39 protein-coding genes (1 of these 39 only partly in view) are annotated in these 57,671 nt (G+C 54.9%); 14 read left to right on the top strand and 25 right to left on the bottom strand.

The features are described from left to right. On the top strand, positions 1–569 hold the final stretch of the coding sequence (gene uvrB / locus B2952_RS12535) for an excinuclease ABC subunit UvrB (protein ID WP_290731059.1). Its footprint begins 1,663 nt before the window's first position; the window shows 569 of its 2,232 coding nt (coding positions 1,664–2,232); its start codon lies beyond the left edge, outside the window; the stop codon is at positions 567–569. Positions 570–665: 96 nt separating this feature from the next. On the opposite strand, the gene B2952_RS12530 is transcribed toward uvrB, so the two are convergent. Both B2952_RS12530 and B2952_RS12525 read right to left on the bottom strand, forming a co-directional pair. Then, positions 666–1,688 (bottom strand): branched-chain amino acid aminotransferase, encoded by a 1,023-nt coding sequence (locus B2952_RS12530; protein WP_088638563.1) that lies wholly within the window; start codon positions 1,686–1,688, stop codon positions 666–668. Between the two features lie 226 nt (positions 1,689–1,914). Further along, positions 1,915–3,663, bottom strand: coding sequence for a fibrobacter succinogenes major paralogous domain-containing protein (locus tag B2952_RS12525; protein ID WP_290731062.1), 1,749 nt, complete (start codon positions 3,661–3,663; stop codon positions 1,915–1,917). Positions 3,664–3,743: 80 nt separating this feature from the next. On the opposite strand from B2952_RS12525, the gene B2952_RS12520 reads away from it, so the two are divergent. The 6 genes from B2952_RS12520 (at position 3,744) to B2952_RS12495 (ending at position 11,194) form a co-directional block, all read left to right on the top strand. Then, entirely contained in the window at positions 3,744–6,167 is a 2,424-nt protein-coding gene (locus tag B2952_RS12520) for a DUF3536 domain-containing protein (protein WP_290733414.1), read from the top strand. Beyond that, positions 6,160–6,690, top strand: coding sequence for a hypoxanthine phosphoribosyltransferase (gene hpt, locus B2952_RS12515; protein WP_290722557.1), 531 nt, complete (start codon positions 6,160–6,162; stop codon positions 6,688–6,690). The genes B2952_RS12520 and hpt overlap by 8 nt, the downstream gene beginning before the upstream one ends. After that, entirely contained in the window at positions 6,680–7,168 is a 489-nt protein-coding gene (locus B2952_RS12510) for a hypothetical protein (protein WP_173380827.1), read from the top strand. Before hpt ends, B2952_RS12510 begins: the two co-directional genes overlap by 11 nt. Positions 7,169–7,195: 27 nt before the next feature. Next, positions 7,196–8,242: a CofH family radical SAM protein gene (locus B2952_RS12505; protein WP_290733412.1), complete on the top strand. Its 1,047-nt coding sequence runs from the start codon at positions 7,196–7,198 to the stop codon at positions 8,240–8,242. Positions 8,243–8,624: 382 nt separating this feature from the next. Beyond that, entirely contained in the window at positions 8,625–10,433 is a 1,809-nt protein-coding gene (locus tag B2952_RS12500) for a BatD family protein (RefSeq protein WP_290733410.1), read from the top strand. Then, positions 10,430–11,194 carry a tetratricopeptide repeat protein gene (locus tag B2952_RS12495; protein WP_290733408.1) on the top strand — a complete coding sequence of 255 codons (765 nt, stop codon included), beginning with the start codon at positions 10,430–10,432 and terminating at the stop codon, positions 11,192–11,194. The genes B2952_RS12500 and B2952_RS12495 overlap by 4 nt, the downstream gene beginning before the upstream one ends. 37 nt (positions 11,195–11,231) lie before the next feature. On the opposite strand, the gene sprA is transcribed toward B2952_RS12495, so the two are convergent. Together sprA and B2952_RS12485 are read right to left on the bottom strand one after the other, a co-directional pair. Further along, complete coding sequence (gene sprA / locus B2952_RS12490; RefSeq protein WP_290733406.1) at positions 11,232–18,089, bottom strand: cell surface protein SprA; 6,858 nt, start codon at positions 18,087–18,089, stop codon at positions 11,232–11,234. A gap of 156 nt (positions 18,090–18,245) precedes the next feature. Beyond that, on the bottom strand, positions 18,246–20,138 hold the full coding sequence (locus B2952_RS12485; protein ID WP_173364912.1) for an AIPR family protein: 1,893 nt from the start codon (positions 20,136–20,138) through the stop codon (positions 18,246–18,248). 267 nt (positions 20,139–20,405) lie between these two features. On the opposite strand from B2952_RS12485, the gene B2952_RS12480 reads away from it, so the two are divergent. From B2952_RS12480 to B2952_RS12470, 3 genes are read left to right on the top strand one after another with little or no spacing between them, the layout of a single operon-like run. Next, positions 20,406–21,158, top strand: a complete 753-nt coding sequence (locus tag B2952_RS12480; protein ID WP_173380823.1) for a leucine-rich repeat domain-containing protein — start codon at positions 20,406–20,408, stop codon at positions 21,156–21,158. Positions 21,159–21,167: 9 nt separating this feature from the next. Then, the gene (locus B2952_RS12475; protein ID WP_290733404.1) at positions 21,168–22,433 is read left to right on the top strand and encodes a S41 family peptidase; all 1,266 of its coding nucleotides are present in this window, start codon (positions 21,168–21,170) and stop codon (positions 22,431–22,433) included. 17 nt (positions 22,434–22,450) lie between these two features. Continuing rightward, complete coding sequence (locus tag B2952_RS12470) at positions 22,451–23,875, top strand: S41 family peptidase (protein WP_290733402.1); 1,425 nt, start codon at positions 22,451–22,453, stop codon at positions 23,873–23,875. A 65-nt stretch (positions 23,876–23,940) separates the two neighbouring features. Here the strand turns inward: B2952_RS12470 and B2952_RS12465 are convergent, their stop codons facing one another. Further along, positions 23,941–24,813, bottom strand: coding sequence for an FKBP-type peptidyl-prolyl cis-trans isomerase (locus B2952_RS12465; protein WP_173364916.1), 873 nt, complete (start codon positions 24,811–24,813; stop codon positions 23,941–23,943). Between the two features lie 134 nt (positions 24,814–24,947). Between B2952_RS12465 and glmS the strand changes: the two genes are divergently transcribed. Further along, on the top strand, positions 24,948–26,777 hold the full coding sequence (gene glmS / locus B2952_RS12460) for a glutamine--fructose-6-phosphate transaminase (isomerizing) (protein WP_290731085.1): 1,830 nt from the start codon (positions 24,948–24,950) through the stop codon (positions 26,775–26,777). Positions 26,778–26,817: 40 nt separating this feature from the next. Beyond that, entirely contained in the window at positions 26,818–28,209 is a 1,392-nt protein-coding gene (locus B2952_RS12455; protein ID WP_290733400.1) for a segregation and condensation protein A, read from the top strand. An 89-nt stretch (positions 28,210–28,298) separates the two neighbouring features. Here B2952_RS12455 and B2952_RS12450 read toward each other — a convergent pair whose 3' ends face one another. The 18 genes from B2952_RS12450 to B2952_RS12365 all read right to left on the bottom strand — a co-directional run bounded on the left by B2952_RS12450 (position 28,299) and on the right by B2952_RS12365 (position 54,600). After that, positions 28,299–28,583, bottom strand: a complete 285-nt coding sequence (locus tag B2952_RS12450) for a hypothetical protein (RefSeq protein ID WP_290733398.1) — start codon at positions 28,581–28,583, stop codon at positions 28,299–28,301. A gap of 8 nt (positions 28,584–28,591) precedes the next feature. After that, complete coding sequence (locus B2952_RS12445) at positions 28,592–29,305, bottom strand: zinc metallopeptidase (RefSeq protein ID WP_290733396.1); 714 nt, start codon at positions 29,303–29,305, stop codon at positions 28,592–28,594. A gap of 103 nt (positions 29,306–29,408) precedes the next feature. Then, entirely contained in the window at positions 29,409–30,590 is a 1,182-nt protein-coding gene (locus B2952_RS12440; RefSeq protein WP_290722548.1) for an ABC transporter permease, read from the bottom strand. Next, a complete protein-coding gene (locus B2952_RS12435; protein WP_290733394.1) occupies positions 30,587–31,750 on the bottom strand; it encodes an ABC transporter permease in 1,164 nt (387 codons plus the stop codon). The genes B2952_RS12440 and B2952_RS12435 overlap by 4 nt, the downstream gene beginning before the upstream one ends. 12 nt (positions 31,751–31,762) lie before the next feature. Continuing rightward, complete coding sequence (locus B2952_RS12430) at positions 31,763–32,761, bottom strand: HlyD family secretion protein (RefSeq protein ID WP_173364923.1); 999 nt, start codon at positions 32,759–32,761, stop codon at positions 31,763–31,765. Then, positions 32,761–34,542, bottom strand: a complete 1,782-nt coding sequence (locus B2952_RS12425) for a TolC family protein (RefSeq protein WP_290722546.1) — start codon at positions 34,540–34,542, stop codon at positions 32,761–32,763. Before B2952_RS12425 ends, B2952_RS12430 begins: the two co-directional genes overlap by 1 nt. A 134-nt stretch (positions 34,543–34,676) precedes the next feature. Continuing rightward, positions 34,677–36,338: a lamin tail domain-containing protein gene (locus B2952_RS12420; protein WP_290733392.1), complete on the bottom strand. Its 1,662-nt coding sequence runs from the start codon at positions 36,336–36,338 to the stop codon at positions 34,677–34,679. 42 nt (positions 36,339–36,380) lie between these two features. Then, entirely contained in the window at positions 36,381–37,199 is an 819-nt protein-coding gene (locus B2952_RS12415; protein WP_290722544.1) for a polyphosphate polymerase domain-containing protein, read from the bottom strand. 1 nt (position 37,200) lies between these two features. Next, entirely contained in the window at positions 37,201–38,580 is a 1,380-nt protein-coding gene (locus B2952_RS12410; RefSeq protein ID WP_290733390.1) for a hypothetical protein, read from the bottom strand. Further along, entirely contained in the window at positions 38,580–39,680 is a 1,101-nt protein-coding gene (locus B2952_RS12405) for an HlyD family secretion protein (protein ID WP_290722541.1), read from the bottom strand. Before B2952_RS12405 ends, B2952_RS12410 begins: the two co-directional genes overlap by 1 nt. Before the next feature lie 12 nt (positions 39,681–39,692). Then, positions 39,693–40,376 (bottom strand): DUF4956 domain-containing protein, encoded by a 684-nt coding sequence (locus B2952_RS12400; RefSeq protein ID WP_290733388.1) that lies wholly within the window; start codon positions 40,374–40,376, stop codon positions 39,693–39,695. A gap of 286 nt (positions 40,377–40,662) precedes the next feature. Beyond that, positions 40,663–42,162 (bottom strand): NADPH-dependent glutamate synthase, encoded by a 1,500-nt coding sequence (gltA, locus tag B2952_RS12395; protein WP_073323109.1) that lies wholly within the window; start codon positions 42,160–42,162, stop codon positions 40,663–40,665. Continuing rightward, positions 42,162–43,049, bottom strand: coding sequence for a sulfide/dihydroorotate dehydrogenase-like FAD/NAD-binding protein (locus B2952_RS12390; RefSeq protein ID WP_073113492.1), 888 nt, complete (start codon positions 43,047–43,049; stop codon positions 42,162–42,164). Before B2952_RS12390 ends, gltA begins: the two co-directional genes overlap by 1 nt. A gap of 92 nt (positions 43,050–43,141) precedes the next feature. Further along, positions 43,142–46,705: a hypothetical protein gene (locus B2952_RS12385; protein ID WP_290733386.1), complete on the bottom strand. Its 3,564-nt coding sequence runs from the start codon at positions 46,703–46,705 to the stop codon at positions 43,142–43,144. 38 nt (positions 46,706–46,743) lie between these two features. Beyond that, positions 46,744–50,259, bottom strand: a complete 3,516-nt coding sequence (locus B2952_RS12380; protein WP_290733384.1) for an FISUMP domain-containing protein — start codon at positions 50,257–50,259, stop codon at positions 46,744–46,746. A gap of 43 nt (positions 50,260–50,302) precedes the next feature. Then, positions 50,303–51,610, bottom strand: coding sequence for a hypothetical protein (locus tag B2952_RS12375; RefSeq protein WP_290733382.1), 1,308 nt, complete (start codon positions 51,608–51,610; stop codon positions 50,303–50,305). A gap of 15 nt (positions 51,611–51,625) precedes the next feature. After that, positions 51,626–53,749, bottom strand: coding sequence for a hypothetical protein (locus B2952_RS12370; protein ID WP_290733380.1), 2,124 nt, complete (start codon positions 53,747–53,749; stop codon positions 51,626–51,628). Between the two features lie 101 nt (positions 53,750–53,850). Beyond that, entirely contained in the window at positions 53,851–54,600 is a 750-nt protein-coding gene (locus tag B2952_RS12365; protein WP_290733378.1) for an acid phosphatase, read from the bottom strand. A 53-nt stretch (positions 54,601–54,653) separates the two neighbouring features. Between B2952_RS12365 and B2952_RS12360 the strand changes: the two genes are divergently transcribed. Then, positions 54,654–55,586: a bile acid:sodium symporter family protein gene (locus B2952_RS12360; protein WP_290733376.1), complete on the top strand. Its 933-nt coding sequence runs from the start codon at positions 54,654–54,656 to the stop codon at positions 55,584–55,586. Between the two features lie 48 nt (positions 55,587–55,634). Further along, a complete protein-coding gene (locus B2952_RS12355) occupies positions 55,635–55,766 on the top strand; it encodes a hypothetical protein (RefSeq protein ID WP_290733374.1) in 132 nt (43 codons plus the stop codon). Here the strand turns inward: B2952_RS12355 and B2952_RS12350 are convergent. Together B2952_RS12350 and B2952_RS12345 are read right to left on the bottom strand one after the other, a co-directional pair. Next, the gene (locus B2952_RS12350) at positions 55,747–57,198 is read right to left on the bottom strand and encodes an RNA-binding domain-containing protein (protein WP_290733372.1); all 1,452 of its coding nucleotides are present in this window, start codon (positions 57,196–57,198) and stop codon (positions 55,747–55,749) included. The two genes, B2952_RS12355 and B2952_RS12350, sit on opposite strands and share 20 nt — an antisense overlap. A gap of 13 nt (positions 57,199–57,211) precedes the next feature. Next, positions 57,212–57,385 (bottom strand): hypothetical protein, encoded by a 174-nt coding sequence (locus B2952_RS12345; RefSeq protein ID WP_173382104.1) that lies wholly within the window; start codon positions 57,383–57,385, stop codon positions 57,212–57,214. Positions 57,386–57,671 lie beyond the last annotated feature (286 nt).

Here is a 57,671-nt window from a genome sequence, read left to right as displayed (position 1 = left end):
TCGCGATTCTCGATGCCGACAAGGAAGGATTCCTGCGTAACTACCGCAGCTTAATCCAGACGATGGGTCGCGCGAGCCGTAACGTGAACGGTACCGTCTTGCTTTTTGCAGACAACATGACCGACAGCCTGGACAAGGCAATTACCGAAACCGCCCGCCGTCGTAGCGTGCAGGAAGAATTCAACAAGGAACACGGCATCACGCCGAAGTCCGTGACCCGCAAGCTGGAAGACGACCTGAGAATCGCGGATCCCCTTGGGATTGACGGCGACAATTCTATCGACGACGACCAGTTCCCTGAGCCTGCCGAAGGGAACGAACCCGGAATCCGTCCGATGGAACCGCTGCAGCCCAGTTCTAGACGAAAGAAAGGTTCTAATTACTCCAAGCGCGCGGAGAACGCCAAACTGAGTGCGGCCGTCGGCGCCACCGCAACACGTCATCCTCGCGCAGGCGAGGATCTATCGGCAAAACTTGCCGACCTCGAGCGCCAGATGAAGGAAGCCGCCGCGCGACTCGACTTCGAAGAAGCCGCGCGACTCCGCGACATCATCCGCGGCATGCAATAAACCCTCATGTCATCCCCGGCTTGACCGGGGATCTCCCATAAAAAAATCCCGCGAATTTCTCCGCGGGATTTTTCACATTCGTCATGTTCGCGACAATTACACGTCGACCACTTCAGTCCAGCCGAACGGGTCTTCCGCTTCACCGAACTGGATAGCAGTGTACTTCGTGAAGAGTTCCGTGCAGACCGGGCCCGGATTCTTGCCGTCACCGTAGGTGAATTCCTTGCCGGCAACCGGATCCACAATCTTCTTGATCGGGGTAATCACGGCGGCGGTACCGCATTCGGCGGTTTCAGAGAATTCAGCGAGTTCTTCAAACGGGACCTGACGGCGTTCCACGGTGTAGCCGAGGTATTCAGCAAGCTGCTGCAGGCTCTTGTTCGTAATGGACGGCAGAATGGATTCGGACTTCGGGGTCACGTAGGTCTTGCCCTTGATGCCGAAGAAGTTTGCCGGACCGCATTCGTCGATGTACTTCTTTTCCTTCGCGTCCAGATAAATCGTGCTGGAGTAGCCGAGCTTCTTGGCTTCGGCGAGGGAAAGCAAGCTGGCAGCGTAGTTACCGCCGACCTTCACCGTACCCGTACCCTGCGGAGCGGCGCGGTCGAAGTTGCGGCTGATCATCATATCGACAGGCTTAAAACCATCCTTGAAGTACGGGCCCACCGGAGTCACGAACATCAACAGCAGGTATTCGTCGGAGGGCTTCACGCCGACTTCCGGGCTCGTACCGATGAGGAGCGGGCGGATGTAGAGCGTTGCACCATGACCATACGGCGGAATAAAACGGGCGTTGGCCTTCACCACTGTGTGGACCATCTCGCGGAACAGCTCGACCGGCGGAACAGCCATGAGCACGCGGTTCGCGGTGTTCTGCATGCGCTTGGCATTCTCGTCGACGCGGAAGATACGGACCTTGCCGTCCTTGCCCGTGTAAGCCTTGAGGCCTTCGAAACCTTCCTGACCGTAATGCAAGCAAGTAGCGGCCATGTGGATGCTGATGTCCTTGGAAGAAGAAAGTTCAACCTTGCCCCACTTGCCATCGCGGTAGTAGCAGCGGACATTGTAATCGGTATCGTAATAACCGAAGGGGAGCGTCTTCCAATCGACAGTGTTCAAATCAAGCATAATTTAACCTTTTTTGCAGTTTGTGCATTTTTAAAGGTATCGTTCGGTACCGCACAGAAAAATACAATTATCGCAGGGATTTTGGCTTGATTTATCGTGAAAAAATAATGAAATATTGGCTATAAGCCCCGCAACGCCCCGGCTAGCCGTTGCACTACTTCGTAGTGCAGACTGCTGCGCCTCGGAAATGGTCGCACAAGCAAGCTTGGCGACCGCATCACTCGGCTTGCAAGTCTTTGACGCAACGGACAGAGAGTCCGAGATCCTTGAAGTTGATGAACAGGTGCGCTCTGTCGTCGTAATAGCCCAAGCTCACGCTGTGCGCATCGACGCCATTGTACTGGGAAGAACTCCAGAAATACGCGATGCGGCCCTCACCGTTGTATCCTTCGTAGAAGTCGCCGGCAGACAACGCCGTAAAGGAATAGGCGTCCGAGCCACAGCCATTTACATCATTGCCATATACCTTATAATATTTATTCCAGCCCCAGCCGCTAGTAGACTTGAGCATTTTGCTCGCTGTATATATTCCACCGACAGCGGAGAACAATATTTTCCACTCTGTCGTATCCGGCAAGTGCCAGCCCTCAGGGCAAACGCCTCGCACCGGATAAGTCGGCGAACACATCTCATCTTCTTTATGGACATAACCGCAACCCTTACCGTTTGTAGACCACCTGCCCACGCCATCCATCGCAGCAATCCAGGTGTAAAGGCGACCATACTTGGAACACTTGGCAGGGTCATTGCCATAGCACCAGCTAGAGGAATCGGATCTGACCAACCGAAATTCATAGGGAACGCCTGTGTATGCGTAGTTCAAATTCTCTGCCATCCAAGTCTGCGTACCAATTTTGACCGTCTTGTAAGTCTGACCGTCACGTTCGTCAGTCATAGTCCCCTTAACCACAGTCGACGGGTCTACATATCCCTCAGGGATACCGCTTCTCAACGCCGCACTCGACGACGATTTCGCAGAGCTGCTACTAGGCTCAGCCGTGTCACCGAAAGATGAACTTTGCTCAAAGAATTCGTCCTTGAGGCAGCGAACCGAGTGGCCGTAGTCCTTGTAGTTGTGGGTACAAGACACACCATCGCCGTCGTTGTCCAAGCGTATGAAGTACGCATTGCTTCCACTATGCTGGGAGGAACTCCAGAAGTGCGCATCCTCGCCATCATAGCCGAAATAACCTTTTTTGAAGTGCTTGCAGACGGTAGGAAACGCAGCAAAAGAATAGGCGTCTATACCATTGCCATTTTCTCCCCTATTATCATTCCAGCCGCTAGTGGACTTGAGCATTTCGCCCGCATTTAATCGCCCGCCAACCGCAGTGAATAGCGTTTTCCATTCCGTTGTATCGGGCAAGTGCCAGCCCTCGGGGCATACACCACGCACCGGGTATGTCGGCGTACAGGACGCTATAAAATAACACAAGCCCTCTACGCAGCTTCCACAACCCTTGCCGTTTGCAGACCACGTTCCTGCGCTATCTATTGCAACTGCCCAAGTATAAGTACGACCGTATTTGGCGCAGTATTCTGCGGAATCATTATAGCAGAAACTGTTCGCGCTCTCGTAGTTCAGGTTCTCCGCCATCCAAGTCTGCGTACCGATTTTAACAGTCTTGTAGATCTTGCCATCACGTTCGTCGGTCATTGTCCCCTTTATTACAGTCGTGGGGGCCACATAGGCCACAAAAGCACTGCTGCTGGACCTGGAGTTACTAGATTGCAGTTCCTTCGAATCCAACTCTACTAATAAGTCGACAAGTTGCCTAGTATCGTATATCGTGTCGCCCGCAATGACGCTAGAAGAGTTGCAACAGGATCCTTCGCCGGAGCTCAGGATGACGTTTTTAGACAAAGAAGATTCCCCATCAGGATGAGCCTCAGAGTTACGGTTGCCGCCGCAAGCCACCAGCACCGCCGCCACAACTGCAACCATCAAGAATTTCTTCAAGGCCATAAATAACATTCCTGCGCTAAACATGCATGAATATACATTAATTTTTATAGGCACCCTCAAAAAAATCTATCTTTGGGGGTATGGACAAGAAGCACCCCCTCTACTTTACTATTCACGGTCATTTTTACCAGCCCCCTCGCGAAAACCCCTGGACGGGCGTCATCGAGAACCAGCCGAGCGCACGCCCGAACCACGACTGGAACGACCGAATAGCGAGCCAGTGCTACAGTCCCAATTCCGCGAGCCGCATCTTGAGCCCGCACGGGCATATCGTAGACATTGTCAACAACTACGAGTACATGAGTTTCAACATGGGTCCAACCCTCATGGGCTGGATCCGCACGAACACGCCGGATACCTACAAGCGCATCCAGGAAGCCGACAAGAAGAGCATCGAGCGTCTCGGGCACGGCAACGCGATTGCGCAGGTCTACAACCACATCATCATGCCGCTTGCAAGCGAGCAGGACAAGCGCACGCAAATCCGCTGGGGTATCGAGGATTTCAAGTTCCATTTCGGTCGCATGCCCGAGGCCATGTGGCTTGCCGAGACCGCCATCAACTTCGAGACGGTGGTGGAACTCATCAAGGCGGGCATCAAGTTCACCATCCTTTCGCCCACGCAGGCCGATAGCTTCCGCAAGTTCGGCGACGAGGAATGGACCGGGTGCAGCAACACCGACATCGATACGACGCGCCCCTACCGCGTGTACCCGCGGGACAAGGACGGCAATCTCGTATGCGACGGATACCTGGATGTTTTCTTCTACAACCCGTGGCTTTCTTCTGCCGTAGGGTTCGAACACCTCCTGCGCGATGCAGGCACGTTCGGCAGGCGCATTGCCGACGCCTGGGACGAGAACCGCGAAGACGCGCAACTCGTGAGCATCGGTACCGACGGCGAAAGCTACGGTCACCACGAGCCTTTCGGCGACATGTGCGCCGCCTGGCTCTACAACCGCTACGCTCCCGAACACAAGATGGTGCCGGTGAACTACGGCTGGTTCCTCGAGAAGTTCCCGCCGCAGCACGAGGTTATGCTCAAGAACTTCTACGGCGAAGGATGTGCATGGAGCTGCGCCCACGGCGTGGGCCGCTGGTACCGCGATTGCGGCTGTTCGACCGGCGGCGGGCCCGACTGGAACCAGAAATGGCGCGGACCCCTGCGTGACGCGTTCAATCACCTGAAAAAACTCGCCGACGACGTGTTCGTGCGTGAGTTCGAGAAGATTTCGAAAATCGGCCCGTGGGATGCCCGCAACAACTACGTGCAGGCGCTCGTCGCACCCGAAGACAAATCCCGCGTGGAGCAGTTCCTCAAGGATACCGTCAAGGAACCCGAAAACGAGGCCATGTGCGCGAAGGCGATTCGCCTCTTGGAAATCCAGAAGTTTTGCCTGTTCAGCTTCACGAGCTGCGGTTGGTTCTTCAACGATATCGAGGGCCTGGAACCTGTACAGAACATGCGCTACGCCCTGCGTGCCATGGAACTGCTGGAACCGTTCCTGCCGTTCGGGCACAACATCAAGAGCGAGGTGCTGAGCATCCTTGCCCGCGCCACGAGTAACGAACACAAGTGGAACGGAGCCGAGGTCTTTACGCGCTACGCCGAAGACGCGGTCCCCGTAATCCTCAAGGAAATGGCCGAACGCGCCGCGATATTCCACCTGGAACTTGAACAGGATTCCGACAACACGAACTCCCGCATGAAGGCCGAGAAGATTTCTAGCCGCAGGCGCCAGACACTCGTGCGCGTAACCTACGAAGACAAGTTTATCGGCGAAAAGCGCGAGACGACAAACCTCGTGATTACCGACGCCCTCGGGCGCGTGAACATCGTGGTGGCGATGGGGAGCATCGAGGAGAACGGCCTCAAGTTCGTGGAAAACCCGAACATGGGGACCATAGAGCTCAGGAACCTGTTCCCGACCGCCTACGTGGTGCGTATGCGCGACCTCATGAGCGACTCGCTGCAGACCATCAACAAGCGCAGCACGCAGAAACACCTTGCGAGCCTCACGGAATCGTTCTCGAGTTTCGCGCTGAATCACGGCATCTCCATCGACAGCCTTGCCGACCCCGATCACACGCTGCCCGACACCATGCGAAAGATTCTCTCGCTCGAACTCAACGCCCGCATTCACCACGAGGCGCTCAAGCTGCTCGAAGGTCCGGACTCTAACCTCGTGAAGGAAATCCAGGGGCTCATGGACGAGGCGAACAGGCTCGACACGAACCCGAGTTTCGGCGGTACGGGCCGTATGTTCTTCCGCAAGCTGAGTGCCCTCATCGACGACGTTTACGCCAAGATCGACGAATCTACGGTCAAGTACATCACCGACCTCATCACGGTTGCCGACTGGCTCAAGCTCGGCATCGACAAGACGAGCCTCGAGAACAAGGTATTCAAGATTTACAAGCAGTTCAAGGAAGACCCGAAGGGCAAACTTGCTGCGCTCAAGCCCATGTTCGGCTGGCTCAACTTCGAGGTGGACAATGTATAGGAAGTCCAGCAAACCGCTCATTTCCGCACAGGAGATAAACGAACGGCTGGACACGCTCGGCAAGGACGTGGCCGCGTTCGGGTGCGATATCGTAATTACCGTACTTTCGGGCGGATTCATTTTCAGCGCCGATATCTGCAAGCGTATCGCGACGCCGAAACTGCAACTCGCCTTCATACGGGCATCTAGTTATGGCAGCGGCACCGAATCGAGCGGGAGCCTCAAAATCACGGGGCTCGAGAACATCGATATCCGCGGCAAGAAGGTGCTCGTGATAGACGACATTCTCGATACCGGCAACACGATGTTCGGAATCAAGCAGGCCCTTGCCGGCATGGGCGCGAAGGAAATCAAGACCTGCGTGCTGCTCGACAAGCCCGCCCGCCGTACCGCGGACATAACCGCCGACTTCGTGGGTTTTGAGATAGAAAACAAGTTTGTCGTGGGCTACGGGCTCGACTACGCGGGCGACTACCGCACATTCCCCGAAATCTGGACGATGGAGGAAGACGATGGCAAGTAACGATTTTGAAGACGTCAGGCTGCATGCCACACAGACATTCGAAGCCGTCGAACGCAGCTACAACAAGATAAGCCGCGGCAAGCGATTCCTTATCAACGCTGCCGTGTGCCTCCTGTTCTTCATTGCGGGCTTTATCGTGAGCAAGGTCATAAACGACGTGCCCTCGCAGGGAATCATCGAGAAGGTGGCAGCGCAGCCCGACCTCAAGAACAAGTGCAAGGGCCGTTACGACCGCCCGATGGAATACGCCATCATGCACGAATGCGTGTTCGCGAAGGGCACGCCTTCCGATGACGTAAAGCTCGTGCAGCGAATCAACTACTGCACCTGCGCCCTCCAGAGCGTGCAGGCGAAAAAGCCCTACCAGAAGATGTTCGAGAACAACCTGGTCGACTTCACCTTCAAGATTCGCGAAGAGAACCTGTGCCAAGAAGAAAAGAACATTCCGGTGCTAGACAGCAACGACGCGGAGAAGTAGCAGACAGGCGGGGCGGGCGGTTGCACGATGAATACAAACTTGCAAAAAGCGGTTGACGGAACCCGCATCACTCCGGTGGAAGCGCTCGATATCCTAAAAAACGCCCCGTGGACTGAAGTGGTGGAAGCGGGAGACGCGATTCGCAGGCGCATGAACCCCGGAAACCGCGTGGGCTATACCGCGTTCCGCATCGTGAACTACACGAACGTGTGCGAGGTGACCTGCAGCTTCTGCAGTTTTTGCAGGCCGGCGCATAGCCCGGAAGCGTACGTGCTTAGTTTGGACGAAATCCGCCGGAAGACTCTTGAAGCGAAGGCGAAAGGCGCCGACCAGATTTTCTTGCAAGGCGGCGTGAACCGCGAAATCCCGCTCAACTACTATACAGACGTGCTCAAGATGCTCACGCGCGAGATGGGCGTGAAGGTACGCGGATTTTCGCCGGTGGAACTCGTGCGCATCGCCGAATTCAACAACATGCCTCTCGACGAACTGCTCGACGTGCTGAAGGAAGCGGGCCTGAGTTCCGTTCCGGGAGCAGGCGCCGAAATCCTCAGCGACCGCATGCGCCAGATGCTGAGCCCGAGAAAACTCCCCGCACAACAGTGGTGCGATACTCTCGCCGCCTGCCACAGGAAGGGTTTACCCGGGAGCGCGAACATCGTCTTCGGGAGCGTCGAGACCGCAGAAGAAATCATCGAGCACCTGAACTACGTGCGGAGCACGCAGGACAGGGCGCCGGACGCCGCCCACGGATTCAAGAGTTTCGTGGTATGGACGTTCCAGCCGCAGACCGACAAGTTCCCCATCCGGCACGTGCGCGGCGACGAATACCTCAAGCTGCTCGCGCTCAGCCGCATATTCCTCGACAACATCCCGCATATCGAGGTTTCGCTCCTCGGGATGGGCCTCTCTCTCGGGGAACTCGGGCTCCATGCCGGCGCCGACGACATCAACAGCATCGTGATAGAAGAAAACGTACTGCAAAGTCACGGCCTCACCACCATCGAGGCGGCCGAAAAGTTCATTACCGACGCCGGTTTTACCCCGTACCGGCGCAGTTTAAATTTTGATTAAAGCATAAAAAAACCGGCCCGTTTTTTCAACGGCACCGGAAATCACTAGAGAGAGATATCTAAAAAAAGAGCCGAGCGTCGATTAGGCGCGTTTGGCGTACTTCTTGAAGCTCTTGACCAGCAGGGCAGCGAGAATGCAGTACATATTAACCTTTCTATCCTTTATTTTTGCTTTTTATCGCCGTTTTTCACTTCTTTTCCAAACAGCGCGCCAAAATTAACAAAAATTTACTAACGCGTCAAGGGGAAAAATTATATATATTTAAATAATTTACCCACTCCATTTTTTCTCGCATCCCTACATCCCTCGCCCTCTTCCCCCGAACGCCCAATTCGAATCCTTCTCGTTGGTTTTCTCCCTGAAAAATTGGTATTTTTGGGGCATGAAACAGATTATCGTATTCTGCCTCGTCCTGGCTGCCATAGCCTCCGCGCGGCCTTCCCTGCAACTCGACAGGGAACGCGTAGAAGCGGGCAAGACCTTTGGACTGCAGCTTGTATACCCGTTAAGCGATTTGCCCGAAAACAGGAGCGGTTTTTCCATCGACACGCAGAACGGTTTCACGTTCCTTGGCATGGACAGTACCGACCAGGTGATGCGCCCCAGCATGGAAGAAATGTTCAATTCCTTCTGGGGAGGCGGAAGCCGCGGCGCCTACAAGGCCCGCATTTACACCTTCAAGCTAAGGGCCCCCAAAAAGACAGGGCGCCTGAACATCGGCAAGGTCATGATCGAATTTGACGGGCAACGGCACCCCATCTCGGACGATATTTCCATAAACATCCAGCGAGCCTATAGCGACGATGCGCTCACAGTAAGCCTCACCCCAAGCAAGCGCACCATTTACGAAGGCGAACAGTTCTACGTGACACTAGGATTCTACGCCTACGAGCACTTCCAGGGCAACCTGCAGGCGACCGACATGAACACGGGCAACGACTTCATCGTCCACAGGAGCGATATAGCCGGCATCAAGTTCGAACCCGTTGAGAATAACCGCCGCGAATTACAGGCGAGTGCAAAGTTCGCATGGCTAACCCCCACCAAGAGCGGCAACCTGCAAATTCCGCCGTTCAAGTTCAAGTACACCAAGCGCGGCGAACCGAAGATTGTCGAAGAAAACAAGCAGATGGGCGGCATGTCCTTCCATTCGCAGAGCATCCGGCAGGAATCCGTCGAAGCCGAAACCCAGACCCCCACGGTAAACATCACCGTGAAGCCGCTTCCCACCGAAGGCAAGCCTGCGGACTTCAGCGGGATGGTGGGTAACTACAGCTTCAGTGCCGACTTTGACCGCACCGACGTGAAGGTGGGCGAAGCGCTCACGCTCTCCGTGGACATCAAGGGCGACGGAACGCCCGGTACCATTACCGACCCGAAGTTCCCCGACTTCAGCGACTTCCGCTCCGTCCCGCCCGAAAACAGCATCAGCAAAAAGGTCGCGGGCAGCAAGGTCATTACCAGCAAGAGCATAAAAGTTTTCCTCTACCCCAAAAAGAAGGGCGACTTTACCGTACCCGAGATTACCTACAGCTGGTTCAACCCCGCAAAGAAGAAGTACGAGACAGCAAAGGCAGGCCCCTGGAACATCCATGTGGAGAAGGGTGAAAATGCCCCCGAGGCAGTATTCCAGAACCCCGTCGCCGCAAGCGGCCCCGCCGCCGTGCAAAAACAGGAAATCGAATCGCTAGGTTCGGACATCCGCTTTATCCACCAGGTCAAGGGCACAGGCAATACCGCACCGTACAAGAGCATCCTTTACTGGGTTCTGATGGCGGCCGCCCTTCCCTTCTATTTCGTCGTGACATGGATTATCCGCAAGCGCCGCAAGCACAATAGCGACACGGCCCTGGTACGCAAGGGCAAGGCGAACAAGATGCTCAAGGCCCGCTTCGCAAGCGCCCGTGACGCCCTGGCGAAGGGTGACGCGAAGGCTCTGTACGCCGCACTCGAAAACGGCCTCATCGGCTACCTGAGCGACCGCACCAACCTGGAATTCAAGGGCATGACCCGCCCACAGATGAAATCGAAACTCGAAGAACTCGGCGTGAAGGCAGAAACCATCGAGGCCATCGACAGCTGGCTCGAAAAGTGCGCCTTTGCGCGGTTTGCCCCGGTGAACCCGAACGAAAGCGAGCAGAAGCAGATGCTTGCCGACGTAGAAAAACTTTGCGAGGAGATCGACGTATGAATTTCATGAAGTACATTTTTCTGGCACTTTGCATCGCTGCGGCATCGGCCGTAGCCGCCCCCGACTGCGCGGGCATTGACGCCGGCACGAAGGCCTATAACGAAAGCGATTTCGAGCGAGCCATCGACGAATGGCGCACCTGTGCCGACAACGGCACACCCGATGCCGACCTGCTTTACAACCTGGGGAACGCCTACTTCAGGAGCGGCAGGATTGGTTTCGCCATCTTCTATTACCGTTCGGCCCTCAGGCTGCGCCCGGGTGACGACGACATCCAGCACAACCTCAAGTTTGCGCAGGCCATGACCCGCGACAAGGTGGACGAAGACGAAGAAGAGAACCCCATCCTCTCCGGCCTCTTCAAGTTACACCACGCGCTTTCCCTGAAGGCCCAGCTCATCACGCTGCTTGCTATTTTCTGGTTCATTGCGCTCATCGGCATTGCCGGCCGCATCGTCATCGGTGAACGCGCCAAGAACATCTGCACGGGCGCCATATTCGTGCTCACTGCAATTTTCTGCGTCATCGGTTCCAGTGCCGCCTACAAGATTTTCGTGCTCGAAAAAGACATCTGTGGAGTTGTCACCGCAACCGACGCCGACGTGACAAGCGCCCCGAGCGACAAGTCGCAGACGCTCAATACGCTTTCCGAAGGCACCACGTTCGAAGTCATTTCCGAACAAGGCAACTTCGCAGAAATCCGCCTCGGCGAAAAGATCAAGGGCTTCGTGAAACTCTCCGAAGTGGGGATTATAAAGTAATACTTCGGCTAACTACGTTAGCCTTGCGCACCCACAATTAATTAAACTTCAGCAGTAGTGCAATTTCGAACTGCAGTATCTGCCGCAGGTGCGGAGTCTCGTCATCAAGCTTTTCGTGAATCTGGCGGTATTCGATGTAGCTGCTCATCGAGGCCATCTTATTGAACTGGTAGCTTGCGCTCGGACGGATAAACCATTCGTGTGTCCGCGAGGGCACCGTACGGTCCGTAAGCTTCAGCTCGGGCTTGTAGGCTGCATCGGGAGCGTTGACGCTGGAATCGAAATTCCACTGTTTAAACACCCCGTCCGTACCGGACTCCTTATTCCACATGCTGTAGTTCTGATCGGGATTATATTCCTTGCGAATCGTCTTGTTGTAGTCGTAGCCCGCAGTCAATTTCAGGTCCAGGTTATTTTCAAGCTTGAAATACCACTTCCAAATCTGGAAGCCCTTTTTGAGCTTGAGCGGATAGGAAATCGTAAAGTCGTCCCCGATGTTTATGGCAAAATCGTTGTAAAGCGACGTATGTATCCACGGAGTTTCCCAGAAGTAATCGGAGGTATCGGCGATATTGCCCGTAGAATCCGGCCAACATGGGAGCCCGATGACTTCTTCCTTCGGACGTCTGTCTGTCGTCTCTATCTTGAATCGAACGCTATTCTCTATCTTCAGGTTTTTCTGAGTCAAGAAGGTCACGCGGATGAGCGGATTGAAGTTTATCTGATGCGCCCAGGAATCTTCTGCGCTCTGGAACGGCTTCACCGTCGTCGTGTAGGTATAGTCAAACCGATGGACCGTGCTCACGCTCTTGAAGCTATTCAACAGAGGAATCCTTTGCGCAAAGTTCGGGACCGTCACGCCCACACCGATCTTCGGCCACACCGTCGTCGTATCAATGTAAAGCGGGTATTCCCTGGACTGCGCGAAATCTTCTTTCCACTGCAAATCGCCGGTAATGCCGATATCCCAAATAGGCAGGGTAAAGCCGGAACCAATCTGGAAGCTACGGGAAACCGCATGGCGGAAGTTGCCCTGGTAGACAAGGGTATCGACATCCTTGCTGCGGTATTGGCCGAACCTTTCGAAATCACCGCGCGAAGTAAGTCCCATATCCCCGGATACAATATTCCACAGGCCACGATTGCGGTAGCCGTTACCAAGGCCTAATCCGTATAGGTAATACTGGAAGGGTGTCACGCCCTGCTGTTCGTACAGCTGTGCAAGTGTAAAGTTTTCACCGATGGTATTCGTGCTGGCCGTCCAGTTCATGCGAATTTCGCGCCACTTGATTTTTTCAAGAGCCTTCACAGCCATGGATTCCTTTCCGAACAATTTAACAAGGTCGACAATCTTGAGCGTGGGTGTGAATTCAAACCGGTTCGTCTGCGAAATCGTCCAGTAATTCTTTTCGAGCGTCTTCTGGTTCATGAAGTCAAAGTCATCAGGAATTGTCTTTTGCTGGTTGAAGTCAGAAGTAAATCCCATGTTGAACGGCAGGAATGGAATCAGGCGAGGATTGAAATTGACCTTGAACTGCTGGTTTCTAGAACGTTCGTTGCGGAGAATGCCGTAGGACTTGCCATATTGGCGACTACCGACGCTATCCACCTTGTAGAACGTGGTGCTATCATAAAGAATCGTGTAAGAATCCGGATTGGACATATCGATAGCCATATCCTTGCCCGAAGCATCCTTCTTCGGAATCGTATCCGTCGGGATAATCACGAGGCTGTCGCGCGAAATATAGACCTTCCTATCGGTATGGTCGTAATCGAAAACATACCCGCTAGCAAAAAGCCCGCCTTCATCAGTGGTAAAGAAGTTTTCTTTCACGAAGCCTTCGCGGTCACCGCCACCATACATGTCGCGCTTGATATTCAACGAGTAGCTCGTAGAAAGGAACGACAGGATGTTCCAGCGCATGTTGAGCTTATGCGTGAGGTCCGCCGTATAGGTGACGACCTTGTCCACCTGCGGTTCCACGAAATCCGGATCTCGCACCTGGTTCACGTAGCGGACATAGTTCAAATCGAACAGTGTCACATCGAACGTCTGCGGCCAAGGTTCGAACTCCGTCTTGGAGAGCGCCTTCAGGATTGCGTTTTCGGAATTCGCAAGCGATCCGAACGGCTTCATCTTGAACAGGCTGAACGTTCCAAGCTTGTATTCAAAAACCGTATGGTAAGCATACGTAGAATCTGCCGCCGTAGTCGCGCGGCCTTCGCTCTGCTTGAAAGAGTAGCTCGCCGCGGGGCGTTCCAGAAGCATCTGCGACAGCACCTCGCCCACCTTGGATTCAGAAGCCTTGTAGCTCTTGCTGTAGCTGATACTGAAGTTCTTCTCGCGCGTGTAGGATTCATAGCCCTTAGACTTGGCTTCGTCACGCAGTTCCTGTTCCTTCTTGTCCGAAGTCACCGAGAGTTCGTTCTGGAACATGTCCTTCGTAAGGTTGCCAAACCCGCTATGTTCGAGCGTCAGGTCATCGGAAGGCTTCATGTACGGCCGCTTCGTCGAGCTTCTGTAGCCCAAATTCATCGGGATGCGGAATCCCAGGCTATCCGGAAGGAACTTGTTCAAATTGACCGACACGTCGGCCGACACGTCCAACTGCGAAGCTGCCTGCGACGCCTTCGGCTTCGGGGACCCTCCCGTCGTCGACAGGGTCGCAAAGTTTCCATCCTGATAGCGGACGGCGCCCGAAACGGAGAGGAAGTCCGCAAAGTTCACCTGTCCCGAGGTGCGCGCCGCATAGCCCCATTCCGTATCCATATCCGACAGCCTGAGGTCATCAATCCAGAACGTTCCCTTGAGATCCGCCGGCGAGGCATTCGAATCCGCGATAATCACGAAGCGCATCCAGTCGATACTTGACACGGTGGGGTTACCGACCAGCTTAATGCGTTCATCGCGGTCACCGCCCAGTTCCCTCACGACCGGTTCCAAAAACGGCGGATGCCGACCCTGCTTCAGGTCAGAGAAGTCCGAGACATTCATCGCAAACGCGTTGTCGAGCCAGTTCTGCTCATGGCAATCCTGGTCACGTTCCGACGACGAACATTCGTATTTCACCGGGCGGAAGCTCCATTCATAATAATCCGAAGAACCTTCAAGAGATCCCGAGCCAAACTGCATCGCGAAGCGCACCGGAACCTTCTCGGCCTCGGTTACATAGTGTATTTCCATCTTCAATGACTTGTAAGACGCAAGGTTTTTCTTGTCCGTTTCGAACAGGCGCGTCACGCCCACTTCCTGCCCCGGATTCATATTCTGGTAATCAAGGACAAGGGATGTTTCCTTGAGCGGCGCGTTTGTTTCGGAATCCCGCTCCGTCTTGGTATTCGGCGACTTGAAGTAAGTATTCGCATTCTCGCGGCTGTTAATGGTCGAAACCTTTATGTAGCTGGTATCCGATGTCGATACATTTTCCGAAACCTTCATCTCGTTGCCATTTACGCTCACCACCTGCGAATTCTCGTTGGAAGACGTCTTATAGAAATCCGCAACCGTAGTTTCTTCCCAGGCATTGCCAACGACCGCAAGACCCACGACCTGGACCTTCGCCTCCGCGACACCCGGATTCAGTTTTCCAATCCAGAGACGAGTGTAGAGCGCCTGAGCGAGGATCGACTTGTAGCTGCTCCCCGTCGAAGACACGAGCGTATCATACTGGTTCAGCGGGATGCGCCACTTGCGCCAGCCATTCTTCAAGCGGTCAAAGTTCGCCTCGTTCGTATCAGAAAGATCTATGCGGTAGCGGACGAAGCTAATGTCGGTATCGAGAGAACCGTTCTTGTTGATATCCTCGGTATCGTAGGTGCGTTCACCCGAGTTGTTTTCAGTACCGTTAATCGTTACCGGCGGGTCGCTGTCGTCATCCAGGTTCTCGTCGAAGTTGTCCAGCGAGATATCCGTCGTCGGTCCCGCATTGCGAGAATTGACTTCCGAGGAGATACATCCAGAGATTCGGCAATCCCACACCTGGCGTTTTTCGTCTGCACCGCTAGTCCCGTCCAGGCCCTTGTCATGAAGTGCCGTCGTAGAGCCCAAGTCATTTTCGCCATTATAGAACCCGTCAGGTTCGTAACCATTAATGGAAAGGTCTTCGCTGACCTGCCCGAGATCGAGGTAAAGCGAGCCTACGTTTCCGCGAGCCACAATCTCGATATACTTCATCTCGCTCATGTCCTGGTAGTAGGCGCTGTTCGGACGCATGATGCCGCCCCACGAATTTCCCACCAGGTTGTCGTTCGCACGGAGCGTCATCTTCAGCACGGTCAAGTGCTGGTTATCGACATCGGAATTGCCCACATTGGGGTAGATGTACTTGTAAAGTTCCGTGTTATTGCTGTGCCAAATGAATTCGCCCTTGTGGCGGTAATCCTGATTCTCGATGTAAGTCGAAGGATTAGCGGACACACCGCCCGGAGGCGACGCATGATACCAGGAGAGCCTCGACAGCGGATAGGTCAGCCCCGAGGAGGTCGCTTCGAAATCTTCGACAAGCGCTTCGGCGTCTTCGCTCGTATTCGCATTGTGGCGGCTTCCGGCAAATTCGGCTTCGAACCTCCAGCTGGACTTTGCTTCCGTGTTAATGCCCGGAATCTTATTCACGAGGTCCGTAAACACCTGGACCGTATCCTGGAGTCTCAGGTTCATGCCCCACAGGAAACTGGAGAAGGGTTCGTTTCCGAGAGTCGGCGTCTTGGCTGTCGTGCTCTGGCTCTTGTAGAGAGCCGTAATGCCAAAGAGGGATCCCGTGCCGAATCCGTAACGTTCCAGCGGCAGTTCCGCGCGAGCACCGAGCAAAAGCTTGTTGTCTATTTCGAACAGGGGTTCGCATTCGAACTTCACCTTGATTTCCTTGTTCGGGTCAAGAGCCCGTTCGCTCAGGAGTTCGATTTGTCCCAGTTCGTAGTTCACCTCGTAGTCGACTCCCCGCGTAAGGACCGTGGAACCGGAAGTCAGCTTTTCCGTGCCCGGCGAAATATCCATACAGGCACTTCCACTCACGGAATAGCTGGAGTTCGGGTCTCGAACGCTGATAGTCGAGCTCCGGCGCTTGCCCACGGATTCAAAATAGAACTGGCTCGTGTAACGGTTCAAGTTGTAAACAGGCAGCGAATACAGTTGCGATACCGCGTTCGAGGAATCCAGCAGGCGGAACGGTTCAAGGCAGTTCGCACGAGCGCGCTCCGTCGCATTCGGTCCGCTATACTCCGACAGAGGCTTACACGGAAGCCACATTTCACCCGTATAGTTGCCGCTCGCGTCCTTCTTGAAAATCGTAGCGTCGCTCACGAGGGGACTTCCGGTCGAAGTGTCCGCCACCCCTAGAGTCTTCAGGAACGATCCGGCCACGCCCGACTTGTTCTTCATGCGCAATACGAAGCTGCTGGCGCTCGCATCCGAGATACCGATGCTATACACGTTACGCAGCATCAACTTGTCGATGTCGGTCAGTTCGGCAAGTGTCGCATCCCACTGGATAAGGACGACGCGTGCGCCGTCATTTACCGTTGTTCCAGTCCTTCCCGTCCCGTCGTTGCTCCAGCTCGCAGCGAGAAGCGTAGAACGGGTCACCCCGTTCACCTTCACGATACCCGTCTTGGGGTCGTAGGTGAAATCGCTCGACGGAATCTCGACCATGCGTTCCACAGTCTTCTCGACCGTCTTGCCGTTCGGAGCCTTGTAGACGACCGTGATATTGTCGATGACATCCTTCGACGCGTTCATCGCGCTACGCTTGTAGAGCTTGAGGTTCGTCGCCGGATAGTTGGAAGTCGTCCGCCCCGCGATACCCGCATTGATGTAGGCGCTACGCGCTTCATGATTCAAGAAGTAATAGCGGTAGGCAACAAACTGCTTGTCGAGCACCTGGAATTCGGTCGTCGTCTCGCTCGCATTGATGGTGTATTCTTCCTGGCTTCCTCCATCCTGCGAAGCAATCGTCGTGAGTTTCCAGTCGCCCAGCTTCCAGTCAGCCTTGATACCGAACAGGCCCTGATGGTTCTCCGAGTAACCCGTCAGTTCGGTACCCGAAAGCGAAAGCGAAGTCGTACCCGCTTCCACGCGCTGCAAGATATAGTCTTCGAATTCCCCCTTGAACGATTCCTCGTAGACGACGCGCACCTGGTTCTGCACCCCCAGGCCGCTTTCGACATTGTTGACCTCGACCGTGATGTAGGGACCGATCTTGCCCTTCACCATGAAGCTCGGTTCATATTCCAAGGTCGGCGAAGGCCAAAGGCTCGTCTTGGTGCTTCCCTCCGCGTCATCCAGTTCGCCGTAACCCTTGAAGCGAACGTTCATCGTTCCCTGGAGCATGAGCTTCGGCTTGTCGAAGCCGAAAGTTTTCATCCACGCAGGCATGTTCACCGGGATGGTGATATCGAACATAGAACCCGTTTCCGGAGCCTCGTACCCGCCGTCACGCTGGCCAACAAGACTGCTGAGCCAAAGGTTCTTACGGCCAATGTCGTACATGTCGGCCACGTAATCCGTGAGTTCAGGGTAATGCGCCGTCCAAAGAGTCGTCGTGTCGCGCGAGACACTGTTCACGCGTTTCTCGCTCACATCCAGTTCGCGGGTCGCCATGTTGATGTCATGGCTGAACACCTGCCCCCTGTTCGACTTCATGAGCATGGGCGAAGAACCCACGCCGCCAAAAGGCAAAAGACTGTTCAGGGGATATGTGGATGGAGGCAGGGGGAAATAGTCCAGTGTCGGCTGCCATTCCGTTTCGGCAGGATCCTGGGGCTGGGCTTCATCCGCATTTTCCGTTGCAGGAGCAACGTCTGCAGGAGCGCTCTCCTGAGACCACGAAATGCCGAACGCCGCAAGGCAAAGGGCAAGCAAACCCGTCGGGGCTTTATGTCCAAACTTCCTAAAAAGCAACAGTCTTAAAATACAGAATTCGGCGGCGCCAAATCCAGTAAAAAAGTTGATTTTGCGGTAAATTAGAAAATTATAACAAGGGAGAAGCTACATAAAAAGGAAATCCCCGCAAAATGCGGGGATTAAATCCTTGAATCGGGAGGTTGCTCCGAGACGTTAGATGAACGCCTCGATACCGCCCTTGCACTTCTCCCAGCTCGAATTCTTCTTGCACAGGAGTTCCATCATCTTGTCGTAGGTCGCCGTGTTCGAGAAGCCCTTCCACAAGCGACGTTCCACGGATTCACCGCTATCCTTGTCAATCGTGGTAATCGTGTCGTAGTAGGCCGGATTATCCTTGAACTCGTTAATCAGGATGCCCTTCAAGTCTTCCGTATAGATCCTGGAAGCGTACTTGAGGATGGATTCGTTGAAGTTGAGTTCGTTCTCGACGAGCCATTCGAAATCCTGGATAGGATCGCCATAGACGAGCCAGTGCTTGAGAGCGAGTGCCACGACGAGATCCCTCACGGCGCTGCGGAAGATGAACTTGTCTTCGAGGCGGCCATTCCAGGTAATCTTGGTCAGCGGGTTATCGTCGTTGGCTTCGATAGAGACACCCTTGCCCGGAGTTACGCGACGAATCTTGATCGGGAGACGGCTAAGAAGCTGCCATGCCTTCGTGAAGGCAATCGTCTTTCGCACGAAGTCCTTTTCCTTGTCCGGCGAAACGCGCACGAAGGCACCGAAGCAACGCTGGTAAAGCGTTTCCTTGTCGAAGATGCAGTCGCTGCTGCGGCATTCGCTGAGCTTGCCGTCCATCATGAACAGAGTCTTCGCAAGTTCCGGGCGCATGCGCACTTCGAGCTTGCGGGTACGGGCCTTGAGGCGCACGCCGTCCTTGTACACGTAAGTAAAGCCTTCTTCCTGGTAACGCTGCCAAATGAAGAACTGCAGGTCGTCAGCGGCACGCAGGTGATAGCTGAACACCGGGTTCTGGCGGTTGTTGGCCATGGTCACCTGGTTCAGGAAGTTGTCGGCACCGGGGTACGGCACCACGACCTTCACCAGGACCTGCGGGTTCACCGGCTTCTTGCTTCTCTTTGCATAGGTTTCATAGGTAAAGAGCGACTGGGCGCCGTTAATGATCTTCGGACGTTCGATCACGAGGACCTTCTTGCCGTCGCGTTCCTTCGCACGGAGGTCATCGCCCGTAAGGGTCATGCCGTTGTGCAGGAACGGGAAATCGTCCACGTTCACGTTCTCGTCGTCGTTACGTTCCATGGTCTGGAAGGCGTCGATGAGGGCCGCGTTCGTATGCGTGAGGTTACCGAGATAAGTACGGATGTTGCTGCTGACAATCGCCATGTTGTGCTTCGTCTTGAGGCGCTTGCCAAGAGCAACGTGATAATCAAAGATCGTGCGGATGGGGCAGAATCCGAGGAAAAGTTCACCGTGGTCGCTCGTGAGGTGAAGCGGTTCGGACTCCATCACGATTTCGAGCTTGTCGTCGGCACTGCGAAGATCCTTGGTAAGGTCGTCATGCTCGGCCATGATTTCAAGCTTCGCCTTGACTTCGTTCTTCCAGATGGCAAGCTTGCGGCGCATGTCCTTGAGGGTGCGTTCGAGTTCGGAATCAGTGAGATCGCGGCTTGCCTTGGTACGGAGAACCGTAATCTGGAGCGTTTCCATGTAGGGGCGGCTAGCCGGCGTATCTTCGTCATCCTCTTCGTCGCCGTCAGAAATCTTCTTTACATCCCACGGGTCAGCCTCTTCGCGGAGCGAAAGGAAGAACGGGTTCGTGGGGTCGCTCGTGCGGAACACTGCAATCTGCAGCTGCTTGAGGTCGGAATTCAAGTGGGCCACCACCTTTTCGAGGGGGGTATCCTCATCCAGGAAGATGAAGAACTCCATGAAGCCCTGTGAATACTGGAAGCCGTGGAAACAGCCGTTCTCGTCTAGGTTCAGATGCCGGAGTGCCTTGATTCGGTCGTTGGGATCGTTGGGGTTCAGACTCAAGAGGCTAGCGACGAATGCTAAGCGGCGTTCCTGCGATTTTGTTAGTTCCATTTTTTCCTCAATGATTCTTCTTGCGGCCCACCATATTTAGATATATAATAGACCACTTCGGATTTCGCACACTAAAAATAGTTTCAAAACTACAATTTGAGTAAAAAAATAATAAATCTTTTTGTAAAAAGACCAAGAATACCCCTAAAAATAATGCACAAATGAGCAAATTCCAATCAAAAATATCTTTTCCGGGCATTTTCCCCCGCGGATTTCGTCAAAAAAGCTATGATTTAGACGAGAACCAAAACGATCTAGGAGTGCCGTATGAATTTGCTTGATATCATCACCAAAGCCAAGGCCGAAAAAGCTAAAGTGCTGGACCTTTCGCAGAAGGAACTCCGGCTGCTTCCGCCTGAACTTTTCGAAATCGAAACCCTCGAAGAGCTCAACCTGGACCGCAACAAGCTGGTCGAAATCCCCGACGAAATTGCAAAGCTCAAGAACCTGAAGAGCCTTTCGGTGAGCGAAAACGACCTGATGGAGCTTCCCGAGACAATCGGCGAGCTCAAAAACCTGGAACACCTCTACCTGGGCTACAACAGCCTCTCGGAACTCCCGAGTTCCGTCGGCAACCTCGAGAATCTCCGCACGGTAAACATCGCGAAGAACCAGATGCTGGACCTGCCCCTCGAAATCGGCAAGTGGACCAAGGTCGTGAAGCTGTCCCTCCACGACAACATGCTTTCGGAAATTCCGGCCTCCATCGGCCGCATGAAGGGTCTCGTGAAGCTCTACCTCGACAACAACGACCTGACGGCCATTCCCGCATCCATCGGCAACCTCGAGAACCTCGAGATCCTCATGGTGTCGGGCAACAGCCTCGGCTCCGTGCCTTCCGAACTGGGCAACCTGAAAAAGCTCCGCGAACTCGTGCTGGACGCAAACCAGCTCGATTCTCTGCCGGACACTCTCGTCCAGTGCGATTCCCTGGAAACCGTATCCATTGTCGAGAACCCGATGGAAGACGGAGTCCCTCGCCAGCTCCTCGACAAGAAGGGTCTGAAGATAGACCAGTAGCCTATGCGCATGCGCCTGTGGCCACTTTTACCTATAGCCCTCCTTGTCGGCTGTAGCGATTTTCTTTCGCCTGTCGAGAGCACGCCCGAACCGACGGAATACGAGTTCAACTACTGGCTCCTGCAAAGGACCTACCTCTACGAGGACGAGCTTGCAGGTCTCCCCGAGAAGGGCGATTCCGTGCAGGCTCTTTACGGGGCGCTTTCCGATCGCTACACACGTTACGTGGAGCCCTCCCGAAGCGAAGCCGTCACCGAATCGCGCAACACGAGCATCATCACGGGCGATATCGGACTCGAATACATGGAAGATTTCAGGTTCGAGCACCCGCTCTTTGTCTATCGCGTCTATCCCGAAAGCCCGGCGGCGAAGGCCGGAGTCCCCAGGTACGGGAATATCATATCCATCAACGGGACCGAACTTAAAGGCGAAGACGCCTACAGCACGTTCCGTGCCGTATTCTCGCAATCAGCGGATATCGTCCTCGAAATCGCATTCGACGACAGCGTCACAGTCTACAGCATGCACCGTGAGAGCATCTACGCGCCGACCATCTTCGTCGACACCATCCAGGGAACGGAAGTCATCTCCATCCGCGAATTCAAGCCGAACACCATCGACCGCGAAAAAGGAACCTACGGCGAACTCCGAAACCACCTGGATTCCACGAAGGGCGACACCTCGGTCCGCATTATCGACCTGCGAGGCAACCCCGGCGGGCATGTCGACCAGTGCATTCCCATGGCAGACCTCTTCGTCCGAGCCGGGACCCTATCGACAAGGTCATGGTCGACCTTCGACGCGAGCGGCAGCCGCATCCACATGCAGCGCTCTATCCATGCCAAGGGAGGCGACCCCGGAGAATCGGGCAAGTTCATTATCCTGGCCAACAACGGAAGTGCCTCCTGCGCAGAGATTTTCATTGCAGCCGTCCGCGAGCTTACGGATATTCCCGTCGCAGGAACCACCACCTACGGGAAGGGCATCGGGCAGTCGGCATGGACCACCGTCGCAGGCGGGCTCGCGACCATCACGACCCTTGAGTTCAAGACTCCCAACGGGAATTCCTACCACAAAAAAGGAATCGTCCCCGATTACCCCTGCAAGGAAGGTGCGACCATATCCTGCGCCGTCGACGCTATAGGCACCCATTTTCAAAAATCCTTAAAAAAGGGATATCACGGCCTCCATGCACAAGAACCCACCATACTCAGGCTTAATTCTCCCGACACAGCCTATTCCGGTGGCGCATGGACGGAAAACTTGCTATTTTAGGAAAAAAGGAGACCCGCATGAACGCATTCAAACACATTGCTTTTTTAGCATTTTCATCGCTAGCGCTATTTTCGATAAACGCCTGCACAACGACATCGGGGACATGGCTGAACGACCCGTTCAACAATGATTTCGACAACCTGGCCGAAGATCAAAAAGAACTCGTTTACAACGGATTCCTGCTTCAGTCTTTCTACGTAAACGCCTCGACCGAACTGAGGGACGCCGATGTTTACGATGGCAAGGGAGCATCACACGGCTTTTCTCCGGACGATTACGAATACCCCGACGTATCGTACATGTACAGCACCATAAACGACAACTACACCAACTACTACAGCCCCCGCATTGCCGACCGGATTATCAACCTGCTGACCTACTCGGAGACCGCAATCGGCATCGGTGCAAAGGTCAAGCCGTATACAAGCCCCTCCTGCGCCGAGACGGATGAAACCTGCAGCGATTCGGTCACCGTGTTCGAATTCTCCCAAGTCTACAAGGGCGGGCCGGCGGAAGCCGCAGGCATCAAGAAAGGCGACATTGTCGTTTCCGTCAATGGGACAGTCCCGAACACGGTAGACGCATTTGACAAGCTGACCACCGGCCAGGAAGGCGAAAAAATCACCCTGGAAATTTCCCGCGATGGAGACTCCCGTGAAATCGTAATCACGCTGGCGCCCTACATCTCGCCCACCGTCTTTGTTGATGACTACAAAGGCATTCCCGTCATCACCATTTCCGAATTTACAGACACGACAACGCTCGCTTCCGGCACCTATGGCGAATTCCTCGAGGCTCTTGAAGAAACCGACGGAGCGCCGTCCACTATCATCGACCTGCGCGGGAACCCCGGCGGAAGCGTCGATCACTGTCTGAATATTTCCGCCGAACTCGTCTCCAAGAACGACACTCTGGTCACCATCATCGAGCACGGGCTCGACGAAGACTACGAAGCCGTCGTGGATACGGTCACCTACACAGCGGATTCGGACGGTCTCGGCAAGGGACGTTACTATGTATTCCTCGCCGACACCGGTAGCGCCAGCTGTGCCGAAATCATGCTCGCGGGTGTTGCGCACAATACCAAATCCCCGATTGTTGGCATGGTCACCTACGGAAAGGGAATCGGTCAATCATACCTTGGAACCTACGCAGGGGGAATCGCAGGCATCACCAGCATGAGAATCATGGACAAATACGGCAAGAGCTATCACCGGTTCGGATTTGCTCCCGATTACGAGGAAGCGGACCCGGACAAGGCTCTCGAGAAGGCCTATTCCCTGGCAGAGGATGCAACCGCCGTCGGAACCGTAAGCTACGGGACGACGGACTTGGGACACTTCACGCTGCAAAAATCCCAACGCGGGAACAAGAGCCCCAAACGCGGCGGAGCGTTCAAGATACTCCGCAAGCCCATTGCAAAACCGGCGCCGCTCAAGTAGCCTTCACGCCATAACGGAAAAGGACCCCGAATGGGGTCCTTTCCTGTTTACTGATTTCCGTTTGCTTAGTTTGCAGCAGCGGGAGCGGCCTCGGCCTTCGGGGCTTCGGCAGGCTTGGCTGCAGCCTTGGGAGCAGCCTTAGCCTTCGGGGCTGCCTTGGCAGGCTTTTCTTCCTTGGCAGGTTCAGCGGCGGCCGGAGCGGCGGCGGCATGCGTATCGATGAGTTCCATTTCGAATACGAGCACGCTGTTGCCCGGAATCTGCGGGCCACGTCCGTGCGGGCCATAGGCAAGGTCACTCGGGATCCATGCGGTCACCTTCTCGCCCACCTTCATGAGCTTGAGCATTTCCGTCCAGCCCGGGATGACGGCGTTGATCGGGAATTCGAGCGGTTCGCCACGGTCGACGGAGCTATCGAACTTGGTTCCGTCGAGAAGCGTACCGGTATAGTGGACCTTGACAACGTCGGAATCGCTAGGAACGGCGCCCGTACCTTCGGTAATGACCTTGTACTGGAGGCCGCTTTCCGTCGTCACGACACCTTCGGCAGTCTTGTTGGTGGAAAGGAACGCTTCGCCAGCGGCCTTGCGTTCTTCATTGGCGATGCTGTCCTTCTTGTTTCTTTCTTCCTGGTTCTTCTGCTGGAGTTCCATCAGGTTTGCAAACACGACAGAGTCCGTCATCAGGTACTTGGCGGAATCCTGCATGTAGCGTTCCTTAAATGCCTGGATAAACACATCCACATCCAGGTCGATAGAATCACGGGTCACCAGCTGGAAATGGGCCTGGTTGCCGAAATGGGCACCGAGAGCGTAGCTGTACTTCTCCTTGTCCGTATTGAGGGAGGTCTTGGCGGCCTGGCCCTGAGTACAAAACTGGTCGCATCCCGTCATCATAAGGGCAAGCGTTCCAGCAGCAACTATAAATTTAGTCTTCATAGAGTCCTCTTTTTTGTGTGTTTCTTATCACACTCTTAAAATAGCAAATCCAGCATGTTTTTTATCATGCAAAACTATTTTTTACATGGCCTTTTTCATATATTATGGGCAAAAACAATCAAGGTATACTGAACATGTGCGGAATAGTCGGCTACATCGGCCCAAATGATGCTTTACCCATCCTCGTTGGCGGTCTCAAGAAACTGGAATATCGCGGTTACGACAGTTCGGGCGTCGCCCTCATCGAAAACGCGAAAATAGAGATTGTCCGCGCATCGGGCAAGATCAGCGCCCTCGAAAACAAGCTCAAGACCACCCATATTGGCGGAAACATCGGCATCGCCCACACCCGTTGGGCCACCCACGGAGCACCGACCGAGGCAAATGCCCACCCCCACGTGAGTTACGACGGCAAGATTTCCATTGTCCACAACGGAATCATCGAGAACTACGCAACCCTCAAGGCGAAACTCATCTCCGAAGGCGTGCAGTTCAAGTCCGAAACCGATACCGAAGTCGTCGCCCACCTCATCGCGAGGTTCTACAACGGCGATCTCAAGACAGCCGTGCTCAAGACTCTCGCCAAGATCGAAGGCACGTTCGGCCTCGCCGTCATCTGCAGCGAAGAACCGGGTACCCTCATCGGAGCCCGCCGCGGAAGCCCCCTCATCCTCGGAATCGGGACCAACTCCGAATTTTTCCTTGCGAGCGACGTTTCGGCAATCATCAACCATACGCAGAAAGTCGTCTACCTCGACGACAACGACGTGGTGCAAATTAAGGACGGCGCCTACTCCATCGTGAACATGAACAGCCACGAAGTCCAGCGCGACGTTCAGGATGTGGAATTCGATGCGGACGCCATTGCGAAGGGCGGATTCGCGCACTTCATGCTGAAAGAAATTTTCGAGCAGCCTGAAGTGCTCCGCAATACCATGCGCGGCCGCCTGCTCGCCGCCGAAGGGAACGCGAAACTCGCGGGCCTCGACACGAACATCAAGGAACTGAGGAACATCAACCGCATCATCATCACCGCCTGCGGCACAAGCTACTATGCGGGCATGGTCGGCGAATACATGATCGAGGACCTGGCGGGTGTTCCGGTGGAAGTCGAATACGCATCCGAGTTCCGCTACCGTAACCCCATCATCAAGCCGGGCACGCTCGTGCTCGCCATCAGCCAGTCCGGCGAAACGGCCGACACGCTTGCGGCCCTCAAGGAGGCCCAGCAGAAGGGCGCGACCGCTCTTGCGATATGCAACGGCGTGGGCTCCACCATCGCCCGCACGAGCGACGGCGGCGTGTACCTGCACGCAGGTCCCGAAATCGGCGTGGCGAGCACCAAGGCGTTCACCAGCCAGGTGACCGTACTTGCGATGATTGCACTCTTGCTCGGGCGCCAGCGCAGGCTCAGCTTCGAAACCGGAGCGGACATCGTGAAGGCGATGCAGGAACTCCCCGCACTCGTAGAACAGACACTGCAGCTTTCGGACCAGATTGCGGGCATTGCGCAGAAATACGCGAAGGCGAACAACTTCCTGTATCTGGGCCGCCACTTCAACTACCCCGTCGCCATGGAAGGCGCCCTGAAGCTCAAGGAAATCAGCTACATACATGCCGAAGGCTATCCCGCCGCCGAAATGAAACACGGTCCCATCGCCCTAATCGACGAGAACATGCCGGTGGTCGTGATTGCCCCGAAGGATGCGCTGTTCGACAAGGTCATCAGCAACGTGCGCGAAATCAAGGCCCGTGGCGGACGCGTCATTGCAGTCACCACCGAAGACTGCAAGCCGCTCGACGAGTTTGCGGACCACCTCATCAAGGTACCGAAGACCATCCCGATGCTCATGCCTATCGTGACATGCGTTCCGCTACAGCTCCTCGCCTACCACATCGCGGTTCTCCGCGGAAACGACGTGGACCAGCCGCGCAACCTCGCGAAGAGCGTGACGGTGGAATAAGGCAAGCCCCGAGGCTATTTGATTTTCTAGATTTGGAATCATGACCGAAATCGAGGAACAGGAAGATTACGAAGTCCGAATCGGCTCCTTTAACGGGCCGATGGACCTGCTCGTGTACCTTGTCCAGAAGAAGGAAATGTCGCTGGACCAGATCCCGATTGCAGAAATCGCGGACGACTTCCTCGCATGGGTCAACAAGATTGGAGTGACCGACCTCTCGAAGGCGGGCGACTTCCTGTATATGGCGAGCCGCCTGATGGCCCTCAAGGTTCAGGAACTGCTCCCGGCAGAAGAACGCGACCCGGAACTTGTCGAGGAATACAACGCCGACCGCGAAAAACTGATGCAGGAAATGCTCGAGTACCAGCGCTACAAGCAGGTCGCGGGCGGGCTCCAGGACATGGAAGGCAAGAACTTCGGTACCTACAGCCGTGGCCGCCTCGAAAAGACGCAGAGCGACGAGGACACGCTCGCCGACGCGAACATCTGGCAGCTTTTCCGCGCGTACCAGAAGAGCCTCAAGACAAAGATTTCGGATACGGTCCACCACATCGAACTCGACTACGTGACCATCCAGGACCGGCAACAGGCAATAAACAACTACCTCTCGGTAAACGGGCGCGCACTCTTCGAGGAACTGCTCGACAACGACAGCCACCCGATTGTAGCCGCAGTGACCTTCATGGCGCTTCTCGAGATGATAAAGACCGACGAGGTGGTGTTCCGCCAAAGCGAACTGTTTGGCCCCATCTGGATTTACCGCAAGAAGAACAACCCGGACTACGCCGAAGAAATGGCGCACGAAACCGTTTTCTATTCGAAGGACCCGGACGTAAAGCCCGGACTCGTCGAAGAAATCCGCAACATGGCGCTGGCCCGCTCGCAAGCAGGCAGCGTGGGCGATATCGCCGCCGTGATGAAGGAAGCCGTGCTCTGGACGACCCGCGGGCGCGAGGTGACCGAGGAAAACCTGCAGGCCATGCTCGAAGGGCGCGAAGACCTAAGCGAAGTGCAGGAGAACCCGTTCGCCGAGATGATGAAGGAAGACGAGGCCGCCGAGGCGGCGATGTCCGGCGCTCCTGCCGAAACCGCACCAGCGGATGGTTCGACGGGCTCACCAACCGATGTACCGGTTGAAAGCGAGCCGCCGACAACCGAAACGGTTGCGGAATCTTCAGTAGAAATGGAGATGCCCGAACAAGTCGGGCATGACAATGAGAAATGGATCGCCACGCCTACGGCTCGCGATGACGTGAAAGAAGAACCGCAGCCGTCAGACAACATGAGCGACGAGGAGTTCGAGGCGTTCATGAAGAAAGCCCAGGCGTTCTACGACACCCAGGCCGAGGAAACTCACTCAAACGAAGACATCGCCGGAGAATCCGACGATGACGACTTCCCGTCCATAGAAGTCCATTCCGGCGATAACTGACGAGATAAACTTCGGCAAGCAACGCTTGCCTCGCGCTTACGCAAGCGTAAGCGATTATAAATTAGGGTGGACACCTTCGGTGCAAAAATTTAATCCCAGTTGATGCTCGGGGGCGGGTCCTTCAGGTCCTTGTTCTGCTTGGCAGCCTCAAACTTCTTTTCCAGGAGTTCGGCTCGGTTTTTCTGCGCTTCTTTCGCTGCCGCGAATTTCGCGTCCAGGTCGGAACTGCGGGATTTCTGTTCTTTCAAGAAGTCGTCGAAGGACTTGACCTCCTTCTTGAATTCCTTATGGCTCAACACCTCGCCCGTATCGGCATCCACTACGATTTCGCCCTTGCACATGGGGCATTCAATGGTAAGCGTCCTTACGGCCATAGAGCCCCCTAGTCCCTGCGCCCGCCGATAAGGCCTGCGCGGTACGCCCAGTAGAGCAACTGGAGAATCGAGCTGATGGCAGCCGCCACGTAGGTAAGGCCCGCGGCAAACAGCACGCCCGAGACGGTGTTGTACTCGCGGCCCTGTGCCACCACGTCCATGCGGGCGAGAGCCTTCTTCGCGCGGCTAGAGGCGTCGAATTCTACAGGTACCGTCACGAGGGTGAACAGCGTGGTTGCCGCAAACAGCAACACACCGACAAGAGCGACAGGATGACCAATCGCCTTCCCGAATCCCATGAGCATGATGCCGATAATCACGAGCCACGGTCCGAGCGAGCTTCCCAAGTTTGCCACAGGGACAATAAACGAACGCAACCACATCGGGAAATACCCCTGCGCATGCTGGATAGCATGGCCGACTTCGTGCGCGGCAACCCCCGCGGCGCTAGCACTGCGCCCGTGATAAACTTCGCGGGAAAGGTTGAGCGTCTTGTTGAGAGGGTTGTAGTGGTCCGAAAGGAACCCCTGGTGTTCAAGCACCTTCACGTCGGTGATGCCTGCGTCCATGAGAATAGCCTTCGCCACGTCGGCACCGGTAAGCCCGCTCGAAATTTTCACTTTCTGCCCCGCATTGAAGCGGACCTTGACCAGCAGCGAGACACCGCCCGAAAGGGCGAGCGTCACCACGAGAATCATCATGTATAAAGGATCGAAATACATCTGAATTCCTTTTGATAAAGTTTTACACCCTAAATGTATAAAAACAAAGCCGGAAAAGGTAGTTTCCTATCCGGCTTATTCGCATTCCATCGAAAAAAGCTAGCTACATGTCACCGACGTCTATCTTCACCTTGTCGCGGATACGGGTCAGCAACAGCCCTATGACCATGTAGACGACAGCCTGAATGGCAAGCTGGTAGAGCTTGGGCGCCACATCGTAAATATCGGCCCCCATCTGCTCGATGGAGAGCCACGCCGGTATGGCAAAAGTGCTCGGCAGTATGTACGATATCGAGACCATCCACTGGGGCATCAGGTAACTGGGCCAACTGAAATTCGCAAGGAAGAGAATCGGGATGGAAAGGTACAGGAACAGCTGCATGCTGGATTCGCGACGCACAAATATCTGCGAGACCACCATGCCGAAGTTGATGACGGACGCCAAGAACACGATGGAGAAAACCACCATCGGCAACAGTTCCCCACGCCTCGGGAAATCGAACAGGTTGTAGACAATACAGTGGTAGAAGAGAATAAAGGAACAATAATGGACAAAGTAGGCAATGGAACGGCCAAAGTAGCGGTAGGGCACCGACTCGTTCTCGACGGGGCTGTCGCGGAACTTTTTACGGAAACGCCTGTGCGCACGCGAACCGCCGAGCACGCAGATGCCGATAATGAGCGACTGCTGCAAGATAACCACAAGAACACTCGGCACCACGTAGTTCGCATAGCCGCCGGTGCTGTTGAACAACGTCTGAATGCTTATCGGGAAGGGATCGCGCATGGCAATCGCCTTGGTGGAGGGAACCTTCTTCGAAAGCGCGATCTGCTTTACCTTGTTTGTCGCGCCCACTGTCAATGCGCAAGTGGAGAACGCCGTCCCAATGGCGCCATGGAACATGGCATAGGCCCCATGCGTAAAGATGTTTACCGTCACCTGGTGCTTGCCGCGAATATCCTTCTCCATGTTTTCGGGAATGACCATGAACCCGTAAATCTCGTCGCGGGCCATCGCCTCCTCGGCGAGCCGCATTTCGGGATAGATGGATTTGACTTCGATTTGCTGGGCTGCGGACGCCATGCGAATCAGGTCGCGGGACATGGACGTGTTGTCGAGATCGACGACGGCTACGGGAACCTTCGATACCGTCTGGTAAACGTAGGGCACCGGATAGTAGAAAGCATAAATGAGGCCGGCCACCACGAGCAGGAGCACCGCGGCGGGGTCCGTATAAATCAACTTCCATTCGGCGAAGGCAACTTTCCAGAGGCGCTTGATCATGCTTGAGCCTCCGCATTCTTGACTTCTTTCATCTTGGCTTCACGACGCAGGTGCTGTTTCCAGCGCATCGACATGAGGAGCGCACCGAGCACATTCCAGAACACCGCCATCCCGATAAGGATTTTCATGCTCTCCCACGCAGGGGCCATATCCACATCGCCAAGGAGCATCGTCGATTGAATCATGAGCACATGCGTCAGCGGAAGTATGAACGCGAAGCAGCGCACGGCAAAGGGCATCGCCATCACCGGGAATGTCTGGCCCGCAAAGGCGAACGCGGGGCTTCCGATAATGCCAGCGGCACCTGTCGCCATTCTCATGATGCCGAACACGCCCACAAAAACGATTCCCGCGCCGGAACACGCGAATATCATGAACAGCTGGGCCGCAGCCGACATCACGAATTCATCGAAGGTGAGCGGAGCCAGCAACCTGTGGCAGTAAGCATAGCAGCCGACGGTTTCGAGCCAGAGCACGATGTTCATCGGGAACACGCTAGCCACCCACAAGGTAAGGCGCGAGCCGCCCGCATAGCGGATCATCTCGGTCACGCGGTGGTCTCGAAGCGGGAACGAGGTCACGTACACCCCGACAATCATCGCAGCGAGATGGAAAATTGCAGTCACGAGGCCGAACGCGAGGAATCCCTGGTAATTGCTCTTGAGGTTCCCTACCGAATGGATTTGCACCTTCACGGGGTCTTCCATCTGGGCGGTAAAGAGTTCGCTGCCTGCAGACGCAAGCACGGAGCGGATTTCCTTGGTCGCGAACATGTTGGTGAGGTAATTCTGGCCGCTAGAATATACGGGAATGACAGGCGCTTCGAGGCGGAGCGCCCGGCGTTCCAGGTCGTTGGGGAACACGAGGAATCCCTGCAGGTCACCACGGACAACCGCATGCTCGCATTCGCCCATGTCCGTACAAATCATCTTGATATCGAGTACCGGGCTCGAACGCAACTTCATCTCGAGCTTATCGGCAAGCTGGCTATCGTCCTGCTTCACAATTCCGATTGGCACGTGTTGCACAATCTGCGACGAGAACATCCCTATCGTAAAGAGGGATACGCCAATGGGCAGCACCACAAGAGTCATCCACAACACGATATTGTGGCTGAAATAAATCTTGCGGATGGTATTCAACAGGCCATTCAGAATCATGGCACGACCGGATTACTTGATGGAATCGGCAGAAAGGAGAACGCTCATGCCGGGGCGAAGGTTCTCGACCTTTGCCGTCGGGCGGAGGCGCACCTCGAACGTCTTGAGATCGAACCCGCCGCTTTCCTTGGAACTGCGCCAGGTGGCATAGTCGCCCACGGAAGCGATGTAGCTCACTTCCATTTCGACATCCTTGTCGAGAGCCGGAATACGGAGCACGAACTTCTTGCCCTTCGAGACATTCTTGAGCATGTCTTCGCGCAGGTGGAATACGGCCCAGGCGTCGTCCAGGTCGGTGACGGCGATGACGGGCATGCCGGAGCCGACAACTTCGCCTTCTTCGGCAAGCTTGAGCGAGACTTCGCCGCTGATGGGGCTACGGATCTTGGTTTCTTCGAGGTAGGCGTCGACTTCGGCGGTGGCTCCGCGGGCTTGCATCACGAGCGCATTCGCGGCAGCCTTGTCTTCGCTGCGGGCACCGGCCAGCGCCTGGTTATACTGGGCTTTCGCGGCATCGGCAGCGGACTGGCTCGCCTTCATCTGGGTTTCGGCCTCGTCGCGCTTCTGGAGCGGGAGCACGCCCTCGTTAAAAAGTTTCTGCACGCGGTCGTAGGTGTTCTTCGCGAGTGTCGCGGCATCCTGGGCGCGGTCGGCCATCGCCTTGAGCGCAGTGATATCTTCGCTGCGGGCTCCGTTGCGGGCCTTGCTCGCCTGGGCGCGTGCGGCACCGAGGGCACCCTGGGCCTGCATCTTCTTCGCCTCGATTTCCGGGCTGGAGATAACGGCTACGATGGAATCCTTCACGACCAGGTCGCCCTCGTGCACGAACAGCCGTTCGATGCGGCCGGGAACCTTCCCGGCCACGAGCACGCGCCGCGCTTCCATCTGCCCCTGCAAGAACTGTTCGCGCGGGGCAGTCGCAAACTTCTGCAACTGCATGACGCCCAAAACCACGAGCACAATCAGGCCCGCAACAACGATAACCTTTCCGAGAGTCTTAAGCACGTTCATTATTTAGCCTCCGAATTTTCAGCCGAAGATTCCTTTTGTTCATTCTCTGCAGGCGCCGTTTCAGCCTGCTTTGCGCCTTCCTGGGCCGGAGCCTCCGGTGCAGCCTGCATATCGGCAGGAGCAGCCGGTGCAACCGCATCTGCCGTGGCAGCCGTCGTATCTGAGGCAGGTTCCGCAGCGGGCTCCGCAACAGGTTCAGCCTTTTCCACAGGGCGGGTCGCATTGAGCATCGTTCCCGCATCGGCCACCTCGCCCGACGCTTCCAGAAGCCCGAGCCAGGCGACAACCGCATCAAAATGCGCCTTCAAATCGCCCACCTGCAAGCGGGCAAGAGCAAGTTCCGCATCCACCACGTCAAGGCCGGTCGCAAGGCCCGCCTCGTAGGCGCGGGTCTGGCTGCGGAGGGCTTCGTCGGCAAGTTCGCGGGTCTTTGCAAGGCTTGTCAGACGGCCCCTTGCATGTTCCAGTTCGCGCCAGCGCTTTTCGACAAGCAAATTGATATTGTCGAGCGTCTGCTCTTCCTTGCTCGAAAGCGAACGCTCCATGGACTTCGCGGAGCTCACCTTGGCACGGGATTCCTTGCCCCCCAGAATCGGGAGGTCCCACTGCGCTTTCGCGCCCACCGCCCATTCGGGCTCCAGAATCGTCAAATCCTTCGTGTAAAGTTCGCGGTAGCCAAACAGGGCGACCGTCGGGAACCAGTCGGCGCGCGCCGCGCGAACGGCATCCTGACTGCGTTTACGTTCCGTGCGCAACTGGCGAAGGCCCGGATGCTTTTCACGGGCAAGCTGCTTGAATTCTTCCATGCTACGGACCACCTCGGGAGCTTCCACCGGAGTTGTCGCCGTGATGCTCGTATCCGTCTTCAAGAGGCTCGCAAGCGCCATGCGGGCAAGCGACTGGTCGCGCAAGGCATCTTCGTAGGCATTCTGCGCTTCGGCAAGTGCCACCTCGGCACGGAGGCGTTCGGCCTTGCTAATCTGGCCGCCCTCTTCCAGCTTCTTGGAACGTTCCAGGTGACCTTCGAGGTTCTTCATCGTCGTCTCGCGCATCACCGTGAGTTCTTCGGCAAGGCGGAGCGTGAAATACTTCGTCGCGACATCCATCAAGATGGTGTTCTGCGCCATGTCGAATTCGGCCTTGCGGGCGTTCACATTCTCCTTGGCGGCATCGTAGGCAGAATAAATCTTGAGGCCGGTAAAGATGGGCCACACGACCGTCACGCGCGCATTGAAGAACAGGTCATCCTGCACCTTCATGCTAAAGTCGGTATCGCCAATCTTTTTCGAGGCCGATTCCCCATACGAATCGGCAGCCTGCTGGGCAAGGGCACCCACTTCGGGGCTCCCCATCACGCCGCTACGGATATCGCCCGCCTTCTGGTCGACCATGCTTTTCGCGGTCGCCTCGTCCAGTCCGTAAGCGTCCATCGTCTGCTTCACGGCATCGCCGTAAGCCTTCTCGTAAGCCTTCTCGTACACGGAAAGGTAAGCCTTGGAATAGGCAGCAGCACTCGCCACCTCGCCAAGGGGTTCCTGCAGGCGGCTCAAATCAATCTTTATCGGCTCGTTAATCTTCGTGACCCCGGCAGAAAGGGACACCTTAGGTAAAAATCGGGAAAAAGCCTCGCTCTTGCCGCTCTCGGCCATTTCGACCTTGGCGCGTTCCGCCTTGATTTGCGAGTTGTTGGACTTCGCCATTTCGAGGGCGTCCTGCAGAGTAAGCGGGGTCGCCATGGCAGCCATGCTGAATAAACCAATATAGACCAAGCTCTTTTTCATAGCATGTAAAAAAATACAAATTTTCCAGCCAAAAATAACTCCGCTCATCCCGACAATTGCGCAGAAAATCAGAAAAAGAAGGAGGCCCATTTTTCGGGGCCTCTTCATGAAAACTTATGATTTCATATCAAAGGCTATTTCACGCCAGGGGTCGGCTCGGCGGCCTTCCAGGCCTTCGCTTCATAACCCATAGTGGTCACGTCGACGCGCTGCAGGCTGTAACCCAGGCCATCCGCTTCAGCAAGGCCATCCCAGCCATCGGAATAGAGGGTCGCGTCGTGCCAAGTATAAAAATACTTGACTATCGAAGGATCCAGGGCGTCCGTTTCCTTAGAATAGGGTTCCTTCACCGCAATCGTTTCACCGCGGTTAGAGAGCTTGCCGCTGTAGGTAATGATCTGAACCTCTTCCGGTATCTTGTAAATACTGCGGACAACATCCGCATTCCATGCAGAAATGCCAAACGACTCCAAATCGACATCTTCGAGCACTTCCGGAATCAGGAGCATCAAGCCCTTCGCAGGGATTGTCGCATTCGAAGCGAATTCGAGGTTGATGCCTTCGACTTTCCAGCCCTTCTTTACGGAAGAACTGTAAAGGGAGACGGCGGCGTCCGAAGCATTTACGATTTCCATAAATTCAAACGGGACCTTGGTCTTGACCGTTGCCGGATGGTAATGGATTTCGTTGATGTAGAGAGAACCCACCTGGAGGGCAGAGTTCTTTTCGCCGGGGGTTGCTGCGGCAAGCGGCCCTTGTGCCGTAGAACCGTCGGAAAGGTCGACAATGCCGCTTGTCGAATTCGTCGCCGGGACCCAGATACTCGATTCGTCGCCTTCCTGCGGTCCGCGCAAGTAGAACTCGCCACCATCGGGAGCGACAATCAGTTCGGCGTCAAATGCCGTATTGGCATCAAGAACGAGATAACCCTTCGCAGGGACCGTGCCCTCCTTGATAGTAAGCTTGTCCCCGCGGCGCTTGACATCGAGCCTCCATCCCGTAATATCCACGGGCTCGTCCCCCGCATTATAGATTTCGACCCAGGAATCCTCGCCAATCTTGAAAGGCTTGATTTCGTTAATGCGCACTTTCGTCGGAACAACCCATTCGTCATTACCCACACCCGGGGTGCCTTTATCGACCTTGCTCGCCGCCCAAGAATTGGGCTGAGCCGCATTTCCGCCCACATAAACAAGCGAGCGTCCCTTGCCATCGGCAAGGCTCGGCCAAGGAGGTTCGTTGCTGAACGCGCAGCTAACGTCGCCTTCGCCGTCCACCTTCACGTTCACCACGTCACCCTCGTTCACGAGTTTCGCGGACGTTCCTCCAACCCACGGGCCAAAGAGCCTTCCCGCAAAGGTCGGGTACATCTTCCTGAATTCGGCAGTGTCGTTCGCGACCACCACATACTCGCCCTTCTTGAGAGGCTCTCCGGGGAACGTGTAGTCCACGGCACCGCTCAGGTGGAGAAGGAAGTTCTGCATGTTATCCATGTCCATGCCGCTCGCGATGTAGATTTCCACCCATTCAAGGGGCGATGTATCAGGAGCATTGTACATAATTTCGGAGCAGGCCATCTGCACCTTCGCGCCGCTCGCTACCGAAGAGCTGGACTTTACCGTAGCTGCGGAACTGCTGTTCGCGCCAACGTCCCCACTGCTGGTGGGATTTTCCGTGCTGGTCGGTTCTGCAGCCGAACTTTCGGGCTGCGGGGCCGTAGGATCATCGGAGCAAGCCGAAAACGCACCGAGCACCGCGATGCAGGATCCTGTCAAAAGCCACTTTTTCATGTTCATAAGGGCCATCCTTTTTTAAAGTCCATGCCTTTAATAAAATACTTAAAAATTGCCAGCCAGTTTTGTCCAATACGGGGACTTGAACCGGCGAGGGTTCTCGTAAACGCGTTTCCATTCGGCTGCCGCATTACCGAATTTAGAAAATGCGGCGTGCTTGAGGTTCAAAAATCTTATCAGGTCGAACATCCAGTAAGGAACCTGTGAGCAAGGACACTTCAATTCGAGCACTGCATCGGCACCGGGCTGGAAAAACCTCGGGAGACCCGTCGAATGCATGTAGTGCGGGTCCACCGTATAGTCAAATCCATTCTCTTCGCGGAAGCGCATGCCCGTGTCGATAGTGACGCGGGAATATTCTTCACGTAGCCCGAACCAGGCGCGGCGCTTGTACTGCGTAAGCAGGCGCGGGTGCGCCCCGTAAAGTTCCGTCTTGTACAGGAAATCCTTGAGATACATGCGGTCCTTCTCGCCCTTGCAGGGCCATTCATCGGGTTTCATGTGCCAGACTTCGCCGGGGTTGATTCCCTTGATGGTCGCGCGGCTCTTGTAGCAGATGCTCTTGATCTTGCGCTTGACCTCGAAATGGAACGTGCCGTCCTGTGCGGGGTGTTCGCCGTAGGTACGGATGCGCATGTTGAAACGGTCCAGCAGTTGCTTCTTTTTCCAGCCGAGGAATGTCCACTTCGGGGTGTCCAGGTAGAGGTTCGTAATCCAGTAGAAGCCACCCGGCGTAATTTTCGAGTAGTAGTCCTCCTCGCAGTACGGCGCAAGGAAGGCTCCAATCCGGTCCGCCCATTCGACGGGGATGTGGTACTTGAGCTCGAAACGCTCGAGGAGGCTAAAACCGCGGGCTTCTGCCATATTACTTCAGAGCCTCGCGCAGGTGGTTCACAACGCCCTCACGGGCAAGGATACCCGCGTAGTTGAGCAGTTCAAGATAGCGGGCAAAGATATCGTATTCAAGCTTGACCGCCTTCATGTCGCTTTCGAGCGCGCTTTCCTTTGCACGCAGGAGCAACAGCGGGTCGGAACCGGCATTGCGTGCGAACTGTTCCATGAAGCCGCTCGCGCCCACCTGCTCCACGAATTCCTTCTGCACCTTCCACTGGCCAATCAGCGCAAGCACTTCCTCGGTGAGGCGTGCCACCTTCTGGTTGATATCGCGCACGTCGGCGAGGTAGTCACTCTCGGCATCGAGCTTTGCCACCTGGAGCTTGAGGTCGGCATCCTTCCCGCTGTCGAAGAACGGCAAGCGGAAGGCCAGATTCACGAAGAACTTGTCGGCGGTCTTGCGGTTATCCTTATCCGGAACGAGGATGCTGGCCGAAGCCTCACAGTTCAAAGCTTGCGTGCAACCCGTCTCCTTTTTGAACTCGTCCACATAATCCGAATAGGCGCCCGATCCCCAAACGTCATCGGCATACAGATCCTTGTACTTTTCCATCAGGGATTCGATCTGCAGGGAGTAACCGATACCGATATGCGAAATGTAGTCGCGTCCCTTGCTCACGTCCTGCTTGGCCTGCGCCACTTCGCTGTCGCGCTTGCCGCGCGCCATGGCCACCAGCGGGAAGTTCTCGTTCACTTCCACACCGTTGGAGAGATTCTGGGCAAGTTCATCCATGGTCGGGAGGAACGAGGAATCGAGCTCGACGCCTTCGAAGTCGGGCACCCAGATTTTCATCTTGAGTTCGGCATCACGGAGCGCCGTGCTGTCCGAAAGCAGGTCAGCCTTGATGGTGGCGCTCTTTTCGAGCGTAGACATCAGGTCTTCGGCATTAAACGAGGCAGAACCCGACTTGAGGTGCAGCACCTCGATGCGGTCGGCGTTCACCTGCAGCAGCTGCTGATTGATGGCATTTATCTTCTTGCGCATCACATAACGCACGCCGCGTTCGTAACGGTCGTAGAGCAACAGCGAACGTTCGACGCCGAACCTCGCCTTCTCGTAATTCCTTACGGCATCGGCCCTTTCCTTGTCGGCACTGCTTTCGCCGAAGGTCTTCGGGCTCATGCGCAGTTCAAAATCGTGCTTTGCAAAGCTGAACCCGTCAAGCTGGTAACGGAGTTCCAACTTGTCCCAGAGTTTCGTATTCCGTTCGCCCGAAGTAGCCTCGGAACGCTTCTGCGCCGCCTCGTAGCGGGGGTCGTTCTTGGCCGATTCTACAAGCTTATCCCATGTGAGCGGTTCCGCGAATACGGCAGCCGCAAGCATGGCGGGGAGGACTGCAATGCGTTTCATTACTTGTTCTCGTTCTTCTTGAGTTTCTTTCCGCTAGTTTCAGAAATGGTCACCATCTCGCCCAGCAGGAACGGATTGTTTTCGGGAATCTTGATGGTCACTTCACGGCCGTAGACCGGCATCTCGGGCATCTTCCACATGCGTTCCGGGAATGCGACAATACGGCTCGAAAGACCGACGACCTCGCCCACCACGGCCTTGCCCGTACCGGCAAGCGTAGTGACCTTCACGGCCTCGCCCAGGTCCATGTTCTGGTAAATCTGTTCGTTGATGTAGCCGCGCACGAGCGTCGGGGACTTGTGAGCAAGCGTCACGATAGGAGCAAAGCTGGATACCTTCTCGCCGTCACGCACGTTCACGTCACCCACGACCCAGTCTTCCTTCGCAATCTGGATAAGTTCTTCTTGCTGCTTCTGCATTTCCTCAAGTTCCTTCTTGAGGTTCTCGGCTTCGTTCTTGCCGCTCGCCTTCTGGAGCTTGCTGCTACCGCGGAGGAGGGCAATCTGCTCGTTCGCGCTCTTGGTGGCAAGGGCGAGCTCGTTCTTGAGGCTCTTGATGCGCATCGCCATCGCGTCGTTGCCGTCGCTCTGGGACTTAGAGTTCGAGAGGCTCTTGAGCTTTGCAGAAATCGCCTTGTTGCTCTGGTATTCCGATTCGAGGTTGCGGATTTCGGCGGTGAGCGTCAGGCGGCGGGTTTCGAGGTTCGCCTTCACGTCGGCCACCTTCTGGTCGATTTCGGCGGAACTCAGGTTGCTGCGGCCTTCGAGAGCGTCAATCTCGCGGGTAAGTTCGGCAATGCGGAGGGTCAGGTCGGGGCGGTTGATCTGGACAATCGTATCGCCCGCATGGATTTCCTGACCGGGAACCACGTGCACCTTCACAATCTCGGTAGCGGAAGGCACGCTGATGATGGTTTCGCTAGCCTCGGCGATACCCCTGAACATGGCGACCTTGCCCTGGTAGACGACACCGAGCACCACGGCGATGATGACGCACAGGATCCAGGCGATGGAGAGCTTGTGACTGTAAACGTAGGCCACGCCCGCATTGTTCTTGTGGGTGTTCCAGAAGTTGTCGAGGAGATCTTCAAGCTTGTTCATTCCCGACCTCCCCTACATTTCCGTGGTAGCATCTTGCATCATGAACTGCACGTCCGAGATGCCATCGAGCTTTGACAGTTCGTTCAGGATTTCAGCGGCGGGTTTTGTGGCCCGCAAGCGCACCTGGTAGGCGACATCGAGGCGGGAACCGCCATCGACTTCGCGCATGGTAATCAAAATAAACGTCTTGAGGCTCGTCTTCATGATATGTTCGACCTGTTCGCGGACCGAGCCTTCGTTGGGGAGGGCGAAACGAAGCATGCCATCAAAGAAGTGCTTGGTGCCGAGACCCGTGCGCGAAAGGAGGAAAGCCACACAGCAGAAGGCGACCGTACCGCCGGCAGCGGCACCCCACGCATACACGCCACATCCGATACCCGCGCCCAGCGAGGCGAATATGAACATGATATCGCGCGGGTCCTTGAAACTCGTGCGGAAGCGGACCACCGAGAGCGCACCCATCATGCCGAGACCGCGTCCGACGTTATCGCCGATGGCCTGCATGATCATCGCAGCCGCGACCGAGCTCAGGACGATGCCCTGGACGAAGTTGCGGGAATAGGAAAGGCCGAGGAACGTCTTTTCGTACGTCCAGCCAATCATGGAAGAGAGGATAAAAGCCAAGGTTAGCGTATAGATCAACGTGATAATCGTCGCGTTGGTCGTACTGGATTGGACCGCAAGAAGGTCAAGCATGTTGGACTCCGTATAGGTTTGCTATTTGTCCCCATAATCTACTTAAAAAATGCCGTTTTTAGAGCAATTTCATGTAAAAATGGGTCAACAAAGAGCCATTATAATAACGTTTCATCCGAAAAATAGATAAAAACTCCCGAAATTCCTTGTAAAGAAGCGTTAATAAAGCATTCTCCGTTGTAAAAGAGAACATCAAAAAAGGGCATTTTTCCGGAACTGTTCGTTCCATAAAAAAAAAGATGGCCGCAAGGCCATCTTTTTTTCAAATCCAAGATTTGAGGAAGAATTACTTCTTCAGGAATTCGTTAATTCCAGCTGCAGCGCGGCGACCCTCACCCATGGCGAGAATCACGGTTGCGGCACCCAGCACGATGTCACCACCGGCATAGACCTTCTCCATGAAGGTCTTGTTGGCGGTTGCATCTTCGAGAAGGATATGGCCCTTCTTGTCGACGGAGAGTTCCGGCGTGGTGTTGCTGATAAGCGGGTTAGAACCGTTACCGATAGCAACGAGCACGGTGTCGCATTCGATTTCGAAGCTTGCGCCTTCGACCTTGACCGGACGCGGACGGCCCTTTTCATCGGGTTCGCCGAGTTCGTACTTGTCGACGAGCATGCCGCGCACGTGGCCGGCTTCGTCGCCAAGGATCTTGGCCGGGTTCTGCAAGACGCAGAATTCGACACCCTCTTCCTGGGCATGGAGAACTTCTTCCTTACGGGCCGGAAGTTCGTTCATGCTGCGGCGGTAAACGATGCGAACCTTTTCGGCACCCAAGCGGAGAGCCATACGGGCAGCGTCCATAGCGACGTTACCACCACCGAGAACGACCACGTTCTTGCCGGGCCACATCGGGGTATCGGCATGTTCCTTGTCGTAGGCGCGCATGAGGTTAGCGCGGGTGAGGTATTCGTTAGCGGCGAACACACCGACGAGGTTTTCACCTTCGATGTTCATGAAGAGCGGGAGGCCAGCACCGGTACCGACGAACACGGCATCGAAGCCATCCTTTTCAATCAAGTCCTTGAGCTTGCGGGTACGACCGATGACAAAATTTGTCTCAAACTTCACGCCCATGGCTGCGAGAGATTCGATTTCGTTGTCAACGATCTTCTTGGGCAGACGGAATTCAGGAATGCCGTAGCGGACCACACCACCGAGCTTGTGGAAAGCTTCGAAGATGGTCACGTCGTGGCCTTCGCGGCGCACGTCAGCAGCGACAACCAGACCGGCAGGACCGGAACCGATAACGGCAACCTTCTTGCCGGTAGCGGGCTTCACGGCCGGCACAGAGGCGCCACCGTTGTTGCGTTCGTAGTCGGCAGCAAAGCGTTCCAGGCGGCCAATAGCCACAGCCTGGTTCACGTCCTTGTGCATCTTGCCCATGGTGCAGTTCATCTGGCACTGGCGTTCCTGCGGGCAAACACGGCCGCAGATTGCCGGGAGCAAGCTGGTTTCCTTAATCTTCGCGATAGCGGCCTTGAAGTCACCTTCGGCAATCTTTGCGATGAAGGCAGGAATGTCGATGTGCACCGGGCAGCTTTCGACGCAAGGCTGGTTCTTACAAGCGAGGCAGCGGTTAGCTTCCACGATAGCCTGAGCTTCGGTGTAACCCTGAGCCACTTCTTCCATCACGCGGGCACGGTAGCTGGGTTCAAGCTGCGGCATCGGCTGGGCCGGAATGGCAGTCTTGTCCTTCGGCTTGAGCGGCTTCGGGAGGGCGTTAATCTTTTCAAGTTCCACCTTGGCGGCGGCGTCCAACTGTTCACGAGTCAAATGTTCAGACATTACTTGCTCTCCTTGGCCTTTGCGTCAGCCATCTTATCAATGTTGCACTTGTGGCCGTCATTGGCACCGAAGCGGTGCAAGGCTTCCTGTTCCTGGGGCTTGAAGGCGCCCATGCGCTGGAGCATGTTGTTCCAGTCGACTTCGTGGCCGTCGAATTCCGGGCCATCGACGCAGACGAACTTCGTCTTGCCGCCGATAGTCACGCGGCAGCCACCGCACATGCCGGTCCCGTCCACCATGATGCTGTTGAGGCTCACGACGGTCTTCACGCCGTAGGGCTTGGTGGTGAGGGCGCAGAACTTCATCATGATCGGAGGACCGATGGCGAGCACCATGTCGGGCTTGCCCTTCGTGTCTTCGCAGAGTTCCTTCAGCGGTTCGGTCACGAGACCCTTGCGACCGTAGGAGCCGTCGTCGGTCATGAAAATGATTTCGTCGGCGAGGGCGGTCATTTCTTCCTTCATGAGGAAGAGGCTCTCGTTACGGGCACCCATGATGATAGTGACCTTGTTGCCGGCCTTCTTCATGGCCTGGACAATCGGGTGCATCGGGGCAATGCCCACGCCACCGCACACGCAAACCACGTGGCCAAAATTCTCGATGTGGGTCGGGGAACCCAGCGGGCCCACGAGCACCGGGATATCGTCACCGACTTCGAACTTGGAGAGTTCGGTGGTGGTCTTACCGACGGTCTGGAAAATCAGGGTGATGGAGCCTTCAGTCGTGTCGGCATCGGCGATGGTGAGGGGCACGCGTTCGCCGTTGTCCTTGTTCGTCTGGAGGATGATGAACTGGCCGGCCTTACGCTCTTGGGCGATCAGCGGGGCCTCGACGCGGAATTGGAATACCGCAGGAGATAACTGTTTTTTAAAGAGAATTTTTGCCATAGTGGCACCAAAAATAGAAAAAAGGCACCCCGGACGAGGTTACCTTTTTAATAAAATGATGTTCCAAAGCGGGCAAAAAGAGCCCGAACGGGCTACTCGTCCTTGATACAGCGGAGGTAGCAGCCGTCATCCTTGTCCCGGGACTTTTCTTGCATAATCCCTGACGAGTCGGGCGCATAGGAAAGGGCGTTCACCGTATTACTTTCGCCACTGGGCTTGTTCTGCGTCGCAGTCCACCAGCATGGCTCCGCCTCAAACTTCTTCTCGGTATAAACGTAGGAACCTTTTTGGGAACCCGGCATGGTTCCATACTCAGCAGAGAAATTAAGTTTTTTCAATTCACTGTAATCTGGAACATGCCATCCGTCGGGGCATATGCCTTGCCTAGGAAAACTGAATTCAGCCCTATCGTTTAGATACTTTGTCCCCAAATCCACCGGCGCAGTCCAGTGGTAAAGGGAGCCCTGGCCTTCGCAATCAGCGGCGTTGCTTGTATTGCTGGAACTGTTGTAGCACCACCATGCCTGATTGTGGTTGCCAGCGCCATCGCCATGGAAATTGAAGTTGTCTACCATAATTGTGACAGTGTTTATATTCCTATTATCGGGAACACGAGCGTCCAATATACGATAGCTCTGAGGTTCTCCGTTTTCCAGGTGGCGAGAATCGACAATCGTGTCATATGTCCAAATAGACCATGTATGGCTAAGCGTATCGTTACAACGATACCTACTAGTAAAGAGGCTCATTTTTTTTAGGGAAAAAAGCTTGTAATTGGGCCTATTGCAGGCTTTTTTTAATTCTTTTTCTTTTGCCGTTGCCGTACGCCACGCATAGCTGCCCGAAGAATACTCGCAGACATACGTATAGGTCGAATCCATTTTGTACCTCAACTCCCAGTTACACACGCTCCCTGTAGTTTTTTCTGCGGTAGTCGCATTGCGCCAACAAAAACCATTAATTTCATCAGTAATGCAGTTCTGCTTGGAACAGACATACTTTTGGGCATACACCTCATCATTTACCAGGATTGCATCCCCCTCCGCATGAGGAAATCCCCCATTTGTAAGGGCTCTAGATCCACACACAACCCCAGTTTCTTTCTCTACAAAATTTGCCGGGCGCCACCCTAACGAATCTGGGGATTGATAATATTCACATACATATCCGTTCAAAATTTCCGTTTTCTCTCCAGAACACACCTTCCCTGTCGCAATTTCTCCAGCGCTGGCTGGGCGCCAGAAATATCCCGTTGATGAAAGATACAAGCAAGTCCATTCCCCAAACACGGAGTCTTTCATCTTATAGGAACAAACCTTGCCTGCAGCAATTTCGTACGCCGTAGCAACTCGCCAGTGACAATTCGAATAAGAATTGCTAGTACCATTACTATCATACCCACAAACATAGCCGTTCACAACGTTGTCTCCCACGCTTTGTGCAACTTTAGTATTGCAAGGCATCCCTGTCGCAAGTTCTTCCTCGGAAGCCGTACGCCATTTCAACGTTTGGTCCTTGATAAGGCATGTATAGCCATTCTGTACACGGGTGCTGTCCATATTCCTCCTGGTGCAGAATGCGTTATTCGCCTTCTCTGCCGCAGACTGTTTTCGCCAGTTATAAACGGCTCCAGCCTCAGAGTTGGTATGTACACAGGCATAACCGTTCACGAATGTTGAGTCGATATCCTTGTTGCAGAATTTCTTTGTCACGAACTCGGCCTCCGATATGGCGTTCCACTTGCCGCCGGAACAATACCAATAGGCACTATCCGGTGTCATTTGCATCTCGCCATCCCTGCCGGCCGTGCAGAACCCAAGTTCGAACACCTCTCCCGTGATTTCGGTCCAGGAACCGCTTTCGCAAGCATAAAAGTGCTCATTATCGAGTTTTTTGCGTTCACCCTCGCGACCTTCGGTACATACGATGCCCAGTCCGAAAGTAACACCGTCCGTTTCCACCCATGTGTTTCCGGAACACATGTAATAAGAGCCAGATTCTGTTTTCTTCAGGGTGCTATCCGCGACATCCTCGCTGCCGCATACGCCAATTTCCTCTTCGAGTTCACTCAGCTTATCCCAGGAGCCGTCCTTGCCATTGAAATGGCAGACGTAAGTCCCCGCTTTCTTGGTAGAGGCCACTTCCATGTTCCGCTTTTCGGTGCAGAGTTTGAGTTCGTAGGCAACGGAATCGATTTCAAGCCACTGCTTGCCGGTACAGACAAAGTATTCTTTGGACTTGGTAGCCACGTACTCGTTGTCGCGGTCTTCGGTGCATTCCTTGAGTTCGAACTGGGTCTCGGTGATCTTGTTCCACGAGCCGGCCTTGCACACGTAGTATTCGGCAGTCTTCCCGCCCTTGTATTCCTTGAACTGGCCTTCCATCTTGCCGGTGCAGAGGCCGAGTTCCGTGTCGAGGGCGGTCGCCTTGTGCCAGCGTTTCGCCGTGCAGGCGTAGCCCGCGCCGTAGTTTTCGCTCTTCTTGTTGCTGTTCTTCTCGATGGTGGATTCCAGGCTGTCGGTGCATGCGCCGAGGCCGTATTCATTTGTCCAGAACGCATAGAGCGCCGATTCAAAGTCGGGGACGGCCGCCACGAGCTTCATCGCCTTCACGTTCTCGCGGATTGCGGCGAAGTTGTCGGTGCTGTCGACTTTCGAGGCCCAGTCGGCGAAGGCGGCGGTCGCTTCCGCGCTGTCGAGGCCGCCGGTCGAACCGAAGAACTCCTCGATTCCGCCGAGGAGGATGCCGAACTTGCTGGCCGAAAGGTCGCCCTGCAAAAGGATGGAGGCGAAAAGCAGGGCCTTGCCTGCAGAAGTCGTGTCGGAGAGGCTGAGCGTGGTCGCGGTCAGGTCGTCGTCGCCCTTGCCGCTGAAAATAGCGAGGAGTTCCTTCGTCGCGCGCTTCTTCGCCGCGGGGACGTTGAACTTTTCCTTGAGCACGAGGTGCTTCGCGCGGGCGTACTCGAGGTCCGTGAACAGGTTCACGTTCGCCTTCACGGTCTTGCCTTCGCTCAGGTCCACAAGGGCAGAGAGCGTCGTCTTCGAGCCGCTAGTCTTCTTGCCCGTCACCTCGTTCTGGTAGTAGCCGGAGACTTCCACGAGCGCGTACTGGCTCGGGAGAACGATTTTCGAAACGCTGTAGGCGCCGGAGTCGCCCGAGACCTTGCCCGTGAACTTGGTCTTCGTCTTCTCGAGGAGGCTGTCGAGCCCGTAGACGGTCACCGCGGTGCCGCTCGCGAACGGGCCCTTCTGCGCGAAGCCCTTCACCGTGATGGAGTCGACCTCCACCTTCTCCACGTCGGCGGTCTCGGTGCTGTCGGCCTTCAGGCTGCTGGAAGATTTAGGCTTGTCTTTGTCGGCCTCGCTGCTGGAACTTGCCGCAGCGAGCAGGCTGTCGAGCTTAGACTCGTCCACCTCGGCCCAGTCCTCGCTGGTGCATTCGAAGTAGGCGCTTTCATCTTCCACGAACACGATTTCGCCGTAGTGGCTCTTGGTGCAGTGTGCGAGGTCGTCGTAGGTCGGGACGGAAGCCGTGCCGTCCTTTTCCGAGGCGGGCTTGCCGGAACTGCCGTCGTCGCCGCAGGCGGTCAGAGCGAAGGTGGTAAGAGCCGCGAGCAGCACACCTGCCACGACGCCTGTTTTTTTTAGCAAATCCATACCGGACTCCATCGGGAAAGAATGTTTTAGGGTGATTTTTACTGTCTGTTCTTGATGCAGCGGAGGTATGCGTACGACCTTTTGCTGATCTTATCATACTTACCATTGGTATTCGTCAAGTCCGCATTCATAAAGCAAGCCGCATCGGTAATATTATTTGTGGCAGACCACCAACAGGGGGCTTCTTCATACTTGTTTCCTACATAGCGACCGAAAACGTCTTCAGGAAGCAATCCTTTTTCATTCATTTCTTTGAACACCCAGTCGTCTTCGCTAGATGTCGGTTCATGCCACCCAGCGGGGCAGGCCCCCTGATTAACGACATTGCTCAAATCTAGATAACTATCGAGATATACCTGTGGCTGTCCTGCCGCCGCAGTCCAAGTATATAGGACTCCATAATTGTTACAATTTGCAATCTTATTCTGGTAACACGTCCAGTTCGAGCTGGAATCATTATCATGGCGGTAACGCAGGTTATCAACCATCACCGTATCATCATTGACATCCACTATGCGATACGTGTTGTTATCACGGGTATCGGTCATAGTCGCATAACCATGTTTTGACCACGTATGAGCCGTGGTATCTACACAGCGGTACATGTCGCCGCTATACTTGCCGAATCGCTCATAATTTTTCCTAGTTTCGCAAGGTGTATTCAACGTTTTCTCCATAGCCATTGCATTACGCCAGCAATAACCATTTATTTTATTTGACAGACAGCTACTAGTACTAGTGTGTGCAGAACAAACATATTTCCCTGAATACAGGATATTATTAGTTTCCGTAACAGCACCATTATCGTTTCTGCTAAGTTTTCCACAGACTTTGCCCGTTTCCAACTCAACTGGATCAGCAGTTCTCCAATTCGTATTACCGTATTGACAAACATAGCCATTTACTATTCTTGTATTAAAATTTTCTACGCAAAAACTCCCCGTCGCAATTTCTGCCGCGGTAGTATTTCTCCACTGGTATTTTGAGCCGTCATAATCACATGCATAGTTGCCGTAGATTCCCGACTTACGTGATTCACACAAAAAACCGACAGCCTTTTCAAAAGTCGTTGCATTCCTCCAGGCGTACGAACCATTGCTTTTATCACAGGCATAGTTACCATCCACGCCCTTATTCTCGTAAATGCAAACTTTTCCGGTAATATTCTCGGCCGTCGTGGCAGTTCGCCAAGCATAAACGGAGCCATTCAATTCACACACATAGCCTTCATGGACCACATTATCATTCAATCCTGGCCTACAGAAGGCGTTGTTCGCCATTTCTCCCGCAGTCTCTTCCCTCCAGCTATAAACAGCACTGCTGCCCGAGCCCGTATGGACACAGGCAAATCCTTCCACCAGAGTGGAATCAATGTCCTTATTACAGAACCTCCCTGTTGAATAGGTTCCCCTGTCAATCTCTTCCCAATTCAAATCTTTGCAGTACCAGTACTTATCCATGGCCGCTTTCATGTAGCCCGCATTAGAAGTCGTACAATAACCTAGAGTATAAGTCAATTCATTGGTGGTCTGCCACTCTCCATCCATGCAAACATAATACTTGCCCGCATCCGACTTCTTGAAAACACTGTCCTGGGTGCATTCCGCCTCAAGTTCAAAGGAAACTGCATCCGTTTCTTTCCATTCATTCTTGCAGACGTAGTATTTTCCGCCCTTCTGTTTGAAAGATCCCTTAGGATATTCAGTAGCGCCACACACTCCGAGGTCTGCTTCTAACGAGGTAGCCTTGCGCCATTCCTTGTTGTCGCATACATAGAGCCCGATATTTTCCGTTTCGAAAGTCGTCAGGTTCTTTTCGGCGGAGCACTCGCCGGCATCCTGGAGTTCGTAAGACAGCTGGTCCGATTTTTTCCACTCACCCGATGCGCACAAGTAATAGTCTCCGCCTTTGGTCTTGTAAATTTTACCGGCAGTCACGGACTCGGTTCCGCAAACACCCAGTTCGACGTCCGCGTCACTTGCCTTGCGCCAGTTGCCGTTTTTGCCGTCCCATTCGCATACGTAGCTGCCGGATTTCCCGGTCTTGCCAAGCTCCATGTTGCGGTCTTCGGTGCAAAGCTTGAGTTCGTAGGTGACGGCGTCCAGTTCAATCCACTGTTTGTCCGAACAGACGAAATAGCTGCTGTCCTTGGTCATCACATACTCGTTGTCGCGGTCTTCGGTGCATTCCTTGAGTTCGAACTGGGTCTCGGTGATCTTGTTCCAGGAGCCGGCCTTGCACACGTAGTATTCGGCAGTCTTCCCGCCCTTGTATTCCTTGAACTGGCCTTCCATCTTGCCGGTGCAGAGGCCGAGTTCCGTGTCGAGGGCGGTCGCCTTGTGCCAGCGTTTCGCCGTGCAGGCGTAGCCCGCGCCGTAGTTTTCGCTCTTCTTGTTGCTGTTCTTCTCGATGGTGGATTCCAGGCTGTCGGTGCATGCTCCGAGACCGTATTCATTTGTCCAGAACGCATAGAGCGCCGATTCGAAGTCGGGAACAATTGCCGCAAGGTTCATTTTCTTGATGTTCTCGCGGATGGCGGCGAAGTTGTCGGTGCTGTCGACTTTCGAGGCCCAGTCGGCGAAGGCGGCGGTCGCTTCCGCGCTGTCGAGACCGCCGGTCGAACCGAAGAACTCCTCGATTCCGCCGAGGAGGATGCCGAACTTGCTTGCCGAAAGTTCGCCCTGAAGCAGGATGGAGGCGAAAAGCAGGGCCTTGCCTGCAGAAGTCGTGTCGGAGAGGCTGAGCGCGGTCGCGGTCAGGTCGTCGTCGCCCTTGCCGCCGAAAATAGCGAGGAGTTCCTTCGTCGCGCGCTTCTTCGCCGCGGGGACGTTGAACTTTTCCTTGAGCACGAGGTGCTTCGCGCGGGCGTACTCGAGGTCCGTGAACAGGTTCACGTTCGCCTTCACGGTCTTGCCTTCGCTCAGGTCCACGAGGGCAGAGAGCGTCGTCTTCGAGCCGCTCGTCTTCTTGCCCGTCACCTCGTTCTGGTAGTAGCCGGAGACTTCCACGAGCGCGTACTGGCTCGGGAGAACGATCTTCTCTACCTTGAACGCGCCGGAGTCGCCAGAGACCTTGCCCGTGAACTTGGTCTTCGTCTTCTCGAGGAGGCTGTCGAGCCCGTAGACGGTCACCGCGGTGCCGCTCGCGAACGGGCCCTTCTGCGCGAAGCCCTTCACCGTGATGGAGTCGACCTCCACCTTCTCCACGTCGGCGGTCTCGGTGCTGTCGGCCTTCAGGCTGCTGGAAGATTTAGGCTTGTCTTCGTCGGCCTCGCTGCTGGAGCTTGCCGCAGCGAGCAGGCTGTCGAGTTTCGACTCGTCCACCTCGGCCCAGTCCTCGCTGGTGCATTCGAAGTAGGCGCTTTCCTCTTCCACGAACACGATTTCGCCGTAGTGGCTCTTGGTGCAGTGTGCGAGGTCGTCGTAGGTCGGGACGGAAGCCGTGCCGTCCTTTTCCGGGGCGGGTTTACCGGAACTGCCGTCGTCGCCACAGGCGGCAAGGATGAGCGCGCCAGCCAGGCTAGCGGCAAGACCGAGTTTCTTGGACAATTTCATAATTCCTCCGGGAGGATTGAAGACAAACCTTTTCGATTAGGGACTAGAAGTAGATGAATCCACCAAAGCTAACGAAGACGCCTTCCCCGTTGAAGATGGACTTCGTGTCGGTAAAGAAGGTGTCGCCGAAGGCGAACTCACAGGCGATCCAGTTCCCGTACTGGTAGCGGAACCCGACAGTCGCAGTCACCTGGTCAGACACGCTTTCCATGGCGGTGTATTCGTCGTCCGTGGCGTCCGTTCCCGACGTAAAGTCGAACACGCGCCAATTATAGGAGGCTTCGCCGAAAAGCATCACGTGGCTGCCTAGGAGCACCTCGCCCAGGACGTTCGGGCTGAGCGAAACTCCCGCATTGAACAGCGACGTCGTCACAGTGTCTCCCGACACCGTATCGACAACATCCTGTTCGTCGTATATGGAAAGCGGCACGGACGCATTGACTCCGAGGAGGAGCCTTGCGCGCTCATTCTGGAAAGCCGCGATGCCGTAGTTGAAGAACGGGGAAATCGCGATGTGGGAATCCACGTCGTCGTTAATCACGCTGCCGCCGACCTTGAGTTCGTTTTCGTGACGGGTGAAGCCGACTCCAGCCGACCAGAAATGCTTGACGGCGGAAGGAGTATTCGAAATGCCCAGCGTCACGTTCAGGTCGCGGTAGGCCTCTTCGCTGGACTTGCCCACCTTGGGTTCCGCGTTGTCCTCTTCGCGGGTCGTGACCCAGTCTGCGTTGACGGACGCGACATAGCCGCCAAAGACCTTCGAGGCGGTCAGGCCCCAGTCGTCCCCGGAATAGGAGCCGCTCTTCTTGCCGTTGTCGCCATCGATGGCGAACTGCCCGAGGCCGAGACGGAGCGCGATACCGAAGCCTTCGGTAGCATAACCGGCGGTCGCGCGGCCCAGGTCGCCCGAGATATCCATCGCGGCGAAGAAAGAGCCAAGCGAAACAACGCCACGTTCTGCAGCAGGTTCGATGTAGAAGAACTTCTTGCCGTAGAACTTGTCCGGGCTTCCGAGCAGGCCGTCGACATTATCGGCAGCGGCGACGTTGCCGACCGAATTGTAGGCGCTGCCATGCAGCACGTCGAATGCGGAAGGTTCCTTTGCGGGAGCGGATTCCGCCGGAGCGGGCTGTTCTGCGGCAGCCTCGGGAACAGGGGCCGTCTGCTGAACGGGAGCAGCCTCGGGCGCGGGTGCAGCTTCCGCCACAGGAGCGGGTGCAGGCTCAGCGGCCGGCTGGGCCACGGGAGCCGGGGCGGCCGGCTGGGCCGCGGGAGCCGGGGCGGCAGGCTGTTGAGCAAGAGCAAAAGCGGTAGACGCAAACGTAATCGCAACTATTTTCTTGATATTCATGATACAAACTCTCCTTTAGTTCTTCTGCCATGCAAGCGGATAGGCACCGCAATCGTCCAATGTCGTCTTCACTACCATGCCCATAGCGCCAGAATCATACATGCTGCATCCGCAGGTGTAGGAATCCCCGCCGGCATTTCCCGTCGTACCGATCGTCTTGGCGTTACACACCTTGCCGATATCGTAGGTCACCTTGTCGGTCACGGACCATTCGTACTTCCCGGCGACGTAGGCATTTTCGCCACAGGACCTGTAGACGCTCGTGCCCTCGCTCTTGTAAGTCCCGATCGAATCGACAATCGCCTTGCGGCACACGCCGAGTTCCTGGTCGTCTTCGGTAGCTTCCTTGAAGTTCACCTTCACGGAATCTTCGCAGTAGTAATACTTGGAACCGCTCTTGAACACGTCATACACGACACACTTCTCGTCGCGCAGGTCGTAGTTCGCCTCGTCCGTCGGAATCCAGACATAGCTCACCGTTTCCACGCTGCCCACGGTCATCTTGTTTTCCTGGCAACGGGCGTAGGAGTCGTTTTTCTCGTGCTTGTACTTTTCGACGACGTTCTTGGCGGACGCGTTGCACATGTAGCCGATTTCGTAGGTGGTCAGGGATGTCGGAGTCCATGCGCGGTTCTGGCATCCGTAATAGGTGTCGTTTTCGTCTTCATCTTCGGTCTTTTCGACCGTGTTCACGACATCTTCGTAGTCCGTGCAGGCCTTGCCGATTACGAGCACGATGGAATCAGGTTCCTTCCAGCGGATGGTCGTCCCGGTTCCAAAGCCAGTCGTATCGTAGACATACATCTTCTCGGAATCCACGTTGCCCGCGCTGAGCACGCCGTCGTTCGCATTCCCGAGATTCACGGTATCGCGTTCGAAATCGGTCGACATGCGCCAGGCCTGGTTGTCGCAGGTGAAGAAGGCGCTCGCACTGTCGCTCAGCTCGTTGCGGTTCTGTACCACGGCGTCCTGACGGGCCCCGGCGCAACCGCCAAGGCCGTAGGCATCCACCCAGAATTTCGTGAAGTAGCCTTCGAAGGCGGGGGCGGCCTCGTTACCGAACTTTTCGAGGTTCTTGCGGTAGTCGGATTCCTTCAAGAGGATCTCGCCCGTTTCCTCGTCCTTGATCTTGAGGTTCTCGATATTGAAGGCGAAATCGGCCAGGACCGTGTGGAATTCCTCGTCGCCCCAAGAACCGGTCTCGGCAAAGCCCTCGGCGAAGTTCGCAACGGCTTCGGCAAACTCGCCCTCGTCCAGGTTGGCGCGCAGGAGGAGCGCAACCGCAAGCTTGACTTCTTCCTCGTCGCTATCGGAATTGAAACCGAAAGCGGTAAAGAGTTCCCTCTTGGCCTGCTTCATGGCGGCATATACGCTAGCACCGCCGTTCACCAGGGCGCGCACACGGCCCGCCAGCACGTGGGAAACCACATCGACCGCGGGAGTTTCGCCCGACGAGAGGTCCACCACGGCTTCCAGTTCCAGGGAATCCTCCGAGACCTCGCCCGAGACCACGTCCATGTAAAGGCCCTTCACCGATATCAAGGCGAAGTCGGAATAGGCCGTCACGCGGGGAACCATGAAGTCGCCCTTCCTGTTCGAGACGGAACCCACGGTTGCGGAATCCGTCGTCGCGAAGGCGGCTTCCTTGGAACTGGTGATTTCGCGGAGCTTAACCTGCGTCCCCATTTCAAAGGGGCCAATCACCTTTGCAGAGCCGAGAACGAGATCGTTTTCGACCTGGGGAGTCGGCATACTCCCGTCCGAGGACTCGTCCGACTCGATCCAGCCCGTATTGACACACAGGTAGTACATGGAATCCGCCTCGACATACACCTTCATGCCGAGCGTCTTGCCCCTCTTGGCGGGGCACTTCGGCAGGTCTTCGAAGTTAGCCACGGACACAACGACCCAGCCGTCGTCCGTGCACTGGTAAGACATGCCCTCTTCCTCGACAAGGACCTTTTCGCCCACCGGGCTAACACCCGAGGCGCTCTCCCTCGAAGAACAATTCGGCAAGTCTTCGTAAGTGGAGACCTCCGTCTTGCCTTCATCCGATGAATTCAGGTTACAACCTGCCAATACGGCAAGCCCCGCTCCAAAAGCAAGGAGCGCCGACTTCTTAGAATACAGTGTTTTCATTTGTCTTTCCTATCAAAAAAATCAACACATTGACGCAATGTAGAATAATAAAAAGATTTTTGCAACTTTATTAAAAGAAATTGACTAACGGAAAACCGCCCCTATTTCGTCTTCTTCCCGTTCTTCGCGGCGGAAAGCTTCTTGAATTCCGCCTGGGCCTTGCGCATGTCGGCCATGAAGGTTTCGTTTGTGTGCAGGCTCGGATAGGCTCCCGAAACAAGCACCTTGGAGGCATCCACGTCGCTCTGCCAGTGGAATCCGGCAATCACGCGGCTCTGCCCCCATTCGTAGGCGTATTTCAGCAGGGCGTCCTGGGCAGACGGGTTCACCTCGATCAGCAGCAGGGCCATCGACCATGCGCGAACGGTATGTCCCGACGGGTAGGAACCATTCGTTCTCAGGCGCTCTTCTTCGGACGGAACCAGGGTCGGTTCGTTGAAGCGGTCGTAGGGGCGGCGCCTCATGTAATGCCTCTTGGGAAGGCTCCCCACCTGCTTGAGCGTCCGGACTCCGCGTTCGAGCAGGTTCATGATGGCGGGAGTCTTCTTTGCGGAGATTTCCATCCCGAAAGGTTCGCTGAACATCTTGGCCATGTCCTCGACCGTTTCTACCGCCTGGGCTACAGCCAGGGCCGCACGCGCGGAATCGGCACGCATCTTTTTACCCCAGATGTACTGCGACATGTCGTACATGAACTGCGGGGAGAGCGTATCGGGGGGCGCCGGATAGAAGTTCAGCGCGTTCGGGAGAGCATCCGCTTCCACGTAGGGTTTGACATCTGCAGCAAAACTGCAAAGCGACGCGCCACAAATGGCGACAACGATAAAAGCTTTCTTGATAAGATTGGTCATGCGTTGAATATAAATAAAAAGACTATCTTTTGCGATTGAACCGGAGATTACAAATGCGCATTCTCGAAAAAATCAGTGATTTTATTGGCAAGTGGATGGCGGTTGTCGTCCTGGCTATTGCGGCGCTCTCGCTGTTCCTGCCGAAATCCACGCTCTGGATTGAACTCAGTTGGGTGAATTACCTCTTGATGGTCGTGATGTTCGGCATGGGGCTCACGCTCAAGTTAAGCGATTTTGCACTTGTGTTTGCCCGGCCGAAGGAAATCACCGTCGGGTGTGCGGCGCAATTCATCGTGATGCCCGGACTCGCGTTTTTGCTCTCCAAGATTTTCGGGCTCGATGCCGCACTGATGGCGGGCGTGATCCTTGTGGGAACTTGCCCCGGCGGGACATCCAGCAATGTCATCACCTACCTTTCGAAAGGCGACGTGGCGCTCTCCGTAGGCATGACTAGCGTGAACACGCTGCTCGCTCCCGTGCTGACGCCGGCAATTACCTACCTGCTCTTGCGCACCACCGTGAACGTCGACGTGCTGGCGATGTTCCTCTCCATCGTGAAGGTTGTCATCGTGCCGATTGCGTTAGGATTTGTCATAAACAAGTTCTTTGGCAAATGGACGGCGCGTGCCGTGAAGGTCTTGCCGCTCGTCTCGGTGATTGCGATTGCGATGATTGTATCCGCCGTCGTCTCGCACAATGCATCAAAGATTCTCTCTACGGGTGCCATCGTGTTCGCCGTCGTAATTCTCCATAACCTGCTGGGCTACGGCTGCGGCTTTGGCCTCGGCAAGTTGCTGAAATTCTCGACACCCAAGACGAAGGCACTCTCCATCGAAATCGGCATGCAGAATTCCGGACTCGCTACAAGCCTTGCTGCGACCGCGTTCTCGGGCCTTGCCATGGCGACTGTTCCCGGCGCCATATTCTCCGTGTGGCATAACATCTCGGGTGCGATTTTGGCGAATGTTTACCGCCGGTGGGAATAACCCCATTGTCATCCCCGCGAAGGCGGGGATCTCCCATCAAAAAAATTCATGAACGCCTACATGCATTACCTGCGCGTAGTCGTGGTCGCCTACAACGAAGAACTCGCCTTCTACGAGCATTGCGGCTTCAAGAAAGCCGACGACGCAAACCCTATGTTCATTACCAGCTTGTGGATGTAGGTTCCTTTTTCACCCAATAGCCGCCAGTCTTTTTAGAACCACGACGTTCAATAAGTTCTTTTTTACGCAAAGACGAAACAACCTTATCAAGTGTGTCAATAGGCATTTGTAGTCTGCCAGAAAGTTCTTTTATCATAACTCCAGGTCTTTTTGTGATTTCCAGGAACACTTTCTGCTGTGTTTCATTTAGTTCAATTTTTAATCCGCCACTTAATCCGCCATTTAATCCGCCATTTAATCCGCCGCTCTTTTCTCCCTCTGGCACATGATCAGTCAACGGAATCTCCGCTATAAAAATATCATTATCCACAAATTTGGGTTTTAGCCCAGAATAAATTTCGCACAGGTCACTAATTTTACGGATGCCCGTGCCGAGGTATTCCGCAAACCCCATCTGGGCAAACATTGTGGCGATATGCGGATTCTTAGGATAAGAACAAAGTTGAGATGCTATTTTCTCGTACGCAAAGGGCTTATTCGCGTTATTCGTCACAAGCTTATCTTTATAAATAACGAGCGTTGTTGGAATCGGATTCATGTATTCACGATGAATCAGCATATTCGCAATCACCTCTCTAAAAATCTTGTCACGCAAAGAGAGTCTTTTTTTCCCATCCAAATAGAATTTGTCAGGGAGATGCTTTTCGATAAACCCGTTCAATAATTCGTAACCATCAATCAGGTTGCATGTAACAGTCAAGCGATCATCGTAACGCATCAGGTCTTGTTTGCGGACTATTGCTTCAATTTTATAATATGGCAAATAACTTGAAATCGCTTCGTCCGTACCGAACAGCATAAGTGCCGCAAGCGTATAGCCCGACTTTCCAATGGTAGAATCATAGCGAATCAAACCAGCCGCTTTGAAAAAATCTTCCTTGTTCAACTTGAGCCACGGGTGATTGGACCTGATGGAACGAATCAAATCCTTGGCCTTTTTTAGCATTCCGCGCTTAATGTCTATTTCGCGAAGCCCCGGATAAACCGTATTTTCCGTATAGCTGTTGCTTTTGCGCAAATACATCGCACTAATTGCACTCTGCGTCTTTACCACAAAATCGCCATCGACGCTACGGTCGAAGACCTTCTTGCCGGTCTTGTGGACCTGCGAACTGGCGGGAACAAAGAAGTAGATCAATTTTTTGTCTTTGTAATCAACAACTTGCGGGTCTATCAAGTTCTGAGAATCCAATTTTTCAGGATTGTTGCTTAAATTCGCTATTTGCTTGCAAAGTTTTTCGACACAATTGGGGTCAACGCCCTCAATTTTTTTGTCGTCTGTAACTCCAAGGACAATATGGCCCCCATTGCGGTTTAAGAACGCCGCAACGGATTCGAAAAGATTGTCGGGCAATGCAGTCTTTGCCCTCTTGAATTCGACAGTCAAGCCTTCGCCCTGACGAATGATTTTCCTCAATTCTTTTTCATCCATATCGGCACCCCTTTCATCCTCTCGGGTAACGTAGTTTAGCGCCGCATTTTGGGCAACGCAGAATCAGTTCCTTAAGCCGTTTGATTTCGGCATCTTTTTCTTCTAGTACCTTGGCGAAATCCCCGATGGCGTTGTTAGCACTGCGATTCGGGCCTCCGTTGAATTTTCCGAAAATTTCATCGAACATAATTATTCCTTATAAATTTTAGTTGAACGTCGCCATTGGGCGACATTTTGACAGGCCGTTGCGATTTTGCTGAAAAACAGCGCACAACATACCCTTGCTTATTTGTTATGTATTGAGATTTTCCACGCCTTGCGCGGAATGGGATAATCTTGCGATTCTGTTGGCGGGGGCTTTCTCCCCTAAAGGGGACCATGGCCCACTAAGTGCTAAAGCACTAAGTGGTTGCAGCCCTGGCGTTACTTGGCACCCGCCTTAGCGAGCACACTCGAGTAGGTCGTGTTTCTAC

Source organism: Fibrobacter sp. UBA7003 (assembly GCA_002449765.1).
Lineage (GTDB): Bacteria > Fibrobacterota > Fibrobacteria > Fibrobacterales > Fibrobacteraceae > Fibrobacter.
The sequence above is the reverse complement of the archived record's forward strand: the minus strand, read 5'-3'. Positions and strand labels throughout refer to the sequence as shown.

Bases quoted from the DNA above. Each gene is read 5' to 3' on its own strand.
- B2952_RS12500 (WP_290733410.1), top strand. From the start codon at position 8,625: ATGAAACAGATTATCGTATTCTGCCTCGTCCTGGCTGCCATAGCCTCC.
- B2952_RS12380 (WP_290733384.1), bottom strand. From the start codon at position 50,259: ATGAAATTGTCCAAGAAACTCGGTCTTGCCGCTAGCCTGGCTGGCGCG.
- B2952_RS12350 (WP_290733372.1), bottom strand. From the start codon at position 57,198: ATGGATGAAAAAGAATTGAGGAAAATCATTCGTCAGGGCGAAGGCTTG.
- B2952_RS12370 (WP_290733380.1), bottom strand. From the start codon at position 53,749: ATGAAAACACTGTATTCTAAGAAGTCGGCGCTCCTTGCTTTTGGAGCG.
- B2952_RS12495 (WP_290733408.1), top strand. From the start codon at position 10,430: ATGAATTTCATGAAGTACATTTTTCTGGCACTTTGCATCGCTGCGGCA.
- B2952_RS12455 (WP_290733400.1), top strand. From the start codon at position 26,818: ATGACCGAAATCGAGGAACAGGAAGATTACGAAGTCCGAATCGGCTCC.
- gltA (WP_073323109.1), bottom strand. From the start codon at position 42,162: ATGTCTGAACATTTGACTCGTGAACAGTTGGACGCCGCCGCCAAGGTG.
- B2952_RS12405 (WP_290722541.1), bottom strand. From the start codon at position 39,680: ATGAACAAGCTTGAAGATCTCCTCGACAACTTCTGGAACACCCACAAG.
- B2952_RS12355 (WP_290733374.1), top strand. From the start codon at position 55,635: ATGAACGCCTACATGCATTACCTGCGCGTAGTCGTGGTCGCCTACAAC.
- B2952_RS12440 (WP_290722548.1), bottom strand. From the start codon at position 30,590: ATGATCAAGCGCCTCTGGAAAGTTGCCTTCGCCGAATGGAAGTTGATT.
- B2952_RS12445 (WP_290733396.1), bottom strand. From the start codon at position 29,305: ATGTATTTCGATCCTTTATACATGATGATTCTCGTGGTGACGCTCGCC.
- B2952_RS12390 (WP_073113492.1), bottom strand. From the start codon at position 43,049: ATGGCAAAAATTCTCTTTAAAAAACAGTTATCTCCTGCGGTATTCCAA.
- hpt (WP_290722557.1), top strand. From the start codon at position 6,160: ATGTATAGGAAGTCCAGCAAACCGCTCATTTCCGCACAGGAGATAAAC.
- B2952_RS12410 (WP_290733390.1), bottom strand. From the start codon at position 38,580: ATGAAACGCATTGCAGTCCTCCCCGCCATGCTTGCGGCTGCCGTATTC.
- B2952_RS12505 (WP_290733412.1), top strand. From the start codon at position 7,196: ATGAATACAAACTTGCAAAAAGCGGTTGACGGAACCCGCATCACTCCG.
- B2952_RS12480 (WP_173380823.1), top strand. From the start codon at position 20,406: ATGAATTTGCTTGATATCATCACCAAAGCCAAGGCCGAAAAAGCTAAA.
- B2952_RS12470 (WP_290733402.1), top strand. From the start codon at position 22,451: ATGAACGCATTCAAACACATTGCTTTTTTAGCATTTTCATCGCTAGCG.
- glmS (WP_290731085.1), top strand. From the start codon at position 24,948: ATGTGCGGAATAGTCGGCTACATCGGCCCAAATGATGCTTTACCCATC.
- B2952_RS12415 (WP_290722544.1), bottom strand. From the start codon at position 37,199: ATGGCAGAAGCCCGCGGTTTTAGCCTCCTCGAGCGTTTCGAGCTCAAG.
- B2952_RS12520 (WP_290733414.1), top strand. From the start codon at position 3,744: ATGGACAAGAAGCACCCCCTCTACTTTACTATTCACGGTCATTTTTAC.
- B2952_RS12430 (WP_173364923.1), bottom strand. From the start codon at position 32,761: ATGAACGTGCTTAAGACTCTCGGAAAGGTTATCGTTGTTGCGGGCCTG.
- B2952_RS12400 (WP_290733388.1), bottom strand. From the start codon at position 40,376: ATGCTTGACCTTCTTGCGGTCCAATCCAGTACGACCAACGCGACGATT.
- B2952_RS12510 (WP_173380827.1), top strand. From the start codon at position 6,680: ATGGCAAGTAACGATTTTGAAGACGTCAGGCTGCATGCCACACAGACA.
- B2952_RS12525 (WP_290731062.1), bottom strand. From the start codon at position 3,663: ATGGCCTTGAAGAAATTCTTGATGGTTGCAGTTGTGGCGGCGGTGCTG.
- B2952_RS12475 (WP_290733404.1), top strand. From the start codon at position 21,168: ATGCGCCTGTGGCCACTTTTACCTATAGCCCTCCTTGTCGGCTGTAGC.
- B2952_RS12435 (WP_290733394.1), bottom strand. From the start codon at position 31,750: ATGATTCTGAATGGCCTGTTGAATACCATCCGCAAGATTTATTTCAGC.
- B2952_RS12465 (WP_173364916.1), bottom strand. From the start codon at position 24,813: ATGAAGACTAAATTTATAGTTGCTGCTGGAACGCTTGCCCTTATGATG.
- B2952_RS12485 (WP_173364912.1), bottom strand. From the start codon at position 20,138: ATGGAACTAACAAAATCGCAGGAACGCCGCTTAGCATTCGTCGCTAGC.
- B2952_RS12365 (WP_290733378.1), bottom strand. From the start codon at position 54,600: ATGACCAATCTTATCAAGAAAGCTTTTATCGTTGTCGCCATTTGTGGC.
- B2952_RS12345 (WP_173382104.1), bottom strand. From the start codon at position 57,385: ATGTTCGATGAAATTTTCGGAAAATTCAACGGAGGCCCGAATCGCAGT.
- B2952_RS12425 (WP_290722546.1), bottom strand. From the start codon at position 34,542: ATGAAAAAGAGCTTGGTCTATATTGGTTTATTCAGCATGGCTGCCATG.
- B2952_RS12385 (WP_290733386.1), bottom strand. From the start codon at position 46,705: ATGGATTTGCTAAAAAAAACAGGCGTCGTGGCAGGTGTGCTGCTCGCG.
- B2952_RS12375 (WP_290733382.1), bottom strand. From the start codon at position 51,610: ATGAATATCAAGAAAATAGTTGCGATTACGTTTGCGTCTACCGCTTTT.
- B2952_RS12420 (WP_290733392.1), bottom strand. From the start codon at position 36,338: ATGAACATGAAAAAGTGGCTTTTGACAGGATCCTGCATCGCGGTGCTC.
- B2952_RS12360 (WP_290733376.1), top strand. From the start codon at position 54,654: ATGCGCATTCTCGAAAAAATCAGTGATTTTATTGGCAAGTGGATGGCG.
- B2952_RS12450 (WP_290733398.1), bottom strand. From the start codon at position 28,583: ATGGCCGTAAGGACGCTTACCATTGAATGCCCCATGTGCAAGGGCGAA.